The 53,673-nt window shown below is 49.1% G+C and carries 68 protein-coding genes, 1 rRNA gene and 2 other annotated features; all 69 genes read left to right on the forward strand.

Annotated features, from left to right (window positions below):
• Positions 1-98, forward strand: a 5S ribosomal RNA gene (gene rrf / locus KNP79_RS13735); the annotation flags it as partial.
• A 149-nt stretch (positions 99-247) separates the two neighbouring features.
• Complete coding sequence (locus KNP79_RS13740) at positions 248-715, forward strand: CtsR family transcriptional regulator (RefSeq protein WP_034781748.1); 468 nt, start codon at positions 248-250, stop codon at positions 713-715.
• A 229-nt stretch (positions 716-944) separates the two neighbouring features.
• A complete protein-coding gene (locus KNP79_RS15780) occupies positions 945-1,169 on the forward strand; it encodes a UvrB/UvrC motif-containing protein (RefSeq protein ID WP_371743437.1) in 225 nt (74 codons plus the stop codon).
• A complete protein-coding gene (locus KNP79_RS13750) occupies positions 1,169-2,212 on the forward strand; it encodes a protein arginine kinase (RefSeq protein ID WP_200881519.1) in 1,044 nt (347 codons plus the stop codon). The genes KNP79_RS15780 and KNP79_RS13750 overlap by 1 nt, the downstream gene beginning before the upstream one ends.
• Positions 2,213-2,236: 24 nt before the next feature.
• Complete coding sequence (clpC, locus tag KNP79_RS13755) at positions 2,237-4,672, forward strand: ATP-dependent protease ATP-binding subunit ClpC (protein WP_034781743.1); 2,436 nt, start codon at positions 2,237-2,239, stop codon at positions 4,670-4,672.
• Between the two features lie 54 nt (positions 4,673-4,726).
• Positions 4,727-6,103: a DNA repair protein RadA gene (radA, locus tag KNP79_RS13760; protein WP_034781742.1), complete on the forward strand. Its 1,377-nt coding sequence runs from the start codon at positions 4,727-4,729 to the stop codon at positions 6,101-6,103.
• A 115-nt stretch (positions 6,104-6,218) separates the two neighbouring features.
• Entirely contained in the window at positions 6,219-7,283 is a 1,065-nt protein-coding gene (locus tag KNP79_RS13765) for a PIN/TRAM domain-containing protein (RefSeq protein WP_034781740.1), read from the forward strand.
• A gap of 59 nt (positions 7,284-7,342) precedes the next feature.
• Positions 7,343-8,020, forward strand: a complete 678-nt coding sequence (gene ispD, locus KNP79_RS13770; protein ID WP_034781754.1) for a 2-C-methyl-D-erythritol 4-phosphate cytidylyltransferase — start codon at positions 7,343-7,345, stop codon at positions 8,018-8,020.
• Positions 8,017-8,490, forward strand: coding sequence for a 2-C-methyl-D-erythritol 2,4-cyclodiphosphate synthase (gene ispF, locus KNP79_RS13775; protein WP_021066582.1), 474 nt, complete (start codon positions 8,017-8,019; stop codon positions 8,488-8,490). The genes ispD and ispF overlap by 4 nt, the downstream gene beginning before the upstream one ends.
• A gap of 45 nt (positions 8,491-8,535) precedes the next feature.
• Positions 8,536-9,993 (forward strand): glutamate--tRNA ligase, encoded by a 1,458-nt coding sequence (gene gltX, locus KNP79_RS13780; protein WP_214825080.1) that lies wholly within the window; start codon positions 8,536-8,538, stop codon positions 9,991-9,993.
• Positions 9,991-10,194 (forward strand) — a binding site (T-box leader). (Overlaps the previous gene by 3 nt.)
• A 49-nt stretch (positions 10,195-10,243) precedes the next feature.
• Entirely contained in the window at positions 10,244-10,933 is a 690-nt protein-coding gene (cysE, locus tag KNP79_RS13785; RefSeq protein ID WP_034781737.1) for a serine O-acetyltransferase, read from the forward strand.
• Positions 10,902-12,299, forward strand: a complete 1,398-nt coding sequence (gene cysS / locus KNP79_RS13790) for a cysteine--tRNA ligase (RefSeq protein WP_214755070.1) — start codon at positions 10,902-10,904, stop codon at positions 12,297-12,299. Before cysE ends, cysS begins: the two co-directional genes overlap by 32 nt.
• On the forward strand, positions 12,296-12,703 hold the full coding sequence (locus KNP79_RS13795; protein ID WP_214755072.1) for a Mini-ribonuclease 3: 408 nt from the start codon (positions 12,296-12,298) through the stop codon (positions 12,701-12,703). Before cysS ends, KNP79_RS13795 begins: the two co-directional genes overlap by 4 nt.
• A gap of 106 nt (positions 12,704-12,809) precedes the next feature.
• Entirely contained in the window at positions 12,810-13,562 is a 753-nt protein-coding gene (rlmB, locus tag KNP79_RS13800) for a 23S rRNA (guanosine(2251)-2'-O)-methyltransferase RlmB (protein ID WP_034781752.1), read from the forward strand.
• Complete coding sequence (locus KNP79_RS13805) at positions 13,559-14,086, forward strand: YacP-like NYN domain-containing protein (RefSeq protein ID WP_034781731.1); 528 nt, start codon at positions 13,559-13,561, stop codon at positions 14,084-14,086. The genes rlmB and KNP79_RS13805 overlap by 4 nt, the downstream gene beginning before the upstream one ends.
• Before the next feature lie 221 nt (positions 14,087-14,307).
• Positions 14,308-14,949: an RNA polymerase sporulation sigma factor SigH gene (gene sigH / locus KNP79_RS13810; protein WP_034781729.1), complete on the forward strand. Its 642-nt coding sequence runs from the start codon at positions 14,308-14,310 to the stop codon at positions 14,947-14,949.
• 127 nt (positions 14,950-15,076) lie between these two features.
• Positions 15,077-15,223, forward strand: a complete 147-nt coding sequence (gene rpmG, locus KNP79_RS13815; protein WP_034781727.1) for a 50S ribosomal protein L33 — start codon at positions 15,077-15,079, stop codon at positions 15,221-15,223.
• A gap of 34 nt (positions 15,224-15,257) precedes the next feature.
• Complete coding sequence (gene secE / locus KNP79_RS13820) at positions 15,258-15,428, forward strand: preprotein translocase subunit SecE (protein WP_012727692.1); 171 nt, start codon at positions 15,258-15,260, stop codon at positions 15,426-15,428.
• A gap of 17 nt (positions 15,429-15,445) precedes the next feature.
• Complete coding sequence (gene nusG, locus KNP79_RS13825; RefSeq protein WP_034781725.1) at positions 15,446-15,997, forward strand: transcription termination/antitermination protein NusG; 552 nt, start codon at positions 15,446-15,448, stop codon at positions 15,995-15,997.
• Between the two features lie 148 nt (positions 15,998-16,145).
• Positions 16,146-16,571, forward strand: a complete 426-nt coding sequence (gene rplK / locus KNP79_RS13830) for a 50S ribosomal protein L11 (RefSeq protein ID WP_021066593.1) — start codon at positions 16,146-16,148, stop codon at positions 16,569-16,571.
• Between the two features lie 98 nt (positions 16,572-16,669).
• Complete coding sequence (gene rplA / locus KNP79_RS13835) at positions 16,670-17,356, forward strand: 50S ribosomal protein L1 (protein WP_034781720.1); 687 nt, start codon at positions 16,670-16,672, stop codon at positions 17,354-17,356.
• Positions 17,357-17,415: 59 nt separating this feature from the next.
• Positions 17,416-17,569: a sequence feature (ribosomal protein L10 leader region), on the forward strand.
• Between the two features lie 45 nt (positions 17,570-17,614).
• Entirely contained in the window at positions 17,615-18,121 is a 507-nt protein-coding gene (gene rplJ, locus KNP79_RS13840; RefSeq protein WP_034781718.1) for a 50S ribosomal protein L10, read from the forward strand.
• Positions 18,122-18,180: 59 nt separating this feature from the next.
• Complete coding sequence (gene rplL / locus KNP79_RS13845; protein WP_024372175.1) at positions 18,181-18,546, forward strand: 50S ribosomal protein L7/L12; 366 nt, start codon at positions 18,181-18,183, stop codon at positions 18,544-18,546.
• An 85-nt stretch (positions 18,547-18,631) separates the two neighbouring features.
• Positions 18,632-19,228, forward strand: a complete 597-nt coding sequence (locus KNP79_RS13850; protein WP_034781715.1) for a class I SAM-dependent methyltransferase — start codon at positions 18,632-18,634, stop codon at positions 19,226-19,228.
• Positions 19,229-19,421: 193 nt separating this feature from the next.
• Entirely contained in the window at positions 19,422-22,970 is a 3,549-nt protein-coding gene (gene rpoB, locus KNP79_RS13855; RefSeq protein WP_034781750.1) for a DNA-directed RNA polymerase subunit beta, read from the forward strand.
• 22 nt (positions 22,971-22,992) lie between these two features.
• Positions 22,993-26,592, forward strand: a complete 3,600-nt coding sequence (gene rpoC, locus KNP79_RS13860; RefSeq protein WP_034781713.1) for a DNA-directed RNA polymerase subunit beta' — start codon at positions 22,993-22,995, stop codon at positions 26,590-26,592.
• Between the two features lie 288 nt (positions 26,593-26,880).
• Positions 26,881-27,303, forward strand: coding sequence for a 30S ribosomal protein S12 (gene rpsL, locus KNP79_RS13865; protein WP_012727683.1), 423 nt, complete (start codon positions 26,881-26,883; stop codon positions 27,301-27,303).
• Between the two features lie 47 nt (positions 27,304-27,350).
• The gene (rpsG, locus tag KNP79_RS13870; RefSeq protein WP_021066600.1) at positions 27,351-27,818 is read left to right on the forward strand and encodes a 30S ribosomal protein S7; all 468 of its coding nucleotides are present in this window, start codon (positions 27,351-27,353) and stop codon (positions 27,816-27,818) included.
• Between the two features lie 116 nt (positions 27,819-27,934).
• Positions 27,935-30,013: an elongation factor G gene (gene fusA, locus KNP79_RS13875; protein ID WP_214755078.1), complete on the forward strand. Its 2,079-nt coding sequence runs from the start codon at positions 27,935-27,937 to the stop codon at positions 30,011-30,013.
• Between the two features lie 115 nt (positions 30,014-30,128).
• Positions 30,129-31,316: an elongation factor Tu gene (gene tuf, locus KNP79_RS13880; protein ID WP_131437953.1), complete on the forward strand. Its 1,188-nt coding sequence runs from the start codon at positions 30,129-30,131 to the stop codon at positions 31,314-31,316.
• A 110-nt stretch (positions 31,317-31,426) separates the two neighbouring features.
• Positions 31,427-31,936, forward strand: coding sequence for a nucleotidyltransferase family protein (locus KNP79_RS13885; protein WP_214755080.1), 510 nt, complete (start codon positions 31,427-31,429; stop codon positions 31,934-31,936).
• Positions 31,937-32,314: 378 nt separating this feature from the next.
• On the forward strand, positions 32,315-32,623 hold the full coding sequence (rpsJ, locus tag KNP79_RS13890; protein ID WP_012727678.1) for a 30S ribosomal protein S10: 309 nt from the start codon (positions 32,315-32,317) through the stop codon (positions 32,621-32,623).
• Positions 32,624-32,684: 61 nt separating this feature from the next.
• Positions 32,685-33,311 carry a 50S ribosomal protein L3 gene (rplC, locus tag KNP79_RS13895; protein ID WP_034781707.1) on the forward strand — a complete coding sequence of 209 codons (627 nt, stop codon included), beginning with the start codon at positions 32,685-32,687 and terminating at the stop codon, positions 33,309-33,311.
• Between the two features lie 28 nt (positions 33,312-33,339).
• Positions 33,340-33,963, forward strand: a complete 624-nt coding sequence (gene rplD, locus KNP79_RS13900) for a 50S ribosomal protein L4 (RefSeq protein ID WP_215192822.1) — start codon at positions 33,340-33,342, stop codon at positions 33,961-33,963.
• Positions 33,963-34,244, forward strand: coding sequence for a 50S ribosomal protein L23 (rplW, locus tag KNP79_RS13905; RefSeq protein WP_034781704.1), 282 nt, complete (start codon positions 33,963-33,965; stop codon positions 34,242-34,244). The genes rplD and rplW overlap by 1 nt, the downstream gene beginning before the upstream one ends.
• A gap of 34 nt (positions 34,245-34,278) precedes the next feature.
• The gene (gene rplB / locus KNP79_RS13910; RefSeq protein WP_034781701.1) at positions 34,279-35,109 is read left to right on the forward strand and encodes a 50S ribosomal protein L2; all 831 of its coding nucleotides are present in this window, start codon (positions 34,279-34,281) and stop codon (positions 35,107-35,109) included.
• Between the two features lie 66 nt (positions 35,110-35,175).
• Entirely contained in the window at positions 35,176-35,451 is a 276-nt protein-coding gene (gene rpsS / locus KNP79_RS13915) for a 30S ribosomal protein S19 (protein WP_012727673.1), read from the forward strand.
• A 20-nt stretch (positions 35,452-35,471) separates the two neighbouring features.
• The gene (gene rplV / locus KNP79_RS13920; RefSeq protein ID WP_034781699.1) at positions 35,472-35,804 is read left to right on the forward strand and encodes a 50S ribosomal protein L22; all 333 of its coding nucleotides are present in this window, start codon (positions 35,472-35,474) and stop codon (positions 35,802-35,804) included.
• A gap of 13 nt (positions 35,805-35,817) precedes the next feature.
• A complete protein-coding gene (gene rpsC / locus KNP79_RS13925; RefSeq protein ID WP_034781696.1) occupies positions 35,818-36,477 on the forward strand; it encodes a 30S ribosomal protein S3 in 660 nt (219 codons plus the stop codon).
• 32 nt (positions 36,478-36,509) lie between these two features.
• Positions 36,510-36,947, forward strand: coding sequence for a 50S ribosomal protein L16 (gene rplP, locus KNP79_RS13930; protein ID WP_016508922.1), 438 nt, complete (start codon positions 36,510-36,512; stop codon positions 36,945-36,947).
• Entirely contained in the window at positions 36,934-37,137 is a 204-nt protein-coding gene (rpmC, locus tag KNP79_RS13935) for a 50S ribosomal protein L29 (RefSeq protein ID WP_012727669.1), read from the forward strand. Before rplP ends, rpmC begins: the two co-directional genes overlap by 14 nt.
• A 33-nt stretch (positions 37,138-37,170) precedes the next feature.
• Positions 37,171-37,431, forward strand: a complete 261-nt coding sequence (gene rpsQ / locus KNP79_RS13940) for a 30S ribosomal protein S17 (protein WP_021066611.1) — start codon at positions 37,171-37,173, stop codon at positions 37,429-37,431.
• A gap of 43 nt (positions 37,432-37,474) precedes the next feature.
• A complete protein-coding gene (rplN, locus tag KNP79_RS13945; protein ID WP_012727667.1) occupies positions 37,475-37,843 on the forward strand; it encodes a 50S ribosomal protein L14 in 369 nt (122 codons plus the stop codon).
• Between the two features lie 37 nt (positions 37,844-37,880).
• Positions 37,881-38,189, forward strand: coding sequence for a 50S ribosomal protein L24 (rplX, locus tag KNP79_RS13950; protein ID WP_021066612.1), 309 nt, complete (start codon positions 37,881-37,883; stop codon positions 38,187-38,189).
• A 32-nt stretch (positions 38,190-38,221) separates the two neighbouring features.
• Positions 38,222-38,761: a 50S ribosomal protein L5 gene (gene rplE / locus KNP79_RS13955; protein ID WP_016508927.1), complete on the forward strand. Its 540-nt coding sequence runs from the start codon at positions 38,222-38,224 to the stop codon at positions 38,759-38,761.
• 20 nt (positions 38,762-38,781) lie between these two features.
• Positions 38,782-39,051 (forward strand): 30S ribosomal protein S14, encoded by a 270-nt coding sequence (gene rpsN, locus KNP79_RS13960; RefSeq protein WP_034781694.1) that lies wholly within the window; start codon positions 38,782-38,784, stop codon positions 39,049-39,051.
• Positions 39,052-39,082: 31 nt separating this feature from the next.
• Entirely contained in the window at positions 39,083-39,481 is a 399-nt protein-coding gene (gene rpsH / locus KNP79_RS13965) for a 30S ribosomal protein S8 (RefSeq protein ID WP_215192823.1), read from the forward strand.
• Positions 39,482-39,514: 33 nt separating this feature from the next.
• Positions 39,515-40,054, forward strand: coding sequence for a 50S ribosomal protein L6 (gene rplF / locus KNP79_RS13970; protein ID WP_034781691.1), 540 nt, complete (start codon positions 39,515-39,517; stop codon positions 40,052-40,054).
• 34 nt (positions 40,055-40,088) lie between these two features.
• Positions 40,089-40,451: a 50S ribosomal protein L18 gene (gene rplR, locus KNP79_RS13975; protein WP_012727661.1), complete on the forward strand. Its 363-nt coding sequence runs from the start codon at positions 40,089-40,091 to the stop codon at positions 40,449-40,451.
• A 20-nt stretch (positions 40,452-40,471) separates the two neighbouring features.
• Positions 40,472-40,972: a 30S ribosomal protein S5 gene (rpsE, locus tag KNP79_RS13980; RefSeq protein WP_021066616.1), complete on the forward strand. Its 501-nt coding sequence runs from the start codon at positions 40,472-40,474 to the stop codon at positions 40,970-40,972.
• Between the two features lie 15 nt (positions 40,973-40,987).
• The gene (rpmD, locus tag KNP79_RS13985; RefSeq protein ID WP_021066617.1) at positions 40,988-41,173 is read left to right on the forward strand and encodes a 50S ribosomal protein L30; all 186 of its coding nucleotides are present in this window, start codon (positions 40,988-40,990) and stop codon (positions 41,171-41,173) included.
• Between the two features lie 31 nt (positions 41,174-41,204).
• Positions 41,205-41,645, forward strand: coding sequence for a 50S ribosomal protein L15 (gene rplO / locus KNP79_RS13990; RefSeq protein WP_021066618.1), 441 nt, complete (start codon positions 41,205-41,207; stop codon positions 41,643-41,645).
• Positions 41,645-42,934, forward strand: a complete 1,290-nt coding sequence (secY, locus tag KNP79_RS13995) for a preprotein translocase subunit SecY (protein ID WP_034781688.1) — start codon at positions 41,645-41,647, stop codon at positions 42,932-42,934. The genes rplO and secY overlap by 1 nt, the downstream gene beginning before the upstream one ends.
• 78 nt (positions 42,935-43,012) lie before the next feature.
• The gene (locus KNP79_RS14000) at positions 43,013-43,663 is read left to right on the forward strand and encodes an adenylate kinase (RefSeq protein ID WP_029594431.1); all 651 of its coding nucleotides are present in this window, start codon (positions 43,013-43,015) and stop codon (positions 43,661-43,663) included.
• Positions 43,660-44,418 (forward strand): type I methionyl aminopeptidase, encoded by a 759-nt coding sequence (gene map, locus KNP79_RS14005; protein ID WP_034781687.1) that lies wholly within the window; start codon positions 43,660-43,662, stop codon positions 44,416-44,418. The genes KNP79_RS14000 and map overlap by 4 nt, the downstream gene beginning before the upstream one ends.
• Before the next feature lie 105 nt (positions 44,419-44,523).
• On the forward strand, positions 44,524-44,742 hold the full coding sequence (infA, locus tag KNP79_RS14010) for a translation initiation factor IF-1 (protein WP_021066622.1): 219 nt from the start codon (positions 44,524-44,526) through the stop codon (positions 44,740-44,742).
• Positions 44,743-44,772: 30 nt separating this feature from the next.
• Complete coding sequence (gene rpmJ, locus KNP79_RS14015) at positions 44,773-44,886, forward strand: 50S ribosomal protein L36 (RefSeq protein WP_003156543.1); 114 nt, start codon at positions 44,773-44,775, stop codon at positions 44,884-44,886.
• Between the two features lie 19 nt (positions 44,887-44,905).
• Entirely contained in the window at positions 44,906-45,271 is a 366-nt protein-coding gene (rpsM, locus tag KNP79_RS14020) for a 30S ribosomal protein S13 (RefSeq protein WP_024372197.1), read from the forward strand.
• Positions 45,272-45,287: 16 nt separating this feature from the next.
• On the forward strand, positions 45,288-45,683 hold the full coding sequence (gene rpsK / locus KNP79_RS14025) for a 30S ribosomal protein S11 (protein WP_021066624.1): 396 nt from the start codon (positions 45,288-45,290) through the stop codon (positions 45,681-45,683).
• A 92-nt stretch (positions 45,684-45,775) separates the two neighbouring features.
• Positions 45,776-46,720 carry a DNA-directed RNA polymerase subunit alpha gene (locus KNP79_RS14030; RefSeq protein WP_021066625.1) on the forward strand — a complete coding sequence of 315 codons (945 nt, stop codon included), beginning with the start codon at positions 45,776-45,778 and terminating at the stop codon, positions 46,718-46,720.
• Positions 46,721-46,744: 24 nt separating this feature from the next.
• Positions 46,745-47,098, forward strand: coding sequence for a 50S ribosomal protein L17 (gene rplQ, locus KNP79_RS14035; RefSeq protein ID WP_012727650.1), 354 nt, complete (start codon positions 46,745-46,747; stop codon positions 47,096-47,098).
• A 69-nt stretch (positions 47,099-47,167) separates the two neighbouring features.
• Positions 47,168-48,004 (forward strand): energy-coupling factor transporter ATPase, encoded by an 837-nt coding sequence (locus KNP79_RS14040; RefSeq protein ID WP_021066626.1) that lies wholly within the window; start codon positions 47,168-47,170, stop codon positions 48,002-48,004.
• On the forward strand, positions 47,980-48,858 hold the full coding sequence (locus KNP79_RS14045; RefSeq protein WP_034781683.1) for an energy-coupling factor transporter ATPase: 879 nt from the start codon (positions 47,980-47,982) through the stop codon (positions 48,856-48,858). Before KNP79_RS14040 ends, KNP79_RS14045 begins: the two co-directional genes overlap by 25 nt.
• Positions 48,855-49,646, forward strand: a complete 792-nt coding sequence (locus KNP79_RS14050) for an energy-coupling factor transporter transmembrane component T family protein (protein WP_034781681.1) — start codon at positions 48,855-48,857, stop codon at positions 49,644-49,646. The genes KNP79_RS14045 and KNP79_RS14050 overlap by 4 nt, the downstream gene beginning before the upstream one ends.
• On the forward strand, positions 49,643-50,383 hold the full coding sequence (gene truA, locus KNP79_RS14055; protein ID WP_214797793.1) for a tRNA pseudouridine(38-40) synthase TruA: 741 nt from the start codon (positions 49,643-49,645) through the stop codon (positions 50,381-50,383). The genes KNP79_RS14050 and truA overlap by 4 nt, the downstream gene beginning before the upstream one ends.
• 154 nt (positions 50,384-50,537) lie before the next feature.
• Complete coding sequence (gene rplM / locus KNP79_RS14060) at positions 50,538-50,975, forward strand: 50S ribosomal protein L13 (protein WP_034781675.1); 438 nt, start codon at positions 50,538-50,540, stop codon at positions 50,973-50,975.
• 25 nt (positions 50,976-51,000) lie between these two features.
• Positions 51,001-51,393, forward strand: coding sequence for a 30S ribosomal protein S9 (gene rpsI, locus KNP79_RS14065; protein ID WP_021066631.1), 393 nt, complete (start codon positions 51,001-51,003; stop codon positions 51,391-51,393).
• Between the two features lie 142 nt (positions 51,394-51,535).
• Complete coding sequence (locus KNP79_RS14070) at positions 51,536-52,567, forward strand: Mrp/NBP35 family ATP-binding protein (protein ID WP_021066632.1); 1,032 nt, start codon at positions 51,536-51,538, stop codon at positions 52,565-52,567.
• A 10-nt stretch (positions 52,568-52,577) separates the two neighbouring features.
• Positions 52,578-53,228, forward strand: a complete 651-nt coding sequence (locus KNP79_RS14075; RefSeq protein ID WP_138858568.1) for a KinB-signaling pathway activation protein — start codon at positions 52,578-52,580, stop codon at positions 53,226-53,228.
• Positions 53,229-53,673 lie beyond the last annotated feature (445 nt).

Here is a 53,673-nt window from a genome sequence, read left to right on the forward strand (position 1 = left end):
GCGGCCACACCCGTTCCCATGCCGAACACGGAAGTTAAGCGCTTCAGCGCCGAAAGTAGTTGGGGGTCTCCCCCTGTGAGGATAGGACGTTGCCAGGCCAACGCGAAGGACGATCAAGCATCCGCTTGGTCGTTCTTTTTTTGTATATCTAGCGATGTCGCAGTTGCGACATCGCTTTTCGTTTGCCTTTTTTTGAATCAATGATAGAATATAGTCAAAAGTCAAAGATGGTCAGAGGGTGGTGGAGATGAGAAACATATCGGATGTAATCGAACAGTATTTAAAACAAGTGCTGAAGGAGAGCCAGGCCGAAGCAATCGAGATTAAACGGCAAGATATTGCCAAGCGTTTCGAATGTGTTCCGTCTCAAATCAACTACGTCATCAATACGCGCTTTACGGTCGAGAAGGGCTATTTGGTCGAAAGTAAGCGTGGGGGCGGAGGATATATTCGCATTCGCCGCGTAATTTTACATGAAAAGCAAGACGTGTTGGTCAGCTTGATGGATATTTTACAAGACCATCCTCGTCTTTCCGAACAGCTTGTCGAGAACATCTTGATTCGCTTATTTGAAGAAGGGATGTTGAGTGAGCGGGAAGTGCGCTTGTTGTATCATTTATTGTCTGATGAAGCGCTCGGCTTGAACGCTGAAGATCGACACTTGATTCGAAGACAACAGTTACTCGCATTAATGAAATTACTTAGTTACCATTGACTGACGGAGGCATACATCTATGCTATGTGAACGATGCAAACGGCGACCTGCCGTCAATGAAATTCAAGTAGTGGAGAATGGAATTCCTGTAACGCGTAAACTATGTCGTAATTGTACAGTAGAAATCATGTCAGGTTATGTGCCGGTCGTGAAACGCTGTCCCACGTGTCAACTGACACAAAACGAGCTGGCTCATTTACGAAAAGCTGGATGCGCTACTTGTTATACGGTGTTTCGTGATGAACTGATTAAAATCACTCGGCAGTACCAGCAAGGCCATGATGTTCACGTCGGTTCGATGCCTGATGCCTTGCGCACACCCGACGAGCGAATCGAAGAGCGACTCCAAAAGTTAGCAGGGGAGTTACAACGAGCCGTCGAACAAGAAGATTATGAACGTGCAGCGCGAATTAAAAAAGAAATAATTCAGCTGAAAGGACAAGGTGAGGCATGATGGAACCATTTCTCAAGCATCCACTCGGTCCGAAGATGAAAGAGCGAGCGAAACTTGATGACTTAGTCATCTCCACTCGTATCCGTCTAGCGCGTAACTTAAAAGATACAGTCTTTTCTCCGGTTTTATCTAAAGAAAGTCAACATCAGCTTTGTCAACGTGTTGAAACGTCACTTGGCGGATTGCAAGGCTTCGAATATTTGCACATGGGCACTTACGATGTAGTGACACGACAAGCACTCGTTGAAAAACATTTGATTAGCCCAACGATTGCTGGAAAAGAAGAAAGTGCCGTCTTGTTAAGTGAAGATGAAACGATCAGTGTGCTTATTAATGAAGAAGATCACTTACGAATTCAAACGTTACTCCCGGGTTATCAAGTGGAAGAAGCGTTTGAACTCGCGAAACGAGTCGATGTTCTCTGTGGCGAATCTCTCCCGTACGCATATGACGAACAGCTCGGATATTTAACGACTTGTCCAAGTAATATCGGTACAGGACTTAGAGCGTCAGTGATGCTCCATCTCCCAGGGCTAACGTTGACAGGGCGAATTACTCCTATATTGAAAGAGCTTCGCAAGCTCGGATATACGATTCGGGGACGGTATGGAGAAGGTAGCGACGCGGCGGGACGGTTGTTTCAATTATCGAACCAACGCACACTCGGCAGTCATGAATCACAGTTGTTGACAGATTTTATGGAAGTTACGGAGCAAGTCATTCAGGCGGAACGACAAGCACGGGAAGAGCTACTGGCTAGCAACCAAGACGAGTTAGAGGACCAGTTTTATCGCTCATACGGAATTTTACGTTATGCGAAACTGTTATCATCGACAGAAGCGATTGAACGTCTGTCGGATTTGCATTTGGCGAGTGACCTTGGTATTTTGTCCGACTGGAGTCCACCTCAGTTTCACGAATTAATTGTAAAGCTTCAATCAGGTTTCCTACAAAAACATTTCGGGAAAACATTATCTACGAAAGAACGAGATCGCGAACGAGCGACTCTCGTTCGTCGAACGTTAGATCATGGCTTAGTTTGATCCAACTTTAAGGAGGTTTTGTCAATGATGTTTGGTCGATTTACAGAACGAGCTCAGCGCGTATTAGCTTTAGCACAAGAGGAAGCAGTACGACTTGGCCATCATAATATTGGTACGGAACATATTTTACTCGGACTCGTCCGTGAAGGGGAAGGGATTGCTGCTAAAGCACTGTTCGCCCTCGGACTCACGTCTGAAAAGATTCAACAAGAAGTAGAGGCACTCATTGGCCGTGGATCAGAAAACGGCTCAACGATTCACTATACACCGCGTGCAAAAAAAGTAATCGAACTCTCGATGGACGAGGCTCGAAAACTTGGACATTCTTACGTCGGCACCGAGCACATTTTACTCGGCGTGATTCGTGAAGGCGAAGGTGTGGCGGCTCGTGTTTTGAACAACCTTGGAGTCAGTTTGACGAAGGCACGTCAGCAAGTACTTCAACTCTTAGGAAACACGGAGTCATCTTCTAATGCGTCACAACCTGGAACGAGTGCCGCGACACCAACGCTAGACGGCTTGGCCCGTGACTTGACCCAACAGGCGCGTGAGTCGCGTCTTGACCCAGTCATCGGCCGCGCTGGCGAGATTCAACGCGTCATCGAAGTGTTGTCTCGCCGGACAAAAAATAACCCGGTCCTCATCGGGGAACCAGGGGTCGGGAAAACGGCAGTCGTCGAAGGTCTCGCTCAACAGATCATTAATAACGAAGTTCCAGAAACTCTTCGTAATAAACGTGTCATGGTACTTGATATGGGAACACTCGTCGCCGGAACGAAATACCGCGGTGAATTTGAGGACCGATTGAAAAAGGTAATGGATGAGATTCGCCAAGCTGGGAACGTCATTCTTTTCATCGACGAATTGCACACATTGATTGGAGCTGGCGGCGCTGAAGGCGCAATCGACGCGTCGAACATTTTGAAACCGTCACTCGCACGTGGTGAACTCCAATGTATCGGAGCGACGACACTTGATGAGTACCGGAAGTATATCGAGAAAGATGCGGCACTCGAACGCCGGTTCCAACCGATCCAAGTCAATGAACCGACAACGGATGAGGCAGAACAAATCCTCTTCGGGTTACGTGACCGTTACGAGGCGCACCATCGCGTCACGATCACAGATGAAGCAATTCATGAAGCCGTCGTTCTCTCGGACCGCTACATCTCGGACCGTTTCCTTCCGGATAAAGCGATCGACCTCGTCGATGAGGCTGCTTCGAAAGTAAGACTTCGTTCGTTCACGGCACCGCCGAATTTGAAAGAACTCGAGGCTCGTCTTGAGTCGATTCGCAAAGAGAAAGATTCGGCTGTACAGAGTCAAGAGTTCGAGAAGGCTGCCTCGTTACGTGATACCGAACAGAAACTCCGGGATGAGCTCGAACAGCTCAAGTCGGAATGGCAGAATAAGCAAGGGAACGAAAAACTCGAAGTAACGAAAGAAGATATCGCGCAAGTCGTCGCCAACTGGACAGGTGTCCCGGTGACGAAGATTGCCGAAGAAGAGACAGATCGTCTCCTCAAACTCGAATCGATTCTCCACGGCCGGGTCATCGGTCAAGATGAAGCCGTCAAATCGATTTCGCGGGCGATTCGCCGGGCTCGTGCCGGATTGAAAGATCCGAAACGTCCGATTGGTTCGTTCGTATTCCTCGGACCAACTGGTGTCGGGAAAACCGAGTTGGCTCGTGCTGTGGCTGAAGCGTTGTTCGGTGACGAAGACGCCATCATCCGAATCGACATGTCTGAGTATATGGAGAAACACGCGACGAGCCGTCTCGTCGGGTCGCCTCCAGGTTACGTCGGCTATGAAGAAGGCGGTCAATTGACTGAGAAGGTTCGTCGCAAGCCATATTCGGTCATCTTGCTTGATGAGATTGAGAAGGCCCATCCTGAAGTGTTCAACATCTTGCTTCAAGTGCTCGATGACGGTCGCTTGACTGACTCGAAAGGGCGTACGGTCGACTTCCGGAACACGGTCATCATCATGACGTCAAACGTCGGTGCGGCAGCCCTCAAACGCAACAAATATGTCGGGTTCACGGTTGAAGATGATGTGAAACGTGAATATACCGAAATGAAAGACAAAGTCATGGAAGAGTTGAAAAAAGCGTTCCGTCCCGAGTTCTTGAACCGGATTGACGAGATCACAGTCTTCCACTCGCTCCAAAAAGAGCACATCCAAGAAATTGTCAAACTTATGGCCGAGACACTTACGAAACGTCTCGGAGAACAAGGCATTGATTTCAGTCTCACCGAATCAGCGCTCGAGAAAATCGCTGAAGTCGGGTACGACCCGGAATACGGGGCTCGTCCACTCCGCCGTGCGCTCCAGCGTGAGGTTGAGGACCGACTCTCAGAGGCGATGCTCAGCGGCAGCATCACAAAAGGCAGCAAAGTGGCGCTCGATGTACAAGACGGCGAATTCGTCGTCCGTAATGAAGGTGTCGTTCAGTAACTACAAGGCTCCCTCTCTCATGTGAGGGGGCTTTTTTAGACGGAAAGGAACATCATGGCAAAAATTAAAACGAAGTACGTATGTCAGTCATGCGGATACGAATCCGCAAAATGGATGGGGCGTTGCCCAGGTTGTAACGAGTGGAATACGCTCGTTGAAGAGTTTGTCGAAGAGAAAAAGGCAAAGCGGGGGGCCGCATTCGTTCATAGCTCCTCGAGACAGCTGAAGCCGGAGCGTCTGTCGGACGTTGTGTCACAAGAAGAGACGCGCGTCCATACGAACAGTCAAGAGTTTGACCGCGTGCTTGGGGGCGGAATCGTTCCAGGCTCACTCGTCCTCGTCGGTGGCGATCCGGGAATCGGAAAGTCGACGATTTTGCTTCAAGTGAGCGCCCATTTGGCGCACAGTGGACGGAAAGTGCTCTATATTTCCGGGGAAGAATCGCTCAAACAGACGAAACTTCGCGCCGAGCGGCTCGGCCTCCCGACCGAGGACTTATATGTCCTCGCGGAGACGGATATGTTGATGATTGAACGGGTCATCGATGAAGAGGAACCAGGGTTCGTCATTATCGACTCGATTCAAACCGTCTATATGGATGAGATCCAGTCGGCGCCAGGTAGTGTCGCCCAAGTTCGGGAATGTACGGCAGCGCTCATGAAAATCGCCAAGACCCGTGGAATTGCCGTCTTTATCGTCGGTCACGTGACGAAACAAGGTTCGATTGCGGGACCTCGTCTGCTCGAGCATATGGTCGATGCCGTCCTTTACTTTGAAGGCGAACGTCACCACACGTTCCGTATTTTACGGGCCGTCAAAAATCGGTTCGGATCGACGAACGAGATCGGTATCTTTGAAATGAAGGAAGGCGGTCTCGAAGAAGTGCTCAATCCGTCTGAAATTTTCCTAGAAGAACGGACTGCCGGGGTCTCGGGCTCAACTGTCGTCGCGTCGATGGAAGGGACGCGGACGGTGCTCGTCGAGCTGCAGGCATTAATTTCCCCGACCTCATTCGGAAATCCACGTCGGATGGCAACAGGGATCGACCAGAACCGGGTCGCGCTCCTCATGGCCGTCCTTGAGAAACGATCAGGGCTTTTACTCCAAACGCAAGATGCTTATTTAAAAGCTGCGGGCGGTGTCAAGTTGGATGAGCCTGCGATTGATTTGGCGATTTGCATCTCGATTGCGTCAAGTTTCCGCGATCGTCCGACCCGTCCGACGGATGTGTGCATCGGCGAAGTTGGATTGACCGGGGAAGTGCGACGGGTGTCACGGATTGAACAGCGTGTCGCCGAAGCGGCCAAGCTCGGATTTACGCGGGCGATTATCCCGAAAAATAACCTCGGGGGCTGGACGGCCCCACCTGGTATCGATGTCGTCGGTGTCAGTACTGTCGATGAAGCGCTCCAACTCGCCATCCCGTTCTGACGGGGCGCTTCCGGCAGTTTTTAACGCTTTGTAACGAACGCTTTCAAAAAAACCATGTTACAATGGAAGTGTTAATTTCTTGAAATTTTAATTCATAATAAAGGAGGTGGAATGAGTGAAGATTGCTGTACGAATCGGATTTATTTTAATCGGACTCGTCGTCGGTTGGTTCGGTATTATCGAAGCGATGTTGCTGTTAGGTGACCTCGGAGTGAATGTACCGGCTTGGTTGACGATTCCTTATGTGGCTAGTTTGATTGGTGGACTTATCTTCTTCATTCTTAGTTTATTCTTGACCGATGGGGTCGTTAAATTTATCCGTTTTGTTGAAGAACGGCTCGTCCGTTTACCGGTCGGTGATATTTTGTTCGGGTCGATCGGATTGATTATTGGTTTATTGATTGCCTTTTTGATCAGTGTCTCATTAGAAGTAACAAATATCTTCTTACTCAGCAAAATCGTACCGATTTTCGTGACCGCCTTGTTCGGGTACTTCGGTTTCGCTGTCGGCTATCGGAAGCGGAACGAATGGATTAAACTGTTCGTCAAGAGTGAACGCGAGAAGCCGGAAGCAGAACCGTTGCGCCGCTCGAACGATAAAATTTTGGATACGAGCGTCATTATCGACGGTCGGATCGCCGACATTTCGAAGACCGGTTTCATCGAAGGCACGCTCATCGTGCCACAATTCGTCATCGGCGAGCTTCAATATATCGCCGATTCGTCGGATACGTTGAAGCGGAACCGTGGTCGTCGCGGTCTTGATATTTTGAAGGAGTTACAAGACAACGACCGCATCGAAGTAGAAATCTATGATGGGGACTTTGAAGACGTCGCCGAAGTGGACATTAAATTGATCAAGTTGGCCGAATTGAAAAAAGGGATTGTCGTCACGAACGACTACAACTTGAATAAAGTGTGCGAAGTTCGAAATGTCCCTGTGCTGAACATTAATGATTTGGCAAATTCAGTAAAACAGATTGTCATCCCGGGGGAAGAGATGGTCGTGACGGTCATTAAAGAAGGTAAAGAACAAAATCAAGGCGTCGCGTACCTCGAAGACGGCACGATGGTCGTCGTTGAAGGTGGGCGCAAGTTGATTTCGAAGACATTGCCTGTTGTCGTGACGAGCGTTCTTCAAACATCGGCTGGCCGTATGATTTTTGCGCGTCCTGAATAAGCATGGAAAAAGAGACGCATTAGCGCTCTCTTTTTTCACGAACAGAGGTGAATGGAATGGTGCGTTATACCGTGGTCATCCCAGCCGCAGGGAAAGGGAAGCGGATGGGAGCCGATGAGAATAAATTGATGCTGACGTTACAAGGGAAGCCGATTATCGTATGGACGGTCGAAGCGTTCTCGAAAGATGCATGGTGTGAGCGCATCGTGCTCGCAGTGCGTCCTGAGGAACAAGGGTGGTTCGAGCGACAGTTGCATCATTTAGAGACCCCGATTACATACGTGACGGGTGGGGAAGAACGACAACAGAGCGTTCGGTCGGGTTTACAAGTCGTCGACCCGGATGCCGTCGTCTTGATTCATGATGGGGCACGGCCGTTTGTGCGTATTGATCAACTTCACGCTATCGCAGAAGCTGCCCGAACGGAAGGTGCGATTCTTGCTGTGCCGGTCAAAGATACGGTCAAACAAGTCGCAACCGGACACATCACACAGACTGTGCCGCGTGAGGCGCTCTGGCTGGCGCAAACCCCGCAAGCATTTCCTGCGGCTGACATCCGAGCGGTTCATGATCAGGCGGAAGCGTCAGGATTTATCGGGACGGACGATGCGAGTTTATTCGAGTGGGCTGGTAAAAAAGTGATTGTCCTTGCAGGGGACTATCACAACATTAAAATGACAACCCCAGAAGATTTATTATTTGGAGAAGCGATTTTAACGAAGGAGGATTATCGATGAGAATCGGACAAGGATTTGATGTACACGCGTTCGCGGAAGGGCGCCCGCTTATTTTAGGAGGAATCGAGATTCCGCATGACCGCGGCCTACTTGGCCACTCAGATGCGGACGTCTTGTTGCATACGATTGCCGACGCGGCGCTCGGGGCGATTGCAGCGGGCGATATTGGCAAGCATTTCCCGGACACGGACCCTGAGTTTAAGGATGCAGACTCGAAAGTGTTGTTACAACACGTGTGGCAACTCGTCAAAGCAGAAGGTTATGTGCTTGGCAACGTCGATGCGACGGTGATGGCGGAACGACCGAAACTCCGAACGTACATCGACGACATGCGAGCGGTTATCGCCGAGTTGCTTGAAGCGGATATCAGCCAAGTGAACGTCAAAGCGACGACGACCGAAAAGCTCGGCTTCACAGGACGTGAAGAAGGAATTGCCGCTCAGGCGGTCATCCTGCTCAACCGCGCTTGACAAAAGTGGTATACTATTTGGGCAGAAGAGAAGAAAGGTGGAAATATTATGAGTGAAGTGCGCGTACGCTATGCGCCGAGTCCGACGGGTCACCTTCATATCGGGAACGCCCGGACCGCGCTATTTAACTATTTATATGCTCGCCATGCTGGCGGAAAGATGATTCTCCGAATCGAGGATACGGACCAGAAACGGAACGTCGAGAACGGTGTCGAGAGCCAAATGAAATACTTGGAATGGCTCGGCATCGATTGGGATGAAGGCCCAGGCCGCGGCGGCGACTTCGGCCCGTACTTCCAAATGGAACGCCTCGACCTTTACAATCAATACGTGAACGAGTTGATGGACAAGGGGCTCGCATACAAGTGCTATATGACGTCTGAAGAACTTGAGGCGGAGCGCGAAGCCCAAATCGCACGTGGCGAAGCACCTCGTTATTCGGGAGCCCATCGTAACTTGAGCGAAGAAGAACGTGCGGCGTTCGAAGCTGAGGGACGTAAACCATCGATTCGGATTCGCGTACCAGAAGCGGTCACGTACAAGTGGACGGATGTCGTCAAAGGCGACGTCTCGTTCGAATCGAAGGACTTCGGCGATTGGGTCATTGTCAAACAGGATGGGATCCCGACATATAACTTTGCTGTCGTCGTCGACGACCACTTGATGAAAATCAGCCACGTATTGCGTGGGGACGATCATATCGCCAACACACCGAAACAGATGATGGTGTATGATGCGCTCGGTTGGGACTACCCTTCGTTCGGCCATATGACATTGATCTATAACGAAAACCATAAGAAGCTCTCGAAACGTGATGAGTCGATCATCCAATTCATCGAGCAGTATGCCGACCTCGGGTATCTCCCAGGGGCGCTCTTTAACTTCATCTCGCTTCTCGGCTGGTCGCCGGTCGGAGAAGAAGAGATCTTCACGAAAGAAGCGTTCATCGAGATGTTTGACGCCGGTCGTCTTTCGAAGAGCCCGGCCGTCTTCGACCAACAGAAACTCGCTTGGATCAACAGCGTCTACATGAAACAGGCTTCGCTTGACGAAGTGGTGGCACTCAGTTTACCATTCTTACAAGAAGCAGGACGTTTACCGAACGCCTTGTCGATGGAACAGGCGGATTGGGCGACGGCGCTCATCGCCCTCTATAAAGAACAAATGACGCACGGTGCTGAAATCGTGTCGTTGACGGACCTATTCTTTAAAGATGAGGTCGATTACGACGAAGAGGCCAATACGGTTCTCGCTGGTGAAACGGTACCGGCTGTCCTCGCCGAATTCAAGACTCAACTTGAAGCGATTGAGGATTTCACGCCTGAAGCTATCAAAGCAGCGACGAAAGCGACACAAAAAGCAACAGGTCAAAAAGGGAAAAACTTGTTCATGCCGATCCGGGTCGCCACGACTGGGCAGACGCACGGACCAGAGCTTCCGAACGCCATTTCATTGATTGGCAAAGAGCGTGTCTTGGCACGTCTCACAACATTATTAGCTTAAAAGGCAACGATGAGGAAAGTAAGCGGTATGACACTTAACAGAGACTAGAACCTAGGCTGGAAGTTCTAGAAGCGTCCCCCGTCGAAGTGCACCTCGGAGCCGTTCCGGCGATATGTAGTCGGGACCGCGACTCGGCGTTAACGAGACTTGAGAGGGGAACTTTCCCAAACAGAGTGGAACCGCGCTTACGGCGTCTCTGTGCCTTGGCACAGGGGCGTCTTTGTTTTTGATATGGAAAAGGAGAACAATTATGGGATTTTGGAAAAGTGTGAGTGAGGATATTCGGAACGTGCTCGAGCTCGATCCGGCTGCCCGCTCGAAAGCAGAAGTCATCTTAACATATCCTGGTTTGCATGCGCTTTGGGCACATCGGATTGCGCACGGACTGTGGACGCGTAACGTGAAATTGTTGGCGAAAATGATTGCTCAGACGAGCCGTTGGTTGACAGGGATTGAGATTCATCCCGGGGCGGTCATCGGCGAAGGGGTGTTCATCGATCACGGGTTCGGCATCGTCATCGGCGAGACCGCCATCATCGGTAATAACGTGACCATTTATCAAGGCGTGACGCTTGGTGGGACGGGCAAAGAGAAAGGGAAGCGACATCCGACCATCGGGAACGATGTGCTCATCTCAGCTGGGGCCAAAGTGCTCGGAAATATCACGATTGGCGATTGCGTCAAAATCGGGGCGAGTTCCGTCGTTTTAAAAGACGTCCCGTCTGACTCGACCGTCGTCGGGATTCCAGGCCGAGTCGTCATCCGAAACGGGGAGCGGGTCAAACAACATGACCTCGATCATCGATTGCCGGACCCGGACCGTGAATGCCAAGAGCGACTCGAAAATGCCGTCGCTGATTTGCAGCGGAAGCTTGCGTCATTAGAGAAACGGATGGAGGAAAAAACACATGATTCAGTTTTACAACAGCCTCACGAATAAGAAAGAACCGTTCGTCCCGATCGTTCCGGGAAAAGTGTCGATGTACGTATGCGGACCGACCGTCTACAATTACATTCACGTCGGTAACGCCCGGCCGGCCATCGCCTTCGATACAGTTCGTCGTTATTTAGCGTACCGAGGTTATGAGGTCAAATATGTTCTCAACTTCACGGATGTGGACGATAAAATCATCCGGACCGCAAACGAACTCGGTGAAGACGTCGGGACGCTGACGAACCGTTTTATCGACGCCTATTTAGAAGACACGGGTGCTTTGAACGTGTTACCGGCTGACGTCCATCCACGCGTTACAGACACGATGGACGAGATTATCACGTTCATCCGCGAACTTGAGACGCAAGATTTTGCGTATGAGGCAGGGGGGGACGTATATTTCCGTACTCGTAAGTTCGAGACGTACGGAAAATTGAGCCAGCAATCAATCGAAGACTTGCGCGCGGGTTCACGTGTCGACGTTGGGGAAAAGAAAGAAGACCCGCTCGATTTCGTCTTATGGAAAGCGGCGAAGCCAGGCGAGCCGGCGTGGGAGAGCCCATGGGGACAAGGTCGTCCGGGTTGGCATATCGAGTGCTCGGCGATGGCAAAGAAACACCTCGGCGAAACGATTGATATTCATGCTGGAGGACACGACCTCAAGTTCCCGCACCACGAGAACGAGATTGCCCAGTCGGAGGCGTGCAATCATACGAAGTTCGCCAACTACTGGCTGCATAACGGATTCATCAATATCGAGAATGAAAAGATGTCAAAATCGCTCGGGAACTTCCTGCTCGTCCATGAGGCGTTGAAGGAAGTGGATGCGATGGTGCTCCGCTTCTTTATGTTATCGGTCCACTATCGTCATCCAATCAACTATAGCCGTGAGTTGATCGAGCAAGCGGCGAACGGATGGGATCGCATCAAGGAGTCGTATCAAAACGTTGAATACCGCTTATCGGTCACGGCCGGCCTTGAAGAGCCGAGCGAGGCGATGGAACGCAAGCTCGCGACGATTAAAACAACGTTTATCGAAGCGATGGATGATGATATCAATACGGCGAATGCAGTGACCGTCCTATTTGACTTGGCACGTGAAGCGAACATCTACGCAAAAGCAGACCACGTCTCGAAAGTCACGCTCGAACACGTGATCGCTCTCTTCGAAGAATTGACAGGTGTGCTTGGTTTGACAATCAAGAAAGAGCTAGAGCTTCTTGACGCGGAAATTGATCAATTGATTCAAGAGCGGAACACGGCTCGGGCGGAGCGGAATTTCGCGCGTGCCGATGAGATTCGAGATCTCTTGAAAGAACAGAAGATTCAACTCGAGGATACAGCCCAAGGGGTGCGGTGGAAACGGTTATGAAACAACTCGCCCCTCAACTGAACGCCCTCGCCCTCGCCTATATGGGGGACGCCGTCTATGAGATGGCGGTACGCAAACGACTGCTCGGACAAGGGATGACGAAGCCGAACGACCTACATCGTGGCGCCATCCGCTACGTGAATGCGGCAGCGCAGGCTGGGGTCGTGACCCACTGGCTCGAGACAGGTGTCTTGAGTGATGATGAGGCGGCTGTCGTCCGCCGTGGGAAGAACGCAAAATCCGGTTCAATCCCGAAGCGGACAGATGTTCATACGTATCGCTATTCGACAGCGTTCGAAGCATTGATTGGTTACACATATCTAATGGAAAGAAGGGATCGTCTTGAAGAACTCATCGAACAAGCGTTCACATGGCTCGAAACCGAGTCATTCGAAACGACATGACGGAGGAAGGGCGCATGAGCAACGGTCATTTGATCGTCCGCGCGGCGAACGAAATGATCGACCGAAGCGTCAAAAACTAGAACGACCAGACTATCAAGAAGTCGACGTGCTCGAGGAAGGAATCGACTTCCTTTACGGGCGCAACCCGGTGATGGAAGCGCTCCGGAGCGGTCGCGATATGAACAAGGTCTTTATTATGGAAGGGCAACAGAAAGGGCCGCTCGCTCAAATCATCGGCATGGCCAACGAGGCATCGGTTCAAGTCTCGTTCGTCCCGAAAACGAAACTCGAGAAGATGGCCGGTAGCGAACATCACCAAGGTGTCGTCGCTGCGGTCGCCGCCTACGAATATAAGTCGATCGAAGATATGTTCGCCCTCGCCGAGTCAAAAGGAGAAACGCCGTTGTTCATCCTACTCGATGAACTCGAAGACCCGCATAACCTCGGTTCGATTTTACGGACAGCGGATGCGGTCGGGGCGCACGGGATTATCATTCCGAAGCGCCGCTCGGTCGGTTTGACGCAGACGGTGGCGAAAGCTTCGACAGGCGCGATTGAGTACATTCCGGTCGCACGCGTCACAAACTTGACGCGGACGCTTGAAGAACTGAAAGAGAAAGGACTATGGGTTGTCGGGACAGACGCGAGCGAGAGCCAAGATTATCGTCGCCTCGATGGGAACATGCCGCTCGTCGTTGTCATCGGTAGTGAAGGTAAAGGGATGAGCCGCCTCGTACGCGAATCGTGTGACTTCCTCGTCCACATGCCGATGGTCGGTCACGTCACATCGCTGAACGCCTCGGTCGCGGCCGCGCTTCTCTTGTATGAAGTGCATCGCTCACGTAACCCATTGTCATGAGCATCAAGAAACGGGAATTGCTCCTCGTGGATGGATATAACATTATTGGCGCATGGCCGCACCTTCGAAAGCTGCGCGACATCGATTTTGAGAAAGCGCGAAACGATTTGATTGAAGCGATGGCCGAGTACCAAGCGGTCACGGGTCGCGAAGTGACAATCGTCTTCGATGCCCATATGCGATACGGGCGGGAATCGAAAGCGAATCAAAGTCGTGTCGCGGTCGTCTATACGAAAGAAAACGAGACGGCGGATGAATGGATTGAACGCCGTGCGCACGCCCTTGTCGATGATCGGCTCGTGACGTTGTTTGTCGCGACGAACGACTTCACCGAACAGTGGGTTATCTTCGGACAAGGAGCGCTCCGGGTTCCTGCCAATGAGTTACTGAAGGATTGGAAGCACGCCCAGGTGTTGATTGAAAAAGAACGGTCGGCACTCGAGCAGGATCGGTCGAATCGAAAAACGATTGACCTTTCACCAGACATAAGAGCCCGATTGGAAGAAATACGCCGTCGTAAATGAGGCGGTGAAGGATATCACAGACGAGTTCATCAAATGGACTCGTCTTTTGTTTTTAATTTGACATTTATTTGGAAAGAAATGTTGTATACTAATAGATGTATGAGTTACACGATATGTAATTGACGGAATTTTTAGAATTTTATTTGACGGTCGTTTTAACCGACGCCTATAATGAGAGCACAAACTTACATAAGTTCATCAATCGCCGGGGGGTATGAAACATGAACGGATGGCCATACGAGCAATTTGAAAGCATGTCCGACGAAGAGCTGGTCTTTCTTGCGCGTAATGAGGGGGACAGCGACGCTCTTGAGTTTTTGATTGAACGTTACCGATATTTCGTCCGGGCGAAGGCAAGGTCTTACTTTTTGATCGGTGCCGATCACGAGGACATCGTGCAAGAAGGCATGATCGGTCTGTATAAAGGTGTCCGGGATTACCGCGATGAGCGGCTCGCCTCGTTTAAAAGTTTTGCCGAGATGTGCATCACCCGTCAAATGATCACTGCCATCAAAACGGCGACCCGTCAAAAGCACATCCCGCTCAATTCTTACGTCTCGCTCGACAAGCCAATCTTTGACGACGAGTCGGACCGGACACTGCTCGATGTGATCTTGCCGCCGCATCCGACGGACCCGCAGGATTTGCTCGTGACGCGAGAAGAACAACTGTTCATGGAAGAAAAGATGGAAGAGCTCCTGAGTGACTTGGAACGAAAAGTGTTGCGTCTTTATTTGGACGGCCGTTCGTACCAAGAAATCTCGGACGACCTCGACCGTCATGTGAAATCGATTGATAATGCGTTACAGCGCGTGAAGAAAAAGTTTGAGCGGCATGTCGACGTCAAAACGATGACGAGCTAACCGATATTGACCGCACGCCTCCTATGTGATACTTTTAAGGCAGCGCCTTGTCCGTAGACGCCATTTACAGGAGGCGTTTTTTTTTCGCTCTTTTTTATAGGAGAGCTGTCGAAAGGGGCGCTCATGAATGGCAAAGAAAGTAAGTCTCGCGTGTTCGGATTGCGGGTCGAGCGGTTATTCGACCATGAAACAAGACGACGTGACGACACGGCTCGAGCTGAAAAAGTTCTGTCGGCGTTGCAATGCGCATACGACACACCGAGAATCGAAGTAATGTAGATTGGCATTCAACGTAGGAGGAAGCTACCATGAACTTTTTGCGCGATGTATGGAAAGAGTTAAAGAAAACGAGTTGGCCGACTCGTAAAGAGCTCACAAAATATACCATCACGGTCATCGCGACGGTCGTCGTGATCGGCCTGTTCGTGTTCGGCGTAGATACTGGTGTCAGCTATCTCGTCAACCTATTAATTAACTAAGGAAAGAGGTGAAAGCCGTGGAGAAACAATGGTTTGTTGTCCAGACGTATTCTGGATTTGAAAACAACGTCAAAGAAAACCTAGAACGTCGGATCGGTTCGATGAACATGGAAGATAAAATTTTCCGCGTCCTCGTTCCGACTGAAACAACGCAAGAAGAAGTCACGCTCAAGAGTGGCGAGAAGAAGATTAAAGAAAAAGAAGTGAAGAGCTTCCCAGGTTACGTCTTCGTCGAGATGGTCATGACTGACGACTCGTGGTATGTCGTGCGGAACACGCCGAACGTCACCGGCTTCCTCGGTTCAACAGGCGGCGGCGCCAAGCCGATCCCGCTTCAACCGGACGAAGTGACGAACGTCTTGTCACAGATGGGTCTCATCGAGAAGAAAGATCGTTACAACTACGAACTCGGCGACCTCGTCCGTGTCAAAGAAGGCGCATTTGAGAACTTTGAAGGTACGATTGATGAAATCGAAGCCGATAAAGAGAAGCTCAAAGTTGTCGTTGACATGTTCGGCCGTGAAACAAAAATTGAGCTTGATTTCGAACAAGTTCAGAAAATTAACTAATACCCACTTGCCATTCTCGGAAACGGATGGTACAATCGGAAATGTTTGATGTTGTGCTATATTTCGGTACAAACTCGACCTAATAGATTGAGTGGGAGGGCGCACAACGTCCAAGAAACCACATTTTAGACTTAAGGAGGTGTGTCTCGTGGCGAAAAAAGTTACTAAACTCGTTAAACTTCAAATCCCAGCTGGTAAAGCTAACCCAGCACCACCAGTAGGTCCAGCACTTGGTCAAGCAGGTGTTAACATCATGGGATTCTGTAAAGAGTTCAACGCTCGTACACAAGACCAAGCCGGATTGATTATTCCTGTAGTCATTACGGTATACGAAGATCGTTCGTTTACATTCATTACGAAAACTCCACCAGCTGCAGTTCTTTTGAAGAAAGCTGCTGGTATCGAGAGCGGTTCTGGTGAACCAAACCGTAAGAAGGTAGCAACGGTTAAGCGTGATAAAGTTCGCGAAATCGCTGAACTTAAAATGCCTGACCTTAACGCGTCGTCTGTTGAAACAGCGATGCTTATGGTTGAAGGTACTGCGCGTAGTATGGGTATTGTAATCGAAGACTAATTTATTAGTCTCTGGGATTGTCGGTGAATATTATGCTCACCTTCAATCCCTTCATTATGTGGGAGGAAATTCCGCTAACCACAAGGAGGAAAAGAATCATGGGTAAAAAACACCAAGAAGCAGCTAAGCTTGTTGACCGCATGAAGTCATACGAACTCGCTGAGGCCGTTGAACTCGTTCAGAAAACAGCTACTGCTAAATTCGATGAAACAATCGAAGTTGCTGTCCGTCTCGGCGTAGATCCGAAGAAAGCGGACCAACAAATCCGCGGTGCCGTCGTACTTCCACACGGTACTGGTAAAACACAAAAAGTTCTCGTCTTCGCAAAAGGCGAAAAAGTTAAAGAAGCTGAAGCGGCTGGCGCTGACTACGTCGGTGACTCTGAGTTCATCACTAAAATCCAACAAGGATGGTTCGACTTCGATGTAATCGTTGCGACACCTGACATGATGGGTGAAGTTGGTAAACTTGGTCGCGTTCTCGGACCAAAAGGCCTCATGCCTAACCCGAAAACAGGCACAGTCACGTTCGACGTTGCGAAAGCAATCGCGGACATCAAAGCTGGTAAAGTAGAGTACCGCGTTGACAAAGCCGGTAACATCCACGTACCAGTTGGTAAGAAGTCATTTGAAGCAACAAAACTCTCTGAGAACATCGAGACAATCATCGAGACGCTCATGAAAGTGAAGCCTGCTACTGCAAAAGGAACTTACCTTAAAAACATCGCGCTTTCTTCGACAATGGGTCCTGGAATCCGTGTCGCGACTGCCGACTTCATCAAGTAATCTACTTGAAATAAACTGTTGACAACGTGTGATACCGCTGTTAAAGTAATACACGTTCAACCGAATATGTTGGATTACCGTAGACAGAAGGTGGACATCGGTCCGTAAACCCTTCCGAGGTGTCTTTGCTCGAACTTGAGCCTGTTGTCACAGGTTTACTTTCAAACAATTACGCCCTCGTATGTCTTCATACGAGGGATTTCTTTTTGGAGAGCAGCCTCTCGTCCGGTATAAGAATTGACTAGGAGGTGCAAACACATGGCAAGCGAAAAAATCGTATCTCAAAAATCGGCACTCGTCGATGAGATCGCTGAAAAAATGCAAGCGAGCGTCGGAACAATCGTTGTTGACTACCGTGGACTTACAGTTGAAGAAGTGACTACACTCCGTAAATCACTCCGTGACGCTGGAATCGAGTTCAAAGTATACAAAAACGGTCTTCTTCGCCGCGCGGCAGTTCAGTCGAACTTCGAAGGTCTTGACGAAGTCTTCACAGGTCCTACAGCAATCGCCTTCTCTAACGAAGACGTTGTTGCCCCTGCGAAGATCTTGAACGACTTCTCGAAAGAGCACAAAGCGCTCGAATTGAAAGGCGGAATCATCGAAGGCAAAGTAACTTCACTCGAAGAAGTTAAAGCCCTTGCAGAACTTCCATCACGCGATGGTCTTCTCTCGATGCTTCTCAGCGTACTTCAAGCTCCAATCCGTGGGCTCGCAGTCGCAACAAACGCAATCGCAGAACAAAAAGAAGAGCAAACTGCTTAATTTTTGTCTCGTAGCGTAACCAAAACCAATCTTTACAACATCAAAGGAGGAAAACCATAATGGCTTTCAACAAAGAGCAATTCATCGAAGACCTCAAATCAATGACGGTTCTCGAACTTAACGAACTCGTAAAAACAATCGAAGAAGAATTCGGCGTATCAGCAGCAGCTCCAGTAGCAGTTGCAGGTGCAGGCGCAGCAGCAGCTGAAGAGCAAACTGAATTCGACGTAATCCTCACAAACGCTGGCGCTGGTAAAATCAACGTCATCAAAGCAGTTCGTGAACTTACAGGCCTCGGTCTTAAAGAAGCGAAAGCACTCGTTGACGGAACTCCGGCTCCAGTCAAAGAAGGCGTTTCTAAAGAAGACGCAGACGCAGTCAAAGCTAAGCTTGAAGAAGCTGGCGCAACTGTCGAAGTTAAGTAATCCAACTTTTACTTCACAACCTATAGAAGCTCGCTATGGCGAGCTTCTTTTATTTCCTTGAAGAGTGGGTTAGGAGGTTCAATGCATGGGAGATCATTACTATACGAACGACCCTAGTTCGAAAAGTGCCCCTGAGACATGGACGTACGAGTTGCGAGGGAAGACATATCGCTTCACCTCGGACCGCGGCGTGTTCTCGAAAGGATCGGTCGATTTTGGGTCACGTCTCTTAATCGAATCATTTGAAGTGCCTGACGTCGAAGGGCGCATTTTAGATGTGGGCTGTGGCTACGGTCCGATGGGGATCTCGCTTGCCGATGCCTCTGGGCGTGAAGCACTCCTCGTCGACGTGAACGAGCGAGCGCTTGCCTTGTCAGAGCAAAACGCCGCCCAGAACGGAGTGACGATCGAGACGCGGCTCAGCCACGCTTACGACGCGGTCGGTGACGAACAGTTCGCCGCAATCGTGACCAATCCGCCAATTCGGGCCGGAAAGCAAGTGGTCCACACGATTCTGCGAGGCGCGCATGCGCATCTCGTTGTAGGTGGAGCGCTCTATGTCGTCATCCAAAAGAAACAAGGAGCGCCTTCTGCCAAGAAGTTGCTTGAAGATGTGTTTGGTCAAGTCGAGACGGTTGTGAAAGAAAAAGGCTATTTCATTTTCCGAGCAATTCGCTCTTGACAAACGGTGAAGTCTTGTTGACTCGCTATAACGTATATGCTAACATTATAAAATGCCATTGGAATGGAATTCGCCTTGAACTGCCGCGTTTGCCGCTTTTTAGACGCGGAAAAGAGACGACATTCAATGACAATGTTCGATTATTACGCCCGAAAAATTCGATAGAGAATTGGGGGTCTGAGAGGTGAATCAGTTGACTGGTCAACTTGTTCAGTACGGTCGTCACCGTCAGAGAAGAAGCTTTGCCCGTATCAGTGAGGTATTAGAGCTTCCGAATTTGATTGAAATTCAAACTGCTTCTTACGAGTGGTTCTTACGTGAAGGATTGAAAGAGATGTTTACGGACATTTCGCCAATCTCCGACTTCACTGGAAACCTTGTGCTCGAGTTCATCGATTATTCGCTCAGTGAGCCGAAGTATTCGATTGATGAATCGAAGGAGCGAGACGTTACTTACTCTGCGCCATTGCGCGTAAAAGTACGTCTGCAAAACAAAGAAACAGGTGAGCTCAAAGAACAAGAAGTGTTCATGGGAGATTTCCCACTCATGACAGAATCGGGAACATTTATCATTAACGGTGCAGAACGCGTTATCGTTTCCCAGCTTGTTCGTTCGCCGAGCGTTTATTACAACGCTAAACTCGATAAAAACGGTAAGCGTGGTTTCGGTGCGACAGTCATTCCGAACCGCGGTGCATGGCTCGAACTTGAGACAGATGCTAAAGATATCGTTTACGTTCGTATCGACCGTACCCGTAAGATCCCGGTAACGGTGTTGTTGCGTGCCCTCGGATTCGGTACGGACCAAGAGATTATCGACCTTCTCGGGGATGATGAATATCTTCGCAATACCCTTGAAAAAGATAATACAGAATCAACAGAAAAAGCGTTGATCGAAATTTACGAGCGTCTCCGCCCTGGTGAACCACCAACGGTTGAGAACGCGAAGTCACTTCTCGTATCTCGTTTCTTCGACCCAAAACGTTACGACCTTGCAAACGTCGGTCGCTACAAGATGAACAAAAAACTTCATCTTAAAAACCGTCTCTTCGGTCAAAAATTGGCCGAGACGCTCGTTGATCCAGAAACAGGCGAAGTCATCGCTGAAGCTGGAACAATCCTCGATCGTCGCAACCTTGACCGCGTTCTTCCACATTTGGAAAACGGCCTCGGTTATATGGATGCTGAGCCGACAGGCGGCGTCGCTGAAGGTGAACCGTTCGGTCTTCAATCGATCAAAGTTATCTCACCAGATGACCCAGATGGAGAGCGTATCTTGAACATTATCGGTAACGGCAATATCGACCGCAGCGTGAAACACATCACGCCGGCTGATATCATCGCATCGATCAACTACTTCTTTAACTTGCTACACGAAGTCGGAACAACAGATGACATCGACCACCTAGGAAACCGTCGTCTTCGTTCAGTCGGAGAACTTCTCCAAAACCAATTCCGGATCGGGCTTTCTCGTATGGAACGTGTTGTTAAAGAGCGGATGTCGATTCAAGATCAAAACGCGATCACACCACAGGCACTCATCAACATTCGCCCGGTAATCGCGTCGCTAAAAGAGTTCTTTGGTAGCTCGCAGTTGTCACAGTTCATGGACCAAACAAACCCGCTCGCAGAGCTCACGCACAAGCGTCGTCTCTCTGCACTTGGACCGGGTGGTTTGACACGTGAGCGTGCCGGTTTCGAAGTTCGAGATGTTCACTATTCGCACTACGGTCGGATGTGTCCAATCGAAACACCAGAAGGACCGAACATCGGTCTCATCAACTCGCTTTCGTCTTATGCGAAAGTAAACGAGTACGGCTTCATCGAAGCACCGTACCGTCGAGTCGACCCAGAAACAGGTCTCGTCACGAGCGAGATTCAATATATGACGGCGGATGAAGAAGATCTCTACGTCGTCGCCCAGGCGAACATGCCGCTTACAGAAGAAGGCGGTTTCGCCAACGAACAAGTCCTTTGCCGTTTCCGCGGACAAAACTTGTCAGTTGAGCCAAACCGAGTCGATTACATGGACGTTTCGCCGAAACAGGTTGTTTCTGCCGCGACGGCATGTATCCCGTTCCTCGAGAACGATGACTCGAACCGTGCCCTCATGGGAGCGAACATGCAACGTCAAGCTGTACCGCTTCTTCAACCTGATTCACCGATTATCGGTACTGGTATGGAGTACGTGTCAGCGAAAGACTCTGGAGCCGCGATTATCGCGAAATTCCCAGGTGTCGTCGAGCGTGTCACAGCGCGCGAAATCTTGGTCCGCCGCACGTCTGACGTGAACGGTTCTGAGGTGTCGGGTGACCTTGACCGCTACAAACTTCAAAAGTATGTTCGTTCGAACCAAGGGACATGCTACAACCAGAAGCCGATCATCGCTGCTGGCGACCGTGTCGAAAAAGGAGAAATCCTTGCTGACGGTCCATCGATGGATATGGGTGAGCTCGCGCTCGGCCGTAACGTCGTTGTCGCCTTCATGACATGGGACGGTTACAACTATGAGGATGCGATCATCATGAGTGAGCGTCTCGTGAAAGATGACGTGTACACATCGATTCATATCGAAGAGTACGAGTCAGAATCACGCGACACGAAACTCGGACCTGAGGAAATCACACGTGATATTCCAAACGTCGGCGATGACGCGCTTCGCAACTTGGACGATCGTGGAATCATCCGCATCGGTGCGGAAGTCAAGGATGGCGATATCCTCGTCGGTAAAGTAACGCCTAAAGGTGTGACTGAATTGACGGCGGAAGAGCGTCTCTTGCACGCGATCTTCGGTGAGAAAGCACGTGAAGTCCGTGATACGTCACTCCGTGTACCAAACGGCGGCGACGGCATCATCTTGGACGTCAAAGTGTTCGATCGTGAAAACGGTGACGAACTCTCACCAGGCGTGAACCAAATGGTTCGTGTCTACATCGTTCAAAAACGTAAGATTCACGAAGGGGATAAGATGGCGGGACGTCACGGTAACAAAGGTGTTATCTCGCGGATCCTCCCTGAAGAAGACATGCCATACATGCCGGACGGCACACCGATTGACATCATGCTTAACCCACTAGGTGTACCATCACGGATGAACATCGGTCAGGTACTCGAACTCCACCTTGGAATGGCGGCTAAAAAGCTCGGCATCAAAGTGGCGACACCTGTATTCGATGGTGCGCGTGAGGAAGACGTATGGGCAACGATTGAAGAAGCTGGAATGGACAAAGATGCCAAGACTCGTCTCTATGACGGTCGTACTGGTGAAGCGTTCGATAACCGCGTCTCGGTCGGTGTCATGTATATGATCAAACTCGCGCACATGGTTGATGATAAACTTCACGCTCGTTCGACAGGACCATACTCGCTCGTCACACAACAACCGCTCGGTGGTAAAGCACAGTTCGGTGGACAGCGTTTCGGTGAGATGGAAGTATGGGCACTTGAAGCGTACGGCGCAGCCTACACGCTCCAAGAGATCCTTACAATCAAGTCGGATGACACGGTTGGTCGTGTGAAAGCATACGAGGCCATCGTGAAAGGTGAGAGCGTTCCGAAAGCGGGCGTTCCTGAATCGTTCCGCGTCTTGATCAAAGAGCTCCAAGCGCTCGGTATGGAAGTCAAGATGATGTCTGCGGACGATGAAGAAGTTGAAATGAAAGATGAAGATGACGACAACATCCCGAACGCAACATCGGCGTTAGAACAAGTCGTTCAACCGACTGTTACGGAAGAGGAATAAGGCGAAAAGGGAGGTCGGCCCCTTGGTAGATGTTAATCGATTTGAATATATGAAAATCGGCTTGGCTTCACCTGAGAAGATCCGTTCGTGGTCTTACGGGGAAGTCAAAAAGCCGGAAACGATCAACTATCGTACACTCAAACCAGAGAAGGACGGATTGTTCTGTGAACGAATCTTCGGTCCTACGAAAGACTGGGAATGTTACTGCGGAAAGTACAAACGGATCCGTTATAAAGGAGTCATTTGTGACCGCTGTGGCGTTGAAGTGACGAAAGCGAAAGTGCGTCGCGAGCGTATGGGCCATATCGAGCTCGCGGCACCAGTTTCGCACATCTGGTACTTCAAAGGGATTCCAAGCCGAATGGGGCTTGTTCTCGACATGTCACCACGTGCACTCGAAGAAGTGATCTACTTCGCGTCGTACGTCGTGACGGAGCCAGGTGACACTCCGCTCGAGAAGAAACAACTTCTCTCGGAAAAAGAATACCGTCTCTACCGTGAAAAATACGGTAGTGACTTCAAAGCAGACATGGGTGCGGAAGCAATCCGGACACTCCTTCAAGACGTGCAACTCGAGAAGGAAGTCGGAGAACTCCGCGAAGAATTGAAGACAGTTCAAGGTCAGCGTCGTACACGTGCGATTAAACGCCTTGAAGTGCTCGATGCATTCTTCACATCAGGCAATGATCCAGATTGGATGATCCTCGAAGTACTTCCTGTCATTCCGCCTGAGCTTCGCCCGATGGTGCAGCTCGACGGTGGACGCTTTGCGACATCTGACTTGAACGATTTATATCGTCGAGTCATCAACCGTAACAACCGTCTCAAACGTTTGCTCGACCTCGGCGCGCCGAACATCATCGTGCAAAACGAGAAGCGTATGCTTCAAGAAGCGGTTGACGCCCTCATCGACAATGGTCGTCGTGGTCGTCCGGTAACAGGTCCAGGTAACCGTCCATTGAAATCACTTTCACACATGTTGAAAGGGAAACAAGGTCGTTTCCGTCAAAACCTTCTTGGTAAACGGGTCGACTATTCAGGACGTTCAGTTATCGTCGTTGGACCGAACTTGAAGATGTACCAGTGTGGTCTCCCGAAAGAGATGGCGCTTGAACTCTTCAAACCGTTCGTGATGAAAGAACTTGTCGGTCGCGGCATTGCTTCGAACATCAAGAACGCCAAACGTAAAATTGAGAAGATGCAACCAGAAATCTGGGGCGTCCTCGAAGAAGTCATTCGTGAGCACCCGGTTCTCTTGAACCGTGCCCCTACGCTTCACCGCCTAGGGATTCAAGCTTTCGAACCGATTCTCGTCGAGGGTCGTGCGATTCGTCTTCACCCGCTCGTATGTACGGCCTACAACGCCGACTTCGATGGTGACCAAATGGCGGTCCACGTACCACTTTCTGCCGAAGCGCAAGCCGAAGCTCGTCTTCTTATGCTTGCGGCGCAAAACATCTTGAACCCGAAAGATGGGAAACCAGTCGTTACACCATCGCAGGATATGGTCCTCGGTAACTACTACATCTCGCTTGAACGCGACGATGCCATCGGACAAGGGAAAGTGTTGTCGAACGTGAACGAAGCGCTCATCGCGTATCAAAATGGCTACGTCCACTTGCATACACGTGTGGCTCTTCCAGCACGTACGCTCAACAACCCGACGTTCACAGATGAGCAAAACGAGAAATTGTTGATCACAACGGTCGGTAAGATGATCTTTAACGAGATCTTGCCGAACACGTTCCCATACTTGAACGAACCGACGATGGAAAACTTGCAGGAAGCAACGCCTGATAAGTACTTCATCGACAAAGGTGCCAACGTGGCGGAAGAAATCGCCTCACGTCCACTCATCGAACCGTTCAAAAAAGGATTCCTTGGAAAAGTCATCGCGGAAGTGTTCCAGAAGTTTGAAACGACTGAAACAAGCCGCATGCTTGACCGGATGAAAGATCTCGGCTTCAAACACTCGACGAAAGCCGGTGTGACGGTCGGAATCGCTGATATCATCGTTCTTCCGGACAAACAAGAAATCCTCGATGAAGCGCAAGCCCAAGTCGATCAAATCATGAAGTCATTCCGCCGCGGTCTCATCACTGAAGATGAGCGTTACGAGCGCGTTGTACGCTCTTGGAACGAAGCGAAAGATGAGATTCAATCACGATTGATGAAATCCCTCAATCGCTTGAACCCAATCTTCATGATGTCTGACTCAGGTGCCCGTGGTAACGCGTCCAACTTCACGCAGCTCGCAGGGATGCGTGGTTTGATGGCCGCTCCATCTGGCCGCATCATCGAACTTCCGATCAAATCTTCATTCCGTGAAGGTCTGACGGTACAGGAATACTTCATCTCGACACACGGTGCGCGTAAAGGTCTTGCCGATACAGCCCTTAAGACGGCTGACTCAGGTTACTTGACGCGTCGTCTCGTTGACGTAGCCCAAGATGTCATCATCCGTGAAGAAGATTGTGGAACGGACCGCGGGATCCGTGTCGCCGCTCTCCGCGAAGGCACGGAAGAAATCGAAAACTTGTATGACCGCCTCGTCGGCCGTACAGCGTTCGAGACAGTGGCACATCCGGAAACGGGTGAAGTCATGGTCGAGAAGAACCAATTGATTACCGAAGATCTCGCTCGCGACATCGTCGACGCTGGAATCGAACGAGTTGAAATCCGGACAGCCTTTACATGTAACACGTCACACGGCGTATGTAAAAAATGTTACGGCCGCAACTTGGCGACTGGCTCGAACGTTGAAGTCGGCGAAGCTGTCGGAATCATCGCCGCGCAATCAATCGGTGAGCCAGGAACGCAGCTTACAATGCGTACCTTCCACACAGGTGGGGTAGCCGGAGATGATATCACACAAGGTCTTCCGCGTATCCAAGAGGTATTCGAGGCTCGTAACCCGAAAGGGCAAGCGGTCATCTCGGAAATCCCGGGTACGGTCATCGATTTCACAGAATCGCGTGACAAACGTGAACTCACGGTCGAAGGACTTAGCGAGACACGTACGTACACGATTCCGTTTGGAGCACGTCTTCGTGTTCAAATCGGAGATACGGTAGAAGCTGGGGAAGTCTTCACGGAAGGTTCGATCGATCCGAAAGAATTGCTCGCCGTCCGTGGTGTATCTGGCGTACAAAACTACCTTCTCCAAGAAGTACAAAAAGTTTACCGGATGCAAGGGGTAGAGATCGGCGACAAACACGTCGAAGTTATGGTTCGCCAAATGCTTCGCCGCGTCAAAGTCATCGAGTCTGGTGATACGCCGCTCCTCCCTGGTTCGCTCGTCGACATCAGCGTCTTCAAAGAAGCATGTAAAGATGCACTCCGCGAAGGCAAGAGCCCGGCAACAGCGAAACCGGTCCTTCTCGGAATCACGAAAGCGTCGCTTGAGACAGATTCGTTCCTCTCGGCCGCTTCGTTCCAAGAAACAACTCGTGTGTTGACAGATGCTGCCATCAAAGGCAAGCGCGACTATCTTCTCGGACTCAAAGAGAACGTCATCATCGGGAAACTCGTTCCAGCTGGTACTGGGATGCCGGTTTACCGCGATGTACAGCTCAAAGAAGATGAGACGAAAGCCGTCCTCGAAGACACGACTGTAGAATAAAAACGTCTTGACAGCATAGGTTGGCGGTGCTACTATGATTTAGTGCCGCCAATCGGTTGTTGTCGATGACAACGGTGTCCAGCAGTCGGCAAGCTACTCGGACGTCACCCGATCTTTCTTCGGAAAGGTTTGGCTGCTATTATTGCCACTTTCAAGGTATAACTCACGTTTTTGCGAGGTCATGGAATGCCTACGCCTCGTAAAAGCGTTTCGTTATGACCTTAAATGAACCACCCGGGTCGGTGGGTCTAGAAAATAGCATAATTCAGGAAGGGAGGATCTTCAAAGATGCCTACTATCAACCAGTTAGTCCGTAAAGGACGTAAATCGAAAGTCGTTAAATCTGACTCTCCAGCACTTAACAAAGGTTACAACAGTTTCATCAAGTCACAAACAAACGTGAGCTCGCCACAAAAACGTGGTGTTTGTACACGTGTTGGTACAATGACTCCGAAGAAACCGAACTCGGCATTACGTAAGTATGCTCGTGTTCGTTTGACTAACCAAATCGAAGTGACTGCGTACATTCCAGGTATTGGCCACAACCTTCAAGAGCACAGCGTTGTTCTTATCCGTGGAGGACGTGTAAAAGACTTACCAGGGGTACGTTACCACATCGTTCGTGGTGCGCTTGACACTGCAGGTGTGGACGGACGTATGCAAGGCCGTTCTAAATACGGTACGAAACGTCCGAAAGCTGCGAAGAAGTAATTCTCGCTAACTAAAAACTACTGAAATTTTGAAAGGAGGGTACTCGGATGCGTAAAAACCGTGCAGAACGTCGTGACGTTATCGCAGATCCGATCTACAACTCGAAATTGGTAACTCGCCTCATTAACCGTGTCATGTTAGACGGTAAAAAAGGTACAGCTCAAACTATCATTTACAACGCATTTGGCCTCATCGCTGAACGCTCAGGCAAAGAGCCTATGGAAGTGTTCGAAGAAGCAATGAACAACATCATGCCTGTACTTGAAGTTAAAGCTCGCCGTGTTGGTGGAGCAAACTACCAAGTTCCTGTTGAAGTTCGTCCAGAGCGCCGTACGACACTTGGTCTTCGTTACCTCGTGAACTACGCTCGTCTCCGCAACGAGAAAACGATGGAGCAACGTATCGCGAACGAAATCATGGATGCAGCCAACAACACTGGTGCGTCTGTTAAGAAACGCGAAGACATGCATAAGATGGCAGAAGCGAACAAAGCGTTTGCTCACTATCGTTGGTAAGTTAAACGTAAAGACCACTCCACGTCACCAAGCGGTGGCTTAATGGAGTGGCTTTCGGGTATAATCATATCGTGTGCCAGCACACGAAAAACACATGCGGAAGGAGAATACCCAGTATGGCAAGAGAATTCTCCCTAAAGAATACTCGTAACATCGGGATCATGGCTCACATCGATGCCGGTAAGACGACAACAACTGAACGTATTCTTTATTACACAGGTCGTATCCATAAAATTGGTGAAACTCATGAAGGAGCTTCACAAATGGACTGGATGGAGCAGGAGCAAGAGCGTGGAATCACGATCACTTCTGCTGCGACAACTGCACAGTGGAATGGCCACCGTGTAAACATCATCGATACACCTGGACACGTAGACTTCACGGTTGAAGTTGAACGTTCACTCCGTGTACTTGATGGCGCAGTTGCAGTACTTGACGCTCAGTCAGGTGTTGAACCACAAACAGAAACTGTATGGCGTCAAGCGACGACTTACGGTGTTCCACGTGTCGTATTCGTCAACAAGATGGATAAGATCGGTGCGGACTTCTTGTACTCGGTGAAAACACTTCACGAGCGCTTGCATGCAAATGCACACCCAATCCAACTTCCAATCGGTGCGGAAGACGAATTCAAAGGAATCGTCGACCTCGTCGAAATGAAGACGTACATGTACTCGAACGACCTCGGTACTGACATCGAAGTAACAGATGGCTTCCCAGCTGACATGGCTGACCAAGCTGAAGAACTTCGCGGTCAATTGATCGAAGCGGTCGCAGACTACAACGAAGAGTTGATGATGAAATACCTCGAAGGCGAAGAGATCTCAATCGACGAACTCAAAGCTGGTATTCGTAAAGCAACACTCAGCGTAGAATTCTACCCTGTACTCGTTGGTTCGGCCTTCAAAAACAAAGGTGTTCAATTGATGTTGAACGCTGTTGTTGATTACCTCCCATCACCAGTTGATGTTGAGTCAATCAAAGGGATCAACCTCGACACAGAAGAAGAAATCACGCGTGAGCCTTCAGATGACGCGCCGTTCTCGGCACTTGCGTTCAAAGTCATGACGGATCCTTACGTCGGTAAATTGACGTTCTTCCGTGTGTACTCTGGTACAGCACAAGCTGGTTCGTATGTGAAGAACTCGACTAAAGGCAAGCGTGAGCGCCTCGGTCGTATCCTTCAAATGCACGCGAACAGCCGTGAAGAGATTCCAATGGTATACGCTGGTGACATCGCCGCGGCTGTTGGTCTCAAAGATACTACGACTGGTGATACACTTTGCTCAGAGAAAGACAACGTCGTTCTCGAGTCAATGACATTCCCAGAACCAGTTATCTCGGTCGCTATCGAGCCTAAATCGAAAGCTGACCAAGACAAGATGGGTCAAGCCCTCGCGAAACTCGCAGAAGAGGATCCAACTTTCCGCACTGAAACAAACCAAGAGACTGGTCAAACAATCATCTCTGGTATGGGTGAGCTTCACCTTGATATCCTCGTTGACCGTATGCGTCGCGAATTCAAAGTAGAAGCAAACGTCGGTGCACCACAAGTTGCTTACCGTGAGACAATCCGTGGCGCTGCGAAGATCGATTCGAAATTCGTACGTCAATCTGGTGGACGCGGTCAGTACGGTCACGTTGTCGTAGAATTCGAGCCGAACGAAGAAGGCGCTGGATTCGCATTCGAGAACAAGATCGTCGGTGGTGTTGTACCACGTGAATACGTCCCAGCTGTTCAAAACGGGATTGAAGAAGCTCTCGAAAACGGTATCCTCGCTGGTTACCCAGTAGTTGACGTTAAAGCTGCCCTCGTCTTCGGATCGTACCACGATGTCGACTCGAACGAGATGGCGTTTAAAGTTGCTGCTTCGATGGCGGTTAAACAACTTAAGGAGCAAGCGAAAGCTGTTATCCTTGAGCCAATGATGCGTGTTGAAGTTGTCATCCCAGAAGAATACTTGGGAGATATCATGGGTGACGTCACGTCACGCCGTGGACGCGTAGAAGGTATGGAAGCACGCGGTAACGCTCAAGTCGTTAAAGCAATGGTTCCACTTTCAGAAATGTTCGGCTATGCGACATCGCTTCGTTCACGTACGCAAGGACGCGGAACGTACTCGATGCACTTCGATCACTACGAAGAAGTACCGAAGTCAATCGCAGAAGAAATCATCAAAAAAGCGAACGGCTAATAACGGTTGTAACGCTTAATTGATTGTTGTAAGCTAAGGAGGACGTATGTTAAAAGTAGCCTACGTCTTCCTAGTTAAATAAAAAACTAATTGTCTAATAGAGGAGGAATCTAGAATGGGTAAAGAAAAATTCGACCGTTCTAAACCGCACGTTAACGTTGGTACAATCGGCCACGTCGACCACGGTAAAACAACTTTGACTGCAGCGATCTCAGCTGTACTTTCAAAAGCACAAGGGAAAACAGCTACAAAGTTTGACGCAATCGATGGTGCTCCTGAAGAGCGTGAGCGCGGTATCACAATCGCAACAGCTCACATCGAGTACGAAACAGAAAAACGCCACTATGCACACGTTGACTGCCCAGGTCACGCTGACTATGTTAAAAACATGATCACTGGTGCTGCACAAATGGACGGCGCGATCCTCGTTGTTTCGGCAACTGATGGCCCAATGCCACAAACACGTGAGCACATCCTTCTTTCACGTCAAGTAGGTGTTCCTTTCATCGTCGTATTCATGAACAAAGTTGACATGGTTGACGACGAAGAACTCCTTGAGCTCGTTGAAATGGAAATCCGTGAACTTCTTTCTGAATATGACTTCCCAGGCGACGACCTCCCTGTAATCAAAGGTTCAGCACTTGGCGCGCTTAACGGCGAAGCTCAGTGGGAAGAAAAAATCATGGAACTCATGAACGCAGTTGATGAGTACATCCCTGAGCCAGTTCGTGACACGGACAAAGAATTCATGATGCCAGTTGAGGACGTATTCTCAATCACTGGTCGCGGTACTGTAGCGACTGGTCGTGTTGAGCGTGGTGTTCTCCGCGTCAACGACGAAGTTGAAATCGTTGGTCTTACAGAAGAAACTAAGAAAACTGTATGTACTGGTGTAGAGATGTTCCGTAAGCTTCTCGACTACGCTGAAGCTGGCGACAACATCGGTGCTCTTCTCCGTGGTGTATCACGTGAAGACATCGAGCGTGGACAAGTACTTGCTAAGCCAGGTTCAATCACGCCGCACTCAAAATTCAAAGCTTCAATCTACGTTCTTTCTAAAGAAGAGGGTGGCCGTCACACGCCATTCTTCGCGAACTACCGTCCGCAGTTCTACTTCCGTACAACTGACGTAACAGGTATCGTTCACCTTCCAGAAGGTACTGAAATGGTAATGCCAGGAGACAACATCGAGTTGACGATCGAATTGATTTCTACAATCGCGATCGAAGACGGAACACGTTTCTCAATCCGTGAGGGTGGCCGTACAGTAGGCGCTGGTTCAGTAACTGAAATCATCGAGTAATCGATTGATTCACTGACCTTTCAAGCAGTCCGCATTTTGCGGGCTGCTTTTTTGTTTTGTGGCAAGACGTGGTAAGATGGGACATATGTCGAACGAAAGGGGAGACGAAGATGGAGAAGCAAGTCGAAACGTTATGTCGGCTGAACGGGATCGCGTGTCGGTTCGGTGGGTCGACGTTACTGAAGCATCATGGGCTAATTGAAACGGCGAACGACTTGGATGTGTTTGTCGAACCGGATCAATTCGAGCGAGTCGATCAAGTACTGAGCCGTGCTGGAAAGAAAGTCGAGTCGACGCCTCATCCAGATTACGTGACGACCTATTTTGGCGAATATGAGTTCGAGGGCGGAGACATTGATGTGATGGCCAGCTTTCGGATGAAGTGCACCGATGGGATCTATACACATCCATATATTGAACCGGTCGGCAGTTGGATGCATCTCGAAGAGTGGGTCGTACTGTATACGGTAATGAACCGTATCGATAAGCTTGAACGGTTAAGTCAATACTTCGAGACTCATCCAATGAATGAAACGATCGTCCAAACCTGCTTGAAACGAGCCCCAGCCTCGGTCATCGAATCCGTCACGGAACGCTTCGGAGCACGTATGAAACGCTAGGTAGAGTTGGCATGGCGGTTCTTGTAACAAATAGTTCAACAAAAGAAGGAAAATAGCTTGCAAATGGGTTCAAATCTTGTTACATTAGTGAACGTTGAACAACTCATCAGACATCCGGCGCAATTTAAAAATCAAATCTTGCATTTCATATGTAGATTCGATATAATGATTAAGTGTTTGTGCGAGTGGTGAGAGACTTTACAGCAGAAATCGGGTCCAATCGTTGATTTGCAATGATCGGATACCTCTGCTGACACAAGCACGCTGCGATGAAGCGGGAGGTTATGACACGCCAGGCAGCTTTGCCATGGCCGGTGTGGAAATTTCCGCGGAGAACTGTCTATTTTTAAAAATAGGCGACAAAGGAGGGGAACTTACATGGCAAATGAAAAAATCCGTATTCGTTTAAAAGCATACGACCATCGCGTACTCGATCAATCAGCTGAGAAAATCGTTGATACTGCGAAGCGTTCAGGTGCAAAGGTTTCGGGACCAATCCCGCTTCCAACTGAAAAATCGATCTACACGATCCTTCGTGCGGTTCACAAGTACAAAGATGCTCGTGAGCAGTTCGAGATGCGTACACACAAACGCTTGATCGACATCGTTAACCCAACACCAAAAACGGTTGATGCGCTTATGCGCCTCGAATTACCATCAGGTGTTGACATCGAAATCAAACTTTAATTCTTCATATAGTAGATACTAGCCAGAAGAGACAATAATTATTAAACAGGAGGTGTATCTCATGGCTAAAGGAATCTTAGGAACAAAACTTGGTATGACTCAAATCTTCAACGAAGCAGGCGAAGTCGTACCGGTAACAGTAGTTGCTGTCGAAGGAAACGTTGTGCTTCAACTTAAAACAGTTGAAACAGACGGTTACGAAGCAGTTCAACTCGGTTTCGGCGACATCAAAGAATCACGTCAAAACAAACCGGCAAAAGGTCACGCTGCGAAAGCAAACGCGACACCTAAGCGCTTCATGAAAGAGATTCGTACTTCAGTAGAAGGATACGAAATCGGTCAAGAGATCAAGGCGGACATTTTCGCTGCAGGTGAATTAGTAGACGTAACAGGTACATCGAAAGGTAAAGGATTCCAAGGTGCGATCAAGCGTCACGGACAATCACGTGGACCAATGGCTCACGGTTCGCGCTACCACCGTCGTCCTGGTTCGATGGGTCCTGTAGCTCCTAACCGCGTATTTAAAGGGAAGCTTCTTCCTGGTCAAATGGGTGGCGAGCGTAAAACGATTCAAAACCTTGAAGTTGTCAAAGTTGACGCGGAACGCGGCCTTGTACTCGTTAAAGGCGCAATCCCAGGCGCTCGCAAGTCGAACGTCATCATCAAAACAGCGGTAAAAGGTAACTAATTAACTGCACGGAAAGGAGGAATTACGAATGCCTAAAGTAGCTTTGCTTAACCAAACAGGTTCACAAGTTGGCGAGATCGAATTGGTAGAAGCCATTTTCGGTATCGAGCCTAACGACTCAGTACTTTACGACGCGATCGTCATGCAACAAGCATCACGCCGTCAAGGTACTCACGATACGAAAGGTCGCTCGGAAGTACGCGGTGGCGGCCGTAAACCATGGAAACAAAAGGGAACTGGTCGTGCGCGCCAAGGTTCTATCCGCTCACCACAATGGGTTGGTGGTGGTACAGTCTTCGGTCCAACACCACGTTCATACTCTTACAAGCTTCCTAAAAAAGTTCGTCGTTTAGCACTTCTCTCGGCGCTTTCGTCGAAAGTGAAAAACAACGAAATGATCGTCCTCGAAGGCCTTGCTTTCGATGCACCAAAAACAAAAGACATGGCTGCTGTTTTGAACAGCTTGTCAGTAGAACGTAAGGCTCTTGTAGTCACAGCGGACTACAATGAGACTATCGCTCTCGCAGCTCGTAACATCCCAGGAGTGACTGTGATCGAGGCAGCAGGCGTTAACGTTCTTGACCTCGTTGCTAACGACAAAGTCATCTTCACTAAAGATGCGGTTGCGAAGGTAGAGGAGGTGCTTGCATAATGGCTCAAGCATACGATATCATCAAACGTCCTATCATCACTGAGCGTTCTGTTAGCCTCATGGAAGCTAACAAATACGTTTTCGAGATCGACGTTAAAGCGACTAAATCGCAAGTGAAGTACGCTATCGAAACAATCTTCAATGTGAAAGTTGCTTCGGTAAACACAATGAACATGAAACCGAAAGCGAAACGTGTCGGTCGTCACTCTGGTTACACAGCTCGTCGTAAAAAAGCGATCGTAACCCTTGCTGAAGGCAACACAATCGACTTCCTCGGTTAATTTACTACCTTAGAAGAAAAGGAGGGAATCCTCGATGGCAATTAAAAAGTTTAAGCCGACCACTAACGGTCGCCGTAACATGACATCTCTCGACTTTGCAGAGATCACAACGAACCGTCCTGAAAAATCGTTAACTGAAAAGCTTTCGAAAAAAGGCGGTCGTAACAACCAAGGTCGTTTGACTGTACGTCACCAAGGTGGCGGGCACAAACGCAAATACCGTATCATCGATTTCAAACGTAACAAAGATGGCATCGTCGGACGCGTTGCTACGATCGAATACGATCCAAACCGTTCAGCGAACATCGCCCTCATCAACTATGCAGATGGTGAGAAACGTTACATCCTCGCTCCTAAGGGCATCAAAGTAGGCATGGAAATCATGTCTGGTCCTGAGGCGGATATCAAAGTGGGGAACGCTCTTCCACTCGTGAACATCCCTGTCGGTACTACTATCCACAACATCGAGCTTAAGCCTGGTAAGGGCGGTCAGCTTGTTCGTGCGGCTGGTGCATCGGCACAAATCCAAGGACGTGACGGCAAGTACGTCATCGTTCGTCTTCAATCAGGTGAATCACGCTTGTTCCTCGGCACTTGCCGCGCGACAGTCGGTTCAGTTGGTAACGAAGAACACGAACTCGTAAACATCGGTAAAGCAGGACGTTCACGTTGGTTAGGCAAACGCCCAACAGTACGTGGTTCTGTAATGAACCCGGTTGATCACCCACACGGTGGTGGTGAAGGTCGTGCGCCAATCGGTCGTTCGGGCCCACTTACTCCTTGGGGTAAACCAGCTCTTGGTCTTAAAACTCGTAAGAAAAACAAATCGAGCGACATGTACATTCTTCGTCGTCGCAAGAAATAATTACTACATGATTCTCGGGCGGTTCGAAAGAGCCGTTCCCGAATCATTCCAAAGGGAGGTTCTATCATGGGTCGCAGCTTGAAAAAAGGTCCATTCGCAGATCACCATTTGCTCGCTAAAGTTGACAAACTCAACGAATCTGGTGAGAAGCAAGTCATCAAAACTTGGTCACGTCGCTCGACAATCTTCCCAGAATTCATGGGTCACACGTTCGGTGTACACGATGGTCGTAAACACGTACCAGTATTCGTGACAGAAGACATGGTCGGTCACAAACTTGGTGAATTCGCTCCAACACGCACGTACAAAGGTCACGGATCAGACAAGAAAACGAAACGGTAATTTGAGGGGAGGTCAAATCCATGCAAGCTAAAGCATCAGCTAATATGGTCCGTCTTGCTCCTCGCAAAGCACGTCTCGTTGTAGACTTAATTCGCGGGAAACAAGTCGGCGAAGCGCTCTCTGTCCTTGCTCACACGAACAAGGCAGCGTCGCCAATCGTTGAAAAAGTATTGAAGTCAGCGATTGCAAACGCAGAGCACAACTACGATATGAATATTGAGAACCTTGTGGTGTCGGAAATCTACGTCAACGAAGGTCCAACACTCAAACGCTTCCGCCCACGTGCGATGGGTCGCGCAAGCCGTATTAACAAACGCACAAGCCACATCCACATCGTGGTAACTGAGAAATAAGGAGGGATATGTAGTGGGTCAAAAGGTAAATCCGCACGGTCTTCGCGTTGGTATTATCAAAGACTGGGATTCGCGTTGGTACGCTGAGAAAGACTACGCAGATCTCCTTCATGAAGACTTCGTTATTCGTGAATACATCGAAAACAAAATGAAGGATGCTAGTATTTCTAAAGTAGAAATCGAACGCGCTGCAAATCGCGTGAACATTTCGCTTCACACTGCGAAACCAGGTATGGTTATCGGTAAGGGTGGTTCGGAAATCGAGTCACTCCGCAAAAACATCATCAAGCTTGCTGAAGGCAAACGTGTTCACATCAACGTTGTTGAAGTGAAAAACGCGGACGCTGTCGCTAAACTTGTTGCTGAAAACATCGCTCGTCAATTGGAAGGCCGTGTGTCATTCCGTCGTGCAATGAAACAATCAATCCAACGTTCGATGCGCACTGGCATCAAAGGGATCAAAACAGAAGTTTCTGGTCGTCTTGGTGGCGCTGATATCGCTCGTTCAGAGAAGTACTCGGAAGGAACAGTTCCACTTCACACACTCCGTGCCGATATCGATTACGGAACAGCTGAAGCTGACACAACTTATGGTAAAATCGGAATTAAAGTCTGGTTGTACCATGGTGAAGTTCTTCCAACAAAAAACAACACAGCTAAAAACGCTGAATAATAAACACTCTTTCAGGAAGGAGGCAACACACTATGTTGTTACCTAAACGCGTGAAATATCGTCGTGTACACCGTGGTAAAATGCGCGGAAATGCAAAACGCGGCACAACAGTACATTTCGGTGAATTCGGTCTCCAATCGCTCGAAGCGAGCTGGATCACAAACCGTCAAATCGAATCAGCACGTATCGCAATGACACGTTATATGAAACGTGGTGGTAAAGTGTGGATCAAGATCTTCCCACACAAACCATACACGAAAAAGCCTCTCGAAGTCCGAATGGGTTCGGGTAAAGGTGCTCCAGAAGGCTGGGTAGCTGTAGTTAAGCCTGGCAAAGTAATGTTCGAAATCGCGGGTGTATCTGAGGAAGTTGCACGTGAGGCACTTCGTCTTGCAGCGCACAAACTTCCAGTGAAATGTAAGTTCGTGAAACGTGAAGAAAATGGTGGTGATACGAATGAAAGCAACTGATCTCCGTCAATCAACAACTGAAGAGCTCAACGGTAAAGTAGGCGAGTGGAAAGAAGAACTCTTTAACCTTCGTTTCCAATTAGCTACAGGTCAGCTTGAGAATCCTGCTCGTATCCGTGAAGTACGCAAGTCGATTGCGCGTGCTAAAACGATTCTTCGTGAACGCGAACTCGGCATCAACAACGGCTAATCTAATCGGATTCTTTAAGAGGAGGTAACACTCATGGAACGCAATAAGCGTAAAGTACTCACTGGACGCGTCGTGTCTGACAAAATGGACAAAACGATCGTCGTTGCAGTTGAAACAAAAGTACGTCATAAGCTTTATGGCAAACGTGTAAACTACACGAAGAAATTTAAAGCGCACGATGAGAACAATGTCGCTAAAATCGGCGATGTCGTCCGCATCGCGGAAACACGTCCGCTTTCTAAAGACAAACGTTTCCGTCTCGTAACAGTAGTAGAAGAATCAGTAATCATCTAATAACAGTTCGGATCTATAAACATCCGGAGGGAGGTACACTCGCATGATTCAACAAGAATCTCGCTTGAAAGTAGCAGACAACTCTGGCGCGCGTGAACTGTTGACAATTAAAGTCCTCGGTGGTTCAGGTCGTAAGACTGCCAACATCGGTGACATCATCGTCGCGACGGTAAAACAAGCAACACCAGGTGGCGTTGTTAAAAAAGGTGACGTTGTCAGAGCAGTTGTCGTTCGTACAAAACGCGGCGCTCGTCGTAAAGATGGTTCGTACATCCGTTTCGATGAGAACGCAGCAGTCATCATCAAAGATGACAAGAGCCCACGCGGCACTCGGATCTTCGGGCCAGTTGCACGTGAACTTCGTGAAAAAGAATTCATGAAGATCGTTTCGTTGGCACCGGAAGTACTTTAATTTCCAATTTCAATCCTATAAGGAGGTGCGCAAAACGATGCATGTTAAAAAAGGCGATACAGTCCAGGTAATGTCTGGTAAAGATAAAGGCAAGCAAGGGGTTATCCTCAAAGCTATGCCAAGCAAGAACCGCGTAGTCGTAGAAGGTATCAACGTGATTAAAAAACACTCGAAACCATCACAAGCGAATCCACAAGGCGGTATCCTTGAAATCGAAGCACCAATTCACGTCTCGAACGTCATGCCACTCGACCCTAAAACGGGCAAACCGACTCGCGTTGGTTTCAAAGTAGTCGATGGTAAAAAAGTTCGTGTCGCGAAATCGGGCGAAGTACTCGATAAATAAGAAGAACGTGACGAAAGGAGGTCCATTCGACTATGAACCGTTTGCAAGAGAAGTATAAAAGCGACATCGTGAAAGCGATGATGGATAAATTCAACTATGACTCAGTCATGCAAGTCCCGCAGGTCGACAAGATCGTCATCAACATGGGTGTAGGTGACGCTGTTTCGAACTCGAAGGCTCTTGACATGGCAGTGGAAGAATTATCAATTCTTTCTGGTCAAAAACCACTCGTAACGAAGGCTAAGAAATCAATCGCTGGTTTCAAACTTCGTGAAGGCATGCCAATCGGTGCGAAGGTTACTCTTCGTGGCGAGCGTATGTACGATTTCCTCGACAAATTGGTAACTGTTTCACTTCCACGTGTACGTGACTTCCGCGGTGTATCGAAGAAAGCATTCGACGGACGCGGTAACTACACGCTTGGTGTGAAAGAGCAACTTATTTTCCCTGAGATCGATTACGATAAAGTAACGAAAGTACGCGGTATGGACATCGTTGTTGTTACAACAGCGAACACAGACGAAGAAGCTCGTGAATTGCTCACACTTCTCGGAATGCCATTCCAAAAATAATCTAAAGGGAGGTCGACAACATGGCTAAAAAGTCAATGGTGAATCGCGAACACAAACGCGAGAAACTCGTTGCCCAGTACGCTGAGAAACGTGCACAATTGAAAGCTGAAGGCGACTACATCGGACTCAGCAAATTGCCACGTAACTCTTCACCTGTACGTCTTCATAACCGTTGCCGTATCACAGGTCGTCCACATGGTTACATGGGTAAATTCGGGATCAGCCGTATCAAGTTCCGTGATCTTGCATACAAAGGTCAAATCCCTGGTGTTAAAAAAGCAAGCTGGTAATCCACTAACAGTGTGAAAGGAGGTACATCGCATGGTAATGACAGACCCAATTGCAGATATGCTTACACGTATCCGTAACGCTAACATGGTTCGCCATGAAAAATTAGAGCTTCCAGCTTCTAATATCAAACGTGAGGTTGCAGAGATCCTCAAGCGTGAAGGTTTCATTCGCGATGTTGAATATATCGAGGACGCTAAGCAAGGTACACTTCGTCTGTTCCTTAAATACGGAGCAAACAACGAACGTGTTATCACTGGTCTCAAACGCATTTCGAAACCAGGTCTTCGTGTATACGCAAAAGCTGATGAAGTACCAAAAGTACTCGGAGGACTCGGTATCGCAGTTCTTTCGACATCAAAAGGTCTTATGACTGATAAAGAAGCTCGCCAACAACAAGTCGGCGGCGAAGTGCTCGCCTACATCTGGTAAGTCACTTTTCTAACAAGAACGGAGGTGTAATCAATGTCACGTATTGGTAAAAAACCAGTTACGATTCCAGCTGGCGTTACTGTCACGGTTGCAGAAGACAACACGGTCACAGTAAAAGGTGCTAAAGGTGAACTTTCGCTTTCAGCTAACCCAGCCTTGGAAATCAAAGTTGAAGAGAACGAATTGAACGTCGTTCGTCCGGATGACTCGAAAGAGAACCGTACGATCCACGGGACGACACGTGCCCTTATCGCCAACATGGTGGAAGGTGTGTCTAACGGATTCCAGAAAACACTTGAGATCTCAGGGGTTGGTTACCGTGCAGCTAAGCAAGGTAACAAACTCGTCCTCAGCCTCGGTTACTCGCACCCAATCGAGTACGTTGCTGAAGAAGGTATCGAGATCGAAGTTCCTTCAAACACGCAAATCGTCGTTAAAGGGATTAACAAAGAGCGCGTCGGTCACGTTGCAGCTCAAATCCGCTCGTACCGTGCTCCAGAACCTTACAAAGGTAAAGGTGTTCGTTACTCTGATGAACGTATTCGCCGTAAAGAAGGTAAGACTGGTAAGTAATTCGTCACGAAATGAACGGAAAGGAGTGGCATAAATGATCACAAAAGCAGACAAAAATGCAGTTCGTAAGAAACGTCATGCTCGTGTACGTCGTACGATCACGGGGACAGCAGCTCGTCCACGTTTGAACGTATTCCGCTCGAGCAAGCACATCTACGTTCAACTCATCGATGATGCAGCACAAACAACGCTTGTGTCAGCATCTTCGAAAGATAAAGCTCTCGATCTTACAAACGGCGGCAACGTTGAAGCAGCGAAAGCTGTTGGTAAACTTGCAGCTGAACGTGCACTCGAGAAAGGTATCGACACTGTTGTGTTCGACCGTGGTGGATACCTCTATCATGGCCGCGTCAAAGCTGTTGCTGAAGCAGCTCGTGAAGCAGGTCTTAAATTCTAACAAAAAGGAGGGGACACTCGATGCGCCAGTTAGACGTTAACATGGAACAACTTGAAGAACGCGTTGTTACCGTAAACCGCGTCGCGAAAGTCGTGAAAGGTGGCCGTCGCTTCCGTTTCGCCGCTCTCGTCGTCGTAGGTGACAAAAATGGTCACGTCGGTTTCGGTACAGGTAAGGCACAAGAGGTGCCAGAAGCGATCCGCAAGGCTATTGAAGCCGCTAAGAAAAACATGGTTCAAGTACCGATGGTCGGTACAACAATTCCACACGAAATCACAGGAGTATTCGGAGCAGGTCGTGTATTCATGAAACCAGCTTCTGAAGGTACTGGGGTTATCGCTGGTGGTCCAGTTCGTGCAGTGCTCGAACTCGCAGGTGTAGGTGACATCCTTTCGAAATCGCTTGGATCTAACACACCAATCAACATCGTCCGCGCGACGGTTAAAGGCTTGACAGAGCTTAAAAAAGCAGAGGAAGTTGCTAAACTACGCGGTAAAAGCGTAGAAGAACTTCTTAAATAAGGGAGGGAATTAGACATGGCGAAACTCGCAATCACCCTCACACGCAGCACTATTGGTCGTCCGGAAGATCAGCGTGTAACAGTACGTACACTCGGTCTTCGTAAAATGCATCAGACTGTCGTTGTCCCTGACAACGTAGCGATGCGCGGTATGATCAAAAAAGTGTCGCACCTTGTGACTGTAAACGAAATCAACGAATAATAAAGATCTTACTAAATAAGGAGGTGCCACTATGAAACTCCATGAATTGAAGCCAACTCCAGGTTCGCGTCACGAACGCAACCGTGTCGGTCGCGGTATGGCGACTGGTAACGGTAAAACTTCTGGCCGTGGACATAAAGGTCAAAAAGCTCGTTCGGGCGGTGGCGTTCGTCCAGGATTCGAAGGTGGGCAAAACCCACTTTACCGTCGTCTTCCAAAACGCGGTTTCAACAACCCTACTCGTAAAGAGTATGCAGTTGTTTCCCTAGACACGCTTAACCGTTTCGAGGCAGGTACTGAAGTTACTCCAGAACTCTTAATTGAGACTGGTGTTGTCAGCTCTGCTAAAGACGGAATCAAAGTACTTGCTAACGGCAAGCTTGAAACAAAATTGACTGTAAAAGCCAACAAATTCTCGGGTGCAGCGAAAGAAGCGATCGAAGCAGCTGGCGGTTCAGTTGAGGTGATCTGATGTTTCAGACGATCTCCAATATGTGGCGCGTGAAAGATATTCGACAGCGTATTCTCTTCACACTCGCAATCATCATCATTTTCCGCATCGGGGCCCATATCCCGGTGCCGATGGTGAATACGGATGTGTTGCGTTTTGACTCAGGTGGTCTTTTAGACTTCTTGAACTTGTTTGGAGGAAATGCTTTACAGAACTTCTCCCTGTTCGCAATGGGGATCATGCCGTACATCACGGCATCGATCGTTGTGCAGCTCTTACAAATGGACGTCGTTCCGAAGTTTGCCGAATGGGCAAAACAAGGCGAGTCTGGGCGTAAAAAGCTAGCGACGGTCACGCGCTATGGGACGATCATGTTAGGGTTTATCCAAGCGACGTCATTGTCGTTCGGGTTTAACCGCCTCTATCCAGGTCTCGTCAACGAGACGTGGGGCACGGCAACCTATTTCGTGATCGCGATCGTGCTGACTGCAGGTACGGCGTTCTTGATGTTCCTTGGTGAGATGACGACGGAGAAAGGTGTTGGGAATGGTATTTCCATCATTATCTTCGCCGGTATCGTCGCTGGGTTCCCAAGAATCTTTACGCAGATTTATGAAACGAAGCTCCAAAATGCTGGAGACGCGTTATTCATTAACATCGTTTACTTGGTTGTGCTATTGCTCGTCATTCTTGCGGTGACCATGGGGATCATTTATGTTCAACAGGCCGCTCGCAAAATTCCGATTCAATACGCAAAACGCACGGCGAACCGTACCCCTGTGGGCGGACAGTCAACGCATTTGCCAATCAAACTAAACGCTGCCGGTGTCATCCCGGTCATCTTCGCGATTTCCTTCATGGTGACACCACCAACTGTTGCAAGCTTCATTGCTTCTCCGGAAACGACGCAGAAGTTGCAGACTTACTTCGATACGACGTCTCCAATCGGAATGTCGATCTACGTAGCGCTCATCATCGCGTTCGCTTACTTCTATACATTCATTCAGGTAAACCCTGAACAGATGGCAGAAAACCTGCAGAAGCAAGGTGGCTATATTCCTGGGATTCGTCCTGGGGCGCAAACAGAACAGTACATCACGAAGTTGCTTTATCGATTGACTTTCTTCGGAGCGATTTTCTTATCGCTCGTAGCGATCATGCCGACAATCTTCATTAAGCTTGCCGGTCTCCCAACTTCGGTGCAAATCGGAGGAACGAGCTTGTTGATCGTTATCGGGGTAGCCCTCGAAACGATGAAACAAATCGAGAGTCAACTCGTAAAACGACACTACAAAGGCTTTATCCGTTAAAGCGGAAGGAAGGGTACACCCTTCCTTCCTGTCGTGTTTACGACGTGTTGTGAAAATCAAAACTGGAGGCTAACTGAGATGAATCTAGTACTCATGGGCTTACCGGGTGCAGGGAAAGGGACTCAAGCGGCTAAAATCGTTGAAGAGTACCAAATCCCACACATTTCGACAGGCGACATGTTTCGTGCGGCAATCAAAGGCGGAACGCCACTCGGCAAAGAAGCAAAATCGTTCATGGATAAAGGCGAACTCGTACCGGATGAGGTAACAATCGGAATCGTACGCGAACGCTTGAGTCAAGATGATACGAAAAACGGCTTCCTGCTCGATGGATTCCCGCGTACTGTTGCTCAAGCAGAGGCACTCGAAAGTTTGCTTAAAGATTTGGGAAAACAGATTGACCATGTCGTGAATATCGATGTGGATGCGGAAATTCTCGTCCCGCGTTTGACAGGTCGTTGGATCTGCCCGACGTGTGGTGCGACATATCACGTGATCTTCAACCCACCTAAAGTGGAAGGCATCTGTGATGTGGATGGGTCGGCTCTCATGCAACGTGAAGACGATAAAGAGGAAACGGTCCGCCGTCGCCTTGACGTCAACATCGAGCAATCGAAACCACTCATTGACTTTTACGCTGAAAAAGGGTATCTTCGTACATTGGATGGAGATCGTCCAATCGATGTCGTATACGCCGATGTCAAAGCGTTACTCGGTGGTACTGAATGATCATCACGAAGACGCCTCGTGAAATAGCGATTATGCGTGAGGCTGGGCAAATTGTTGCTCGAACACACCAGGTGCTCAAAGAGCACATCAAACCAGGTATTACGACGCTTGAGCTCGACCGGATCGCGGAAGAATACATTCGCAGCCAAGGTGCGACACCGTCGTTCAAAGGCTATAACGGGTTTACCGGTAGCGTTTGTGCTTCAGTGAACGAAGAGCTTGTTCATGGGATTCCCGGAAAACGGGTATTGAACGATGGGGATATCATCTCGATCGACATCGGTGCCTACTATAACGGATACCATGGAGATTCCGCTTGGACGTATCCAGTGGGAACAATCTCGGAAGAGACACAGCAGTTACTTGACGTGACTGAAGAAAGTCTGTATAAAGGATTGGAGCACGCTAAGGCTGGACAGCGTTTGACAGACATTTCGCATGCGATTCAAGCGTATGTGGAATCTCATGATTTCTCTGTCGTCCGCGAATACGTCGGTCATGGTGTCGGACAAAATTTGCATGAAGAACCGCAAATTCCGCACTATGGTCCACCGGGGAAAGGGCCGCGCCTGAAGACTGGAATGACGTTAGCCATTGAACCAATGGTCAACGCTGGTCAACGCTATGTTCGGACACTGGCTGACAACTGGACAGTTGTGACAGTGGACGGTAGCATGTGCGCCCACTTTGAGCACACCATCGCCATCACAGACGATGGATACGAGATTTTAACGAAACTCGATTCCGGTGAATGAGGCTCTATTGCTTCGTGCTGATCCGTTACGGATCCTTCTCTCACAGTACAATGCGATAGATCGTCTGTGCTCCTAAATATCTTCATATAGAAAGGGGAATAAATGATGGCGAAACAAGATGTCATTGAAGTGGAAGGCACTGTTGTCGAACCACTTCCAAACGCAATGTTTAAAGTGGAGTTAGAAAACGGCCACACGGTGCTCGCGCACGTCTCAGGGAAAATTCGGATGCACTACATTCGAATCCTTCCAGGTGACCGCGTAACTGTCGAGTTGTCTCCGTACGACTTGACTCGCGGGCGGATTACGTACCGTTACAAGTAACTCCGATTTTTCCAGGAGGAGGGTATAATCATGAAAGTAAGACCGTCGGTAAAACCGATCTGCGAAAAATGTAAAGTTATTCGTCGTAAGGGTAAAGTAATGGTAATTTGCGAAAACCCGAAACACAAACAAAAACAAGGTTAATCTAAGAGGAGGTGCACACATGGCACGTATTGCTGGTGTAGATATTCCACGCGAAAAACGTATCGTTATTTCGCTCACATACATCTTTGGTATTGGTAAAACAAGAGCACAAGAAATTTTGAAGGCTGCAAACGTATCTGAAGATTCACGCACACGTGATCTTACAGAAGACGAAATCAACCGTATCCGTGAAGCAATTGACGGAATTAAAGTTGAAGGTGACCTTCGCCGTGAAGTTTCACTCAACATTAAACGTTTGATCGAGATCGGCGCATATCGCGGTGTTCGTCACCGTCGTAGTCTCCCTGTTCGCGGACAAAACACGAAGAACAACTCGCGTACTCGTAAAGGCCCACGCCGTACAGTAGCGAACAAGAAGAAGTAAAGGAGGGAATTGAACAATGGCGAAACGTAAGCAAAATGTACGTTCAAAACGTAAAGTCAAAAAACATGTTGAAGTCGGTGTGGTACACATCCGCTCTACATTCAACAACACAATCATTACAATCACTGACACGCAAGGTAACGCGATCTCATGGGCTACTTCTGGTAACCTTGGATTTAAAGGATCACGTAAATCGACTCCGTTCGCAGCACAATTGGCTGCTGAAACTGCAGCGAAAGTTGCAATGGACAACGGTATGCGTACAGTAGAAGTTAACGTTAAAGGTCCTGGTGCTGGACGTGAAGCGGCTATCCGTGCCCTCCAAGCTACTGGTCTTGAAGTAACTGCAATCCGTGACGTAACACCAGTTCCGCACAACGGTTGCCGCCCTCCGAAACGTCGCCGCGTATAATCGCTTGTGCGTGTGAAGGGCTTACCTAGCACAAACAGCATATACAATGCAGCTCGCGCTGCATGGCAGGATACACTCAAGGAGGGGTTCAGATGATCGAGATTGAAAAACCAAAGATCGAAACGGTCGAAATCAGCGAGGATGCTACGTTTGGTAAATTCGTGGTGGAACCGCTTGAACGTGGATATGGCACTACTCTCGGCAACTCACTACGTCGAATTCTTTTGTCATCGCTCCCTGGTGCAGCGGTAACAGCGGTTCAAATCGATGGCGTTCTTCATGAGTTCTCTACGATTGACGGAGTCGTCGAAGACGTCACGCAAATCGTATTAAACCTCAAGAAGTTGGCTCTCAAAGTGTACTCGGACGAAGAGAAAACGCTTGAGATTAACGTTTCAAGTGCCGGTGCTGTCACTGCGGCAGACATTACCCATGATAGCGACGTTGAAATCTTGAATCCTGAGCTCCACATCGCGACTCTCGCTGACAACGCGACGCTTCGCATGCGTTTGACTGCTCGCCGTGGTCGTGGTTACGTCCAGGCAGAAGATAACAAACGTGATGATATGCCGATTGGCGTTATTCCAATCGATTCGATCTACACACCGATTCAACGCGTGAACTACGAAGTAGATAAAACACGTGTCGGTCAAGATGCTAGCTTCGATAAGCTTCTATTAGACGTGTGGACAGATGGTTCAATCCGTCCGGAAGAAGCGGTATCGCTCGGGGCGAAAATTTTGACAGAACACTTGAACATCTTTGTTGGCTTGACTGACGAGGCTCTCAATGCAGAAATTATGGTCGAGAAAGAAGAAGACCAAAAAGAAAAAGTACTCGAAATGACGATCGAAGAACTCGATCTCTCAGTTCGTTCGTACAACTGCTTGAAGCGCGCGGGCATCAACACTGTTCAAGAACTCGCAAACAAATCAGAGGAAGAGATGATGAAAGTTCGTAACCTCGGACGTAAATCACTCGAAGAAGTTCAACTCAAGTTGGACGAGCTCGGTTTGGGCTTGCGTAAAGAAGACTAAGTTCAACCGAAGGAGGGAAATGTAATGGCTTATTCGAAACTCGGCCGTACAAGCTCACAACGTAAGGCACTTTTACGTGATCTTGCAACTGACCTTATTATCAACGAGCGCATTCAAACAACTGAACAAAAAGCGAAGGAACTTCGCCCAGTCGTTGAAAAATTGATCACTCTTGGGAAACGTGGCGATCTTCATGCCCGTCGTCAAGTAGCTTCATTCGTTCGTAAAGAGAACGCTGGAGAAAAAGACGCAATCCAAAAATTGTTCGAAGACGTGGCACCACGCTACGCTGAACGTCAAGGTGGATACACACGCATCATGAAAGTCGGCCCACGCCGCGGTGACGGTGCAGAAGTCGTAATCATCGAACTCGTCTAATTCATTAGGCAGTCAACAGGGCATGCGGTGACGTATTGCCCTGTTTCCACATCGGAAAGGAGTCGGCAGATGGAATCTCAAATTATGGTACGCGATATCGTGTTTCGTTACCCGGGACAAACCGAGCCAGCCTTAAACGGGCTGTCACTCGACGTATACAAAGGGGAATGGCTCGCTATCGTTGGCCATAACGGTTCTGGCAAGTCGACTTTGACGAAGTTGTGGAATGGGCTTTTGCTTCCTCAAGAAGGAGAAGTCCGGGTTGAGACACTCGATCCAACGGACGCCACAGACGTGTGGGACGTTCGGAAACGGATCGGTGTCGTCTTCCAAAATCCTGACAACCAGTTTGTCGGGGCGACCGTGCGCGATGATGTGGCATTTTCTCTCGAAAACATGGGACTTCCACGTCAAGAAATGGTTCGTCGAATTGATGACAGTCTAGCGCGCGTTGGATTATCGGAACTAGCGGACCGTGAACCGCATCAGTTATCCGGTGGACAAAAGCAGCGCGTTGCGATTGCTTCGGCACTCGCAATGCGCCCGCATGTCCTCGTGCTCGATGAAGCTACCTCAATGCTCGACCCGATTGGGCGCAAAGAGGTGATTGAAACGGTACAACAGCTCGTCTCAGAAGGGATGACCGTTGTCGCCATTACCCACGAGCTCGACGAAGTGTTGTTTGCCGACCGTATCATTGCATTGTCAAAAGGCAAGATTGCGATGACCGGTACACCCGAAGACGTGTTTCAAAATCCGGAGGCGTTACGAGCCATTCAGCTCGACGTACCGTTTATTGTCCGGATGCAACTCGAACTGAAGGAACGGGGCATACCACTCGATCGTCTGATGCTACAACATTCGGAGTTGGTGAACCATCTATGCCGATTAGCATTGAAGAAGTGACTTACCAATATCAATTGAATACTCCGTTTGAACGAACCGCGCTGCGCGATGTGAATGTAATGATTCCGTCGGGGGCGCTTGTTGCGTTTCTTGGCCATACTGGGTCAGGCAAGTCAACGCTCGTTCAACATATGAACGGACTGCTGCGACCGACAAAAGGGCGTGTCGTCGTCGATGACATCGAAGTCCGTGCGATTACGAAGCGTCGCGACAAAAAGCAAAGCCTGCTACCGCTTCGGCGCCGCGTTGGGCTCGTCTTTCAATATCCGGAGCATCAACTATTTGAAGAGACGGTCGAACGCGACGTCATGTTTGGTCCACGAAACTTTGGGGCGTCTGAAGACGAAGCGAAAGAGCGGGCTCATGCTGCGTTGCGCCTCGTCGGCCTGGATGAAACGTTATGGGGCCGTTCCCCGTTCGATCTCTCGGGCGGACAGATGCGTCGCGTCGCCATTGCCGGCGTGCTCGCTAGTCGGCCTGATGTTCTCGTCGTAGATGAGCCGACGGCCGGACTCGACCCGCTCGGCCGTCGTGAGATGCTGGCGTTATTCAAACGGCTAAAACAAGAACTCGATTTGACGCTCATTCTCGTTTCGCACGATATGGACGACGTGTTAGCGTACGCAGAACGAGTCGTCGTCATGGAACGGGGCGAGGTCGCCTTTGATGGGAATCCATTTGACTTGTTCAAAGATGAGGCGCTTGTCAAAGGGCTCCAGCTTGAAATCCCACATGTGCTTCGCTTCGCGAGTGAGCTTGCCCCTGCGTTCGGTGTTGCGACACCGGCCTTACGGACCGAAGGCGAATTGGCGGACTGGATCGCGCTCGAATTGAGAAAGGGGAGAGCGACATGATCATCGGACAGTACATTCCCGGACATTCATGGCTCCATACACTTGATGCGCGAGCCAAGACGTTGTTCATCCTCGGCTTCATTCCCATCGTCTTTTTGGCTGATAACTTATGGACGAACGTGTTCTTGCTTGGCTTTACCTTGTTCGCCGTGAGACTGTCTCAATTGTCATGGCGGTATTTATGGAATGGATTGAAGATGATTTTATTCCTCATCATTTTTACACTGTTGTTGCAACTGTTCTTTAACCGGGACGGGACGGAGTTGATTGCATTCGGTCCGTTCGCGATTTATTCGGAAGGCGTCCGGATGGGCTTGATCGTCTCGCTCCGCTTCTTCTATCTCGTCATGTTGACGACACTCGTCACACTGACGACCACACCGATGGAACTGACCGATTCGATTGAAGCAGGGCTCCGCCCCCTCGAACGATTCCGAGTGCCTGCCCATGAGATCGCCCTCATGCTGTCGATCTCGCTCCGGTTCCTTCCGACCTTGGCTGACGAGACCGATCGCATCATGAAGGCTCAGCAGGCGCGAGGCGTCGATTTGAAGAGCGGTCCGCTCAAGGATCGCTTGAAGGCAGTCGTCCCGCTTATGATCCCATTGTTTGTGTCGGCGTTTAAACGTGCTGAGGACCTCGCTACGGCAATGGAGGCCCGCGGGTACCGTGGGGGTGAAGGACGGACGCGCTTGCGTGAGATGACGTGGCACCGTCGTGACACGGTGTTACTCATCATCTTCGTGGTCATCACACTCATCTTGATTGGATTGCGAGGGATAGGATGAAGCGAATTAAATTGACGATTGCGTATGATGGAACGAACTATGCCGGTTATCAGGTCCAACCGAACGGAAATACGGTTCAAGCCGAAGTAGAGGGTGTGCTGGCGCGGATGCATAGTCAGACCGTCAAAGTAGTGGCCTCGGGTCGTACGGACGCCCGTGTGCATGCTCGGGGGCAAGTGCTACACTTCGATACGCACCTCGCTATGCCAGCCGACCGGTTCGTCAAAGCGCTGAATGCAATGTTGCCCGATGATATTCTTGTCCGGTCCGCCGAAGAGGTCGATACGTCGTTTCACGCGCGTTACGGGGCAAAACGGAAAGAGTATCGCTATTTCTTCCGAAGCGACGCGGACCCGTTCCGGCGCCACCATGCTGTAACGGTCACGTACACGCTCGACTATGAGCGGATCCGACAGGCGCTACGCATGCTCGTCGGGACTCACGACTTCACCTCCTTTTCAGTGACGAAGGCTGAGGTAGAGGATCGTGTCCGCACAATCTATGAAGCGGAGCTCGTCGAAGCGGGCGATGAGATGTATATTCGTTTCGTCGGCTCGGGCTTTCTTTATAACCAAGTCCGTATTATGGTAGGGACGTTGTTAGAGGTCGGGCGTGGGAAATATGAGCCGGCAGACGTGAGCCGGATGCTCGCCTCAAAAGACCGGCGTAGCGCTGGGATTACAGCCCCACCGCACGGTCTATACTTGTGGAATGTGAATTATGAAAAAGTAGATTGACATTCCCCCTATAAAATCGTATTATATTCATTGGCATTTCATTTTCACATTGAGAGATGAACCACAATCTTAGCCCCGTAAACTAGGATTATGATAAAGCATCAAACAAGCACTAAAAAAATTAAGCAAACAGACATTTTAGGAGGTATTCCACATGCGCACGACATTCATGGCAAAAGCATCTGAAGTAGAACGCAAATGGCTCCTTATCGACGCAGAAGGCAAAACACTTGGTCGTTTGACTAGTGAAGTAGCATCACTTCTTCGCGGTAAGCACAAGCCGACTTTCACACCAAACGTTGATTGCGGAGACCACGTCATCATCATCAACGCTGAGAAAATCCACTTGACTGGTAACAAAATGAACGACAAGATTTACTACCGTCATTCAGGTCATCCAGGCGGTTTGAAATCACAAACTGCAAAAGAGCTTCTCGCAAAACGCCCAGAGCGTATGCTTGAACTCGCAATCAAAGGGATGCTTCCAAAAGGATCACTTGGTCGTCAATCATTCACTAAACTCCACGTTTACGCTGGAGCTGAGCACAACCACGCAGCACAAAAACCAGAAGTTTACGAACTTCGCGGTTAATCGGGACACAGGGAGGAACTAAACGATGGCAGATGTACGTTACTACGGAACAGGCCGCCGCAAACACTCGGTGGCTCGCGTTCACCTCGTTGCAGGTGACGGCAAAGTTGTTGTAAATGGCCGTGATATTTCAGAATACTTCGGACATGAGACTTTGATCATGATGGCAAAATCACCACTCGTATTGACTGAAACAGAAGGTAAATACGATGTAATCGTTAACGTTAACGGTGGTGGATTCACTGGACAAGCTGGAGCAATTCGCCACGGCGTATCGCGTGCGCTTCTTCAAGCGGACCCAGAATTCCGTCCAAGCCTCAAAGAAAAAGGCTTCTTGACTCGTGACGCTCGCATGAAAGAACGTAAAAAATACGGTCTTAAAGCTGCACGTCGCGCACCACAATTCTCGAAGCGTTAATCTTCGAACAATTTGGTTCAAACTCTCTGCCCATCGGGGTAGAGAGTTTTTTTGTTGCTCATGAAATTGTTGGTTTCCATTCCCTCAAGAAAACGCTTTTTTTGATATACTGTTAGCGAGACAGAAATTAGGGGGAAACCACATGCTTACAGTAGAACAAGTTCGTGAAGAATTGGCGGGGTTGATCGATCCAACAATCAACCGTACGCTTGGAGATACAGCTGGCGTGAAGGATATTCGCATTAAAGAAGATTATGTCAGTGTAAAAGTGGCACTCGGTCAAACCGGGAGCGGCGAGCAACTCCAACTTCAACAAGAGATTGTCACGTTGCTCAAAGGAAAAGGATTCAAGACGGTCGGTCTTCGCTTCGAGGCGCTCAATGACGAAAGTTTGAAAGAAGCGACGAAGCCAGCTATTCTCCGTGAAAATGCTGGCACGACATTCATTGCGATTGCTTCGGGCAAAGGTGGCGTCGGGAAATCGACAGTCTCGGTCAACTTGGCAGTCGCGCTAGCGCGGGCAGGGAAGAAGGTCGGATTGATTGATGCGGATATTTACGGCTTCAGTGTACCTGACATGCTCGGGATTGAAGAGCGGCCGGTCGTCCGTGGCGAGAAAATCATTCCTGTCGAGCGTTTCGGCGTGAAAGTGATTTCGATGGGCTTCTTTGTAGAAGATAACGCTCCAGTCATCTGGCGTGGACCAATGCTCGGGAAGATGCTTAATAACTTCTTCAACGATGTTGAGTGGGGCGACCTAGACTACTTGCTCCTCGATTTGCCACCAGGGACGGGTGATGTCGCCCTCGATATTCATTCGATGCTCCCGGCATGTCAAGAGTTGATCGTCACGACGCCACACGCAACAGCTGCTTTTGTCGCTGCGCGTGCTGGGGCAATGGCCATCAAGACAAACCACAAAGTGCTTGGTATCATCGAAAACATGGCGTATTTTGAAAGTAAAGTGACAGGGGAGAAAGAGTACGTCTTCGGCTATGGCGGCGGCGAAAAATTGTCTGAAGCGTTGAAGAGCAAATTGCTCGCGCAAATTCCGCTCGGTCAGCCGTATGAGAATGAAGAAGACTTTGCACCATCGGTTTACCGAGATGGGCATCCGTTTGAGAAGACATACGACGGACTAGCGCAAGCGGTCATTCAACAGATAGAAGGGTAATGGTTTATAGATGAAGGTACAAGGATTTTTAAGGTTATTTTGGACGACGCTCGTCTTCGGGACGTTGTTTGGGTTCGTTATGAACTTGCTGGCCAATCCTGGCTATTTAGTGAGTCAATCGTGGGAAGCGATCGTGACGGCACTCAGTTACTCGAGCACATGGACCGGGATTAGCATGATGGGCTTCTTCGCCTACTTGATTGTCCACCGGGTCGGATTGGATTTGTTCCGTGGCCCAAAACTATGGAATCGTGTACAAGTGCTGTTAATCGCCTTCGCACTATTTGATGCGGTTTACCTTCGTATGCTCGCTTTTGGTAACGATCATATGTGGCGGTATATCGGGGAGATGGTCGTGTTAGTGATCGTTTCATGGATTATCGCAACGAGTAAGGCGAAACAGACGAACGCGAGTGCGTTCATCCCGACGCTCTTCTTGATGATCGTTATAACATTGATCGAATGGATTCCAGCCCTTCAGGCGACGGATGAGATTGCGCTCTTGTGGCCAGCGTTAGCGACGCTCGTATTTGCTAACGCGTATCAAGTATTGATGCTACATCGATTCCAAGCGCCTGCTCAAGCAGAGGATGCCAAACCATCGACGAAGAATCAGGCTAAAGCTAAATCTAAGAAACGGGTGTCTTCTAAATCGTCCTAACACCAATAGGAACGGAAGCACTCGATAGTTACACTCTTCAACAACGTAGCGTCGCCCTAGGTGGGAGGACGCTACGTTGTTTTTATGTGAGGAAAGTCGGTTTTCAACGTTGGAAAAAAGATTCCCGAAGAAAATAAAGTTTTTTTAGAAAAACAGTTGACGAAAATGCGGGGCGCTGATATATTAATAAACGTCGCTGCTGTTCAAATCTGAACAACAGAAAGCGGATGAAAAAAATAATAAAAAACGGTTGACTTTCAAAAGTCAAATCGCTATTATTAAAAAGTCGCTAACACAACAGACACTTGGTCTTTGAAAACTGAACGATGAGGCAAAAATGTTTTACAATTTTTGATTGAAGCGCAAGCTTCGTCATTTTTAAAGAGCTATATCAAATTCTTTGGAGAGTTTGATCCTGGCTCAGGACGAACGCTGGCGGCGTGCC

It is taken from the genome of Exiguobacterium sp. s7 (genome assembly GCF_018618195.1).
In the GTDB taxonomy this organism is placed as follows: domain Bacteria; phylum Bacillota; class Bacilli; order Exiguobacteriales; family Exiguobacteriaceae; genus Exiguobacterium; species Exiguobacterium mexicanum_A.

What these genes read in the sequence shown, in the direction of transcription:
- rpsH (WP_215192823.1), top strand. Translation starts at nt 39,083, where the DNA reads ATGGTAATGACAGACCCAATTGCAGATATGCTTACACGTATCCGTAAC.
- rpsS (WP_012727673.1), top strand. Translation starts at nt 35,176, where the DNA reads ATGGGTCGCAGCTTGAAAAAAGGTCCATTCGCAGATCACCATTTGCTC.
- rplL (WP_024372175.1), top strand. Translation starts at nt 18,181, where the DNA reads ATGGCTTTCAACAAAGAGCAATTCATCGAAGACCTCAAATCAATGACG.
- KNP79_RS13750 (WP_200881519.1), top strand. Translation starts at nt 1,169, where the DNA reads ATGGAACCATTTCTCAAGCATCCACTCGGTCCGAAGATGAAAGAGCGA.
- rpsG (WP_021066600.1), top strand. Translation starts at nt 27,351, where the DNA reads ATGCGTAAAAACCGTGCAGAACGTCGTGACGTTATCGCAGATCCGATC.
- rplE (WP_016508927.1), top strand. Translation starts at nt 38,222, where the DNA reads ATGAACCGTTTGCAAGAGAAGTATAAAAGCGACATCGTGAAAGCGATG.
- rplP (WP_016508922.1), top strand. Translation starts at nt 36,510, where the DNA reads ATGTTGTTACCTAAACGCGTGAAATATCGTCGTGTACACCGTGGTAAA.
- rpmC (WP_012727669.1), top strand. Translation starts at nt 36,934, where the DNA reads ATGAAAGCAACTGATCTCCGTCAATCAACAACTGAAGAGCTCAACGGT.
- rpmD (WP_021066617.1), top strand. Translation starts at nt 40,988, where the DNA reads ATGGCGAAACTCGCAATCACCCTCACACGCAGCACTATTGGTCGTCCG.
- rplF (WP_034781691.1), top strand. Translation starts at nt 39,515, where the DNA reads ATGTCACGTATTGGTAAAAAACCAGTTACGATTCCAGCTGGCGTTACT.
- KNP79_RS14040 (WP_021066626.1), top strand. Translation starts at nt 47,168, where the DNA reads ATGGAATCTCAAATTATGGTACGCGATATCGTGTTTCGTTACCCGGGA.
- rpsI (WP_021066631.1), top strand. Translation starts at nt 51,001, where the DNA reads ATGGCAGATGTACGTTACTACGGAACAGGCCGCCGCAAACACTCGGTG.
- KNP79_RS13740 (WP_034781748.1), top strand. Translation starts at nt 248, where the DNA reads ATGAGAAACATATCGGATGTAATCGAACAGTATTTAAAACAAGTGCTG.
- radA (WP_034781742.1), top strand. Translation starts at nt 4,727, where the DNA reads ATGGCAAAAATTAAAACGAAGTACGTATGTCAGTCATGCGGATACGAA.
- secY (WP_034781688.1), top strand. Translation starts at nt 41,645, where the DNA reads ATGTTTCAGACGATCTCCAATATGTGGCGCGTGAAAGATATTCGACAG.
- rplN (WP_012727667.1), top strand. Translation starts at nt 37,475, where the DNA reads ATGATTCAACAAGAATCTCGCTTGAAAGTAGCAGACAACTCTGGCGCG.
- ispF (WP_021066582.1), top strand. Translation starts at nt 8,017, where the DNA reads ATGAGAATCGGACAAGGATTTGATGTACACGCGTTCGCGGAAGGGCGC.
- KNP79_RS14075 (WP_138858568.1), top strand. Translation starts at nt 52,578, where the DNA reads ATGAAGGTACAAGGATTTTTAAGGTTATTTTGGACGACGCTCGTCTTC.
- sigH (WP_034781729.1), top strand. Translation starts at nt 14,308, where the DNA reads ATGAACGGATGGCCATACGAGCAATTTGAAAGCATGTCCGACGAAGAG.
- clpC (WP_034781743.1), top strand. Translation starts at nt 2,237, where the DNA reads ATGATGTTTGGTCGATTTACAGAACGAGCTCAGCGCGTATTAGCTTTA.
- KNP79_RS14030 (WP_021066625.1), top strand. Translation starts at nt 45,776, where the DNA reads ATGATCGAGATTGAAAAACCAAAGATCGAAACGGTCGAAATCAGCGAG.
- map (WP_034781687.1), top strand. Translation starts at nt 43,660, where the DNA reads ATGATCATCACGAAGACGCCTCGTGAAATAGCGATTATGCGTGAGGCT.
- rplM (WP_034781675.1), top strand. Translation starts at nt 50,538, where the DNA reads ATGCGCACGACATTCATGGCAAAAGCATCTGAAGTAGAACGCAAATGG.
- rpsL (WP_012727683.1), top strand. Translation starts at nt 26,881, where the DNA reads ATGCCTACTATCAACCAGTTAGTCCGTAAAGGACGTAAATCGAAAGTC.
- rplO (WP_021066618.1), top strand. Translation starts at nt 41,205, where the DNA reads ATGAAACTCCATGAATTGAAGCCAACTCCAGGTTCGCGTCACGAACGC.
- KNP79_RS13795 (WP_214755072.1), top strand. Translation starts at nt 12,296, where the DNA reads ATGAAACAACTCGCCCCTCAACTGAACGCCCTCGCCCTCGCCTATATG.
- rplX (WP_021066612.1), top strand. Translation starts at nt 37,881, where the DNA reads ATGCATGTTAAAAAAGGCGATACAGTCCAGGTAATGTCTGGTAAAGAT.
- truA (WP_214797793.1), top strand. Translation starts at nt 49,643, where the DNA reads ATGAAGCGAATTAAATTGACGATTGCGTATGATGGAACGAACTATGCC.
- rpsE (WP_021066616.1), top strand. Translation starts at nt 40,472, where the DNA reads ATGCGCCAGTTAGACGTTAACATGGAACAACTTGAAGAACGCGTTGTT.
- cysS (WP_214755070.1), top strand. Translation starts at nt 10,902, where the DNA reads ATGATTCAGTTTTACAACAGCCTCACGAATAAGAAAGAACCGTTCGTC.
- rplV (WP_034781699.1), top strand. Translation starts at nt 35,472, where the DNA reads ATGCAAGCTAAAGCATCAGCTAATATGGTCCGTCTTGCTCCTCGCAAA.
- KNP79_RS13805 (WP_034781731.1), top strand. Translation starts at nt 13,559, where the DNA reads ATGAGCATCAAGAAACGGGAATTGCTCCTCGTGGATGGATATAACATT.
- KNP79_RS14050 (WP_034781681.1), top strand. Translation starts at nt 48,855, where the DNA reads ATGATCATCGGACAGTACATTCCCGGACATTCATGGCTCCATACACTT.
- tuf (WP_131437953.1), top strand. Translation starts at nt 30,129, where the DNA reads ATGGGTAAAGAAAAATTCGACCGTTCTAAACCGCACGTTAACGTTGGT.
- rplJ (WP_034781718.1), top strand. Translation starts at nt 17,615, where the DNA reads ATGGCAAGCGAAAAAATCGTATCTCAAAAATCGGCACTCGTCGATGAG.
- rpsQ (WP_021066611.1), top strand. Translation starts at nt 37,171, where the DNA reads ATGGAACGCAATAAGCGTAAAGTACTCACTGGACGCGTCGTGTCTGAC.
- KNP79_RS14045 (WP_034781683.1), top strand. Translation starts at nt 47,980, where the DNA reads ATGCCGATTAGCATTGAAGAAGTGACTTACCAATATCAATTGAATACT.
- fusA (WP_214755078.1), top strand. Translation starts at nt 27,935, where the DNA reads ATGGCAAGAGAATTCTCCCTAAAGAATACTCGTAACATCGGGATCATG.
- KNP79_RS14000 (WP_029594431.1), top strand. Translation starts at nt 43,013, where the DNA reads ATGAATCTAGTACTCATGGGCTTACCGGGTGCAGGGAAAGGGACTCAA.
- rpmG (WP_034781727.1), top strand. Translation starts at nt 15,077, where the DNA reads ATGGCAAAGAAAGTAAGTCTCGCGTGTTCGGATTGCGGGTCGAGCGGT.
- rpsM (WP_024372197.1), top strand. Translation starts at nt 44,906, where the DNA reads ATGGCACGTATTGCTGGTGTAGATATTCCACGCGAAAAACGTATCGTT.
- KNP79_RS13850 (WP_034781715.1), top strand. Translation starts at nt 18,632, where the DNA reads ATGGGAGATCATTACTATACGAACGACCCTAGTTCGAAAAGTGCCCCT.
- rplR (WP_012727661.1), top strand. Translation starts at nt 40,089, where the DNA reads ATGATCACAAAAGCAGACAAAAATGCAGTTCGTAAGAAACGTCATGCT.
- rplA (WP_034781720.1), top strand. Translation starts at nt 16,670, where the DNA reads ATGGGTAAAAAACACCAAGAAGCAGCTAAGCTTGTTGACCGCATGAAG.
- rplB (WP_034781701.1), top strand. Translation starts at nt 34,279, where the DNA reads ATGGCAATTAAAAAGTTTAAGCCGACCACTAACGGTCGCCGTAACATG.
- rplC (WP_034781707.1), top strand. Translation starts at nt 32,685, where the DNA reads ATGGCTAAAGGAATCTTAGGAACAAAACTTGGTATGACTCAAATCTTC.
- rpsN (WP_034781694.1), top strand. Translation starts at nt 38,782, where the DNA reads ATGGCTAAAAAGTCAATGGTGAATCGCGAACACAAACGCGAGAAACTC.
- infA (WP_021066622.1), top strand. Translation starts at nt 44,524, where the DNA reads ATGGCGAAACAAGATGTCATTGAAGTGGAAGGCACTGTTGTCGAACCA.
- KNP79_RS13885 (WP_214755080.1), top strand. Translation starts at nt 31,427, where the DNA reads ATGGAGAAGCAAGTCGAAACGTTATGTCGGCTGAACGGGATCGCGTGT.
- rplQ (WP_012727650.1), top strand. Translation starts at nt 46,745, where the DNA reads ATGGCTTATTCGAAACTCGGCCGTACAAGCTCACAACGTAAGGCACTT.
- rpsK (WP_021066624.1), top strand. Translation starts at nt 45,288, where the DNA reads ATGGCGAAACGTAAGCAAAATGTACGTTCAAAACGTAAAGTCAAAAAA.
- rplD (WP_215192822.1), top strand. Translation starts at nt 33,340, where the DNA reads ATGCCTAAAGTAGCTTTGCTTAACCAAACAGGTTCACAAGTTGGCGAG.
- cysE (WP_034781737.1), top strand. Translation starts at nt 10,244, where the DNA reads ATGGGATTTTGGAAAAGTGTGAGTGAGGATATTCGGAACGTGCTCGAG.
- rplW (WP_034781704.1), top strand. Translation starts at nt 33,963, where the DNA reads ATGGCTCAAGCATACGATATCATCAAACGTCCTATCATCACTGAGCGT.
- KNP79_RS14070 (WP_021066632.1), top strand. Translation starts at nt 51,536, where the DNA reads ATGCTTACAGTAGAACAAGTTCGTGAAGAATTGGCGGGGTTGATCGAT.
- rpsJ (WP_012727678.1), top strand. Translation starts at nt 32,315, where the DNA reads ATGGCAAATGAAAAAATCCGTATTCGTTTAAAAGCATACGACCATCGC.
- secE (WP_012727692.1), top strand. Translation starts at nt 15,258, where the DNA reads ATGAACTTTTTGCGCGATGTATGGAAAGAGTTAAAGAAAACGAGTTGG.
- rpmJ (WP_003156543.1), top strand. Translation starts at nt 44,773, where the DNA reads ATGAAAGTAAGACCGTCGGTAAAACCGATCTGCGAAAAATGTAAAGTT.